Source organism: Ruegeria sp. D1(2025), assembly GCF_056536425.1.
Genome location: NZ_JBQFPO010000018.1, coordinates 1 through 51,655 on the forward strand (window position 1 = coordinate 1; position 51,655 = coordinate 51,655).

Here is a 51,655-nt window from a genome sequence, read left to right on the forward strand (position 1 = left end):
AGCCGCGACCCGATAAAACCCGCGCCCCCCGTGATCAGAATCTTCATTAAGCTATCCACCATGTCTACAGATGGCGCGTCACTAGTTCATTCAGGCGAATTTCGCAATGTAGCCCGGATGTGCCGGGTGCAACCGGCCTGAAAATTCAACGTCTCAGGCGTTGTCCTGGAGCCGGCAGGTGCCGGCATTTATTGGGGCAGGTGAGCCCAAATACTAGCTACACGGCCAGTGCATTTAGGTTTCAACCGCCTCGCATGACCGGAGCACGTCCGCCACAAAAAGTTCAATTGCCTGTCTGTGCAGGCTGGAAGATCGCGTTGCGAGGTAGAATGTCGAGGTCCAGTGCAGTCTTTCAGGCGCAAGTTCTCTCAGACGGCCGTTTTGCCCAAGGCCTTCCACAAAGTGAACAGGCAGCGGCCCCAGAAAATGGCCGGTTTCAATCAATGTCGCCATCGCCTCCATATTCGCCACGACCGCTTTGGATTCCTGGGATTGCAGTTCTGGCGATACCAGCATTCCGTAGGACCGCTGGCAAATCTGATGTTGCGAGATGACGTCGAAATCGATTTTGTTGTCGGGCAGACCGAACAACGGATGGTCGCGTCCGCAGTAGAGCCGATGTTCTTCCTGACACAGTTCATTATAGGTCAGTTCGGCAACCTGATTGCGAAAGGGCGCAATTGCCACATGCAGTTCCCCGGTCAGCAACCGTTGCGTCAATTCTGTTGGTGAGGCAACGACGACTTCCAACTGCACCTCGTTTGGCCGATCCAGAAATCGCTTGAGGGCTTCTGCCAGGTTCAGCTCGGCCAACGAGTTGACAGCGTCCACGACGCCGATCCTCAAATCGCCGGCTATCGTATTTCGAAGCCCCAGCAGTTCGGCATCAAAATCACGCGCGCTCCGCAATATGTCTTTGGCCTTTTTATACGCAATCTCGCCGCGTTCCGTCAGCCAGAAACCGCCGCGCCCCCGTTCGCAGACCCGGTAACCAAGCGCAGCTTCCAGGTCGCGGATTCGGATGCTGATGGCTGATTGGGTGATACCCAGCGCATATTGCGCATCGGTGAATCCACCGCAATCGACCACGGCAACAAAAGTCTCCAGAAGTGTATTTCTTAGCAGTTTCAACGATCAGCCCTCACCGCGGTCATTGCATGAAGAATCCTTATGTCAACATTTACAGTATGATATTTTTTAATGAAAGGAACCGTGATGTGATCTCCCTCAGAAGCAACTGACTAAGCGAAACGGGAGGATATTCGCGTGGCTTTTACTCTGAGTACCCTCAGAACAACTGCGACCGCCGCGCTGCTCGGGCTGGCGCCCATTGGTGTGCTGGCGGAAGACTGGAAATTCGCCATCGAGGAAATTCCGGGCTCGATCATGGACGCCTATGCGCAGGAGTTCAAATCCCGCATCGAAACCGCGACGAATGGTGACGTGACCGTGACCGTCTATCCGATGGGCACGCTGGGCACGCCGACAGAAACAGTCGAGCAGGCCGCCGATGGCATCATCCAGTTCACCAATGTCTCGATCGGCAACCTGGGCACTGTTGTGCCGGAAAGCCAGGTGTTCCTGCTGCCCTACCTGCTGCCGTCCGACCCGGCTGCAATCTCGAACATCCTGAGCAGCTCGGAAACCATATACGGCCCGATGAATGATGATTTCCGCCAGCGCGGTCTGGAAGTTCTGACGATGTATTCCGAAGGCCCGCAGGTCTGGACCACCAACCGCGAGATCCGCACGCCTGAAGATTTCGACAACTTCAAGATGCGCGTGATGGTGTCGCCGATCCTGTTGGAAACCTACAAGAACATGGGTGCAAGCCCGACACCGCTGCCGTTTGGCGAAGTGTTCGGGGCGCTGCAACTGGGTGCTGTTGATGGTCAGGTCAACCCGATCCCGACCATCGAAGAGATGAAGTTCTATGAAGTCACCAGCCACCTGATCTGGGCTGGCGAGCAGGAGCTTGTCACCACTGTCGTGGCCGGCTCGGATTGGTTTGAAACCCTCAGTCCTGACCGTCAGCAACTGGTGCGTGACACCATGGCGGACATGACCGGTTTCATCGACGGTGTCGTTGCCGACTTTAACCAGCAGCGTCTGGACATCATCAAGGAAGCCAAGCCCGACATCGGTCTGGTTGTTCTGACCGAAGAAGAGCGTGACGTGTTCCGTGCACGCAGCACCGACACTTCGGCGGCCTATGTCGATACCGTCGGTTCCCGCGGTCAGGAGTTGCTTGACGCACTGCAGGCGGAGCTTGCGGGTAACTGATCTCCCCACCACTCACACAAAACTTCCTCACGCGCCCTGCGCGTGAGGGCTTTCAAAGGGAGGACACCATGCAAAGCGGCACCGCCACTCCCTTCGGCTTTCTGGGAAAGATCGACGCCGTCATCGGACGGATCGAAGTCTGGATCCTGGGCTGGGGGATCATCCTGATGGCCGTGAACACAATCGCCAATGTTTTTGGTCGCTATGTGTTCAACCAGTCCATCTATTTCTCTGAAGAACTGAACGAGTTCCTGATCGTCATCGTCACCTTCATGGGGCTGGGCTATGCCACCCGCAAGGGTATCCACATCCGCATGTCGGCGATCTATGACGCTCTGCCGATCAAACTGCGCAAGGCTTTGATGGTGGTGATTGCCGCCACCACCGCAGTCGTCATGGCGGTACTGGCCTGGTACGCGCTTGAATATGTTCAGAAAGTCGCCTCGCGCGGGCGGATAACTCCGGCGCTGCAGCTGCCGCTGTACCTGACTTATGTCTGGGTGGTGATCGGACTTGCGCTGGCCTCGTTCCAATACCTGCTGACCGCGATCCGCAACCTGAATTTCGCCGAGGAAGAGGTCTACGTCTCGTACCTAGAGGTCGACAGCTACGAAGATCCCGAGACTGCGGCGGCCATCAAGAAATTCGAAGATTCCAACGAGGCAGGCAAATGACCGAGTTGATGCTGGTCGTCATGATCGTCCTGCTGCTGGCAGGCTTCCCGATGAAAATGCCGCTGATCTCGGCGGCGGTGCTGGGGTTCCTTGTCTACTTCCCGGACATGAACATGCAGATCCTGATCCAACAGATGATCGGGGGTGTGAAACCGGCTGCGCTGATAGCGGTGCCGATGTTCATTCTGGCCGCTGACATCATCACACGTGGTCACTCTGCCAACCGGCTGATCGACCTTGTCATGAGCTTCATGGGCCATATCAAGGGCGGATTGGCGATCTCTGTCACCTCGGCCTGCGCACTGTTCGGCGCGGTTTGCGGCTCGACCCAGGCGACCGTGGTGGCCATCGGCGGTGCGATGCGCCCCCGGATGCTGAAATCGGGCTACAGCGACAGTTTCTCGATCGGTCTGATCGTGAACGCCGCCGACCTTGCCTATCTGATCCCGCCGTCGATCGGCATGATCATTTATGGCGTCGTGTCGGGCACTTCGATCTCGCAACTGTTCATCGCCGGTATCCTGCCGGGTCTGCTGATCGTGGCGCTGTTCTCGGCCTATTGCATGGTCTACGCCTATCGCCATGACATCCCCGTGCTGCCGCGCGAGGGCTGGGCGCAGCGTTTTACCGCCCTGCGCAAAGCGCTATGGCCGATGGGTTTCCCAGCGATCATCGTGGGCGGTATTTATGGCGGTGTCTTCTCTCCGACCGAAGCTGCTGCGATCTGCGTTCTCTATGCGGTCGTGCTGGAGGTTGTGATCTTCCGCTCGATCAAGGTGGGTGATCTGTTCGATATTGCGTTGTCCACCGGTGCCATCACTTCGGTCGTTTTCATCCTGATTGCGGCAGGCGCGGCATTCAGCTGGACGCTGAGTTTTGCCCAGGTGCCACAGACAATCATCGCCGCACTGGGTCTGGAAAGCGCCAGCCCGCTGATGGTGTTGCTGGCAATCAACGTGGCCTTCTTCGTCGGCTGCATGTTCGTGGACTCGATCGTAGTGATCCTGATTCTGGTTCCGATATTTGCGCCGATGATCAAATCCAGCGGCCTCGACCCGGTATTGGTCGGTGTTCTGATCACGCTTCAGGTTGCCATCGGCGCGGCCACGCCACCCTTCGGCTGCAACCTGTTCACTGCCATCGCGGTCTTCCGCCGCCCCTTTGTCGAGGTGGTACGCGGAGTACCTCTGTTCCTGATCATCCTTTTGATCGTGACGGGCTTGCTGATAACCTTCCCTCAAATCGCCCTGTTCCTGCCGGAACTGGCCTATCGCTAAACCATAAGAAACGGAGAAAATCATGTCGGGACATGGTTATGAAGCTGGTCGTCTGAATCTGCCTTTTGTCGGCATCTCGACCTTTGGCAAGAAGCCTTATGTCGAGAACTGGGACGAGATTGACGCCGATGTGGCGATCCTTGGCGCGCCATTTGATTTCGGCTGCCAGTTCCGCCCGGGCGCGCGTTTTGGTCCGCGTTCGGTCCGCGAGGCATCGACCCTGTTCAGCTTCGGTCATGCCGGGGCGTATGATCACGAGGACGACGCCACCTATCTGGGCAGCGACGTTCGCATCGTCGATCTGGGGGATGCCGATATCATCCACACCAAGACCGAGGAAAGCCACGCCAACATCGAATACGGCGTCAGGAAAATCCTCGATGCCGGCGCGATCCCTGTCACCATCGGCGGCGACCATTCGGTCAATATTCCCTGCATCAATGCATATAAGGACGACTGCGCCAAAAACGGACCGATCCACGTGATCCAGATCGATGCGCATCTGGATTTCGTCGACGAACGGCACGGTGTCACCGTTGGCCATGGCAACCCGATGCGCCGCGCCATCGAAAAGGACTATGTCTCGGGCATGACCCAACTGGGCATCCGTAACGTGTCCTCGACCGCGAAAGAAGGTTATGACGATGCGCGGGCGCGCGGATCGGACATCCTATCAGTGCGGCAGGTTCGCAAGCTGGGCGTCGAAGGCGTTCTGGATCGCATCCCAGAAGGCAGCCGGTACTATGTCACCATCGATATCGACGCTTTCTGTCCGTCGATTGCGCCGGGTACAGGAACACCTAGCCATGGCGGGTTTCAGTACTATGACGTGCTGGAAATCCTGCAGGGCCTCAGCAAACGCGGCGACGTGGTCGGCATCGATCTGGTCGAGGTCGCGCCTGCTTATGACCCCTCGGAAAGCACACAAATCCTGGCGGCCCAATTGTTGCTGAACTTTATCGGGTTCATTTTCCACAACAGGAAATAAGCTCCCTCCCATGGCGTTCTCTGATGCCGTGACATGCCGGCACGCTGACAACAAACGTCGCGTGCCGGTTTGGACCGTTCCCATAATGCATTGACGGTTGCGAGGCTTGAACCAAGGCTCCTTTGCATCCTCGGACGATCGGTTCGGGAAGTGGAGCGAATCTCAAGATGTGCGACCCCAAAGTGTGTGCAGTGTTTGTTCAACGTCCGGAAAAGCTATGACCTGACTTACGAAACGTTTCGTTCATCAAGAAACTTCATCGTATTTTCCAGGCCTTGTCGCATGTGGTCTTCAAGGTGGTCCAGCATGTCATCCAGGCTGTTCCCATTGGCAAGCTGAATGTACTTGTCGTGGGACTCATGCAGCGGGCCGCCACGCCCGTGCGCCTTTTGATGCATGGCAAAGTAGAACTGCAGGTTGGGTTTCAGACGTTCCCAGCTTTGCAACAGCAGGGTATGCCCCGACAGCTGGTAGCACCAAGAATGAAGATGCATTTCGGCCATGATCGCGCCGTATGGATCATTGTTCGAGATGCAATCGCATAGCTTGTTGTTTCGCATCTGCAGGTCGGCGAGGCTGATCAGATCGCGCTTGTCCCAGCAGAACTGGAAGGCCATCTTCTCGAGCCCGGTGCGAAACGAATAGATTTCATCCAGATCAACCGGATCCAGTGTACGCAGGAAGGTTCCGCGGAAAGGCAGATAGACCAGAAGCCCGATCTCACTCAATTGAACCATGGCCTCGCGAAGCGTTGCGCGGCTTACGTCCAATTGGGCGGCAACTTGTGTTTCCAGCAGCTTTGCACCCGGATCCAGATTGCCGGTCAGGATCAGTTTCTGGAGGCGCTCCAGTGTTCTGTCTTTCAGCGTGTCGCCGAATTTCTCTGGTGAGGATGCTTGCCGTGTCATTTCGATCCCGTTGATGGAACACCCGATGGGTGGAAGGCGAGATTACTTCTTTAAGTCAGGATAGCCAGAAAAATGACCGAAGCTGAACTTTCTATTCCGGTTCGATGGCTGGCTGTGGGGCGTGGAAACTAGAGTTAGTTCGAATATACCGTATTGTCGACAATAATACAAATTGTCGACAATATGAAAATCCTGCTGTAATGTCATGCCAGGTGGGGATTCGAAAAGCGCGAATCCTGGCTGCGATTGCCCACCCCATCGGCAAGAACAGTTCATCCGGTCCGGAACCGGGATGACGCAACAGGTGAAAAGGGAGAAATTCATGCTGTCGACCGGCGTTCTCAAACGGAAAATGCACTCGGGGTTCGCGGTGATTGGCGCCGCTGCGCTCCTGTCGGGCGCTCCGGCAAAAGCCGAAGAGTTCCTGACCATCGGCACGGGCGGTGTTACCGGCATCTATTACGCCGTTGGCGGCGGCATCTGCCGGCTGGTCAATCAGGGACGGAAAGAGCACGGCATTCGCTGCTCGGTCGAGAGCACCGGCGGTTCGGTCTACAATCTGCGCACGATGCGTGAAGGTGAACTGGAGATGGGCATTGTGCAATCGGACTGGCAGTTCCACGCCCTGAACGGAACCAGCTTATTCGAAGAAGATGGTCCGGACTCTGAGCTTCGCAGCCTGTTTTCTCTGCATCCGGATACGGTCATCATCGCCGCGCGCAAGGATACGGGGATCGAGTCGCTGGACGATCTTGGCGGTCGGACCATCAACCTGGGCAATCCCGGCTCTGGTACGCGAGGGACGGCAGAGGTTCTGGTAGACGCGTTGGGTTGGGATATGAATCACTTCGGGCTGGTGACCGAGTTGAAGTCCGCAGAACAATCCGCAGCGTTGTGCGACAACACCATCGAGGCGTTTCTGATGGTCGCTGGGAACCCGGTGGCCAACGTTCTGGAAGCCGCCACGACCTGCGACATCAACATCATTCCGGTTGAAGGCGAAGCCGTGCAGGCTCTGGTCGAGAGCAAACCCTATTACGGTAACGTCACCATTCCGGGTGGTCTGTACCGCGGCGTAGATGGAGACGTTCCGTCCTTCGGTCTTCCGTCCACCTTCGTGACATCCTCGGACGTGCCGGAAGAAACCGTCTACGTGATGGTCAAGGCGGTCTTTGACAACTTTGATGCATTCAAGTCGTTTCACCCGGCCTTTGCCAACCTCAAGAAAGAGGAGATGGTCGTAAACGGACTGTCCGCTCCGATGCACCCCGGTGCAGAGCGCTATTTCCGCGAAGTCGGGTTGTTAAACTAACCACCTTTACCGGGGCGGCGGCCATCGCCGCCTCTGCACCACCTAAACCCAGCGTCCAGCTACGAGCGAAGACATGAGCGAGCAATCCCTGAGCCATTCCACCCATGACGCGCAGGAAGATCTGCGCAATCGTGACATCAAGATCTTTCTCAACGGCAGGATCGTACCGCGCAGCGAAGCGATGGTGTCCGTCTACGATTCCGGCTTCATGCTGGGTGATGGAATGTGGGAGGGGCTACGGCTTTATGACGGTGTATGGGCGTTTTTTGACGAACACATGGATCGGTTTTTTAACAGCTGCAAGGCCGTCTCGATTGATGTTGGCATGACCAAGGCCGAGGTCCTTCAAGCGCTGAACGACACCGCCAAGGCCAACGGTATGAAAACGGATGCGCATTGCCGGTTCATGGTGACCCGTGGTCCAAAGGACAAGCCGTTTCAGCATCCTGGGTTGTCACGGTCCGGGTCAACGGTAGTTGCGATTGTGGAGCACTCGAAACCCGCGGCCAGCCTAATGAGCCAGGGCATTCGGCTGGCCACCGTGCCTCAGGTGCGTGGTCTACCGATGAGCCAGGACGCCAAGTATAACAGCCACTCGAAACTGAACTGCGTTATCGCATGTTTGCAGGCCGAGCAGGCGGGTGCCGACGAAGCCCTGATGCTGGACCCCCATGGGTTTGTGAACACCACGAACGCGTGCAACTTCTTCATTGTGCGCCGTGGCGAGGTTTGGACCTCCACCGGAGACTACTGCATGAACGGGGTAACGCGCCAAAAGGTCATCGACCTGTGCCATGCCAACGACATCCCTGTGTTCGAAAAGAACTACTCGCTCTACGAAGTCTATGGTGCCGACGAGGCATTCCTGACAGGTACTTTCGGCGCCCAGACACCCGTCGCGTCAATTGACGGGAAAAAGATCGGCGAACATGAAGGTGCCGGTCCAATGACCCGTCGCATCCGAGAGCTTTACAAGGAGCTTGTGCAGCGAAATGTCCACCATCAAGGCGGTTGCCCCGACTAAGCGGAGAGCATTGAGCGCGACCTGGCCAAACTGTTGCTTTTTTCGGTCTGCTATGTGCGCCCGCCTTCCAAAATGAGAGATGTTGAGGAAGGGGAACCTGCAAAATCACAGCGGACATTGCCCGCCCACATGGCCTCCAGAGTGAGAGAGGCATGTTCTTCCAACAGCAACTTGGCGTTGTCCGCGTCTTAGACCAGGGCAGAGTCGAACATGCCTATGGGATCAGAACCCTCAGTCCGATTTTCGAGCGCTCAGACGACCATATATTGCCAAATTGCTCTCGGTGGGGTGACTAGAGCATCCATTCGACCGGCAGCCATCTTACGACCGCCGTCAACGCGCGCTGGAAGCTGCTGGTTTCCGGTTCCGTCGTGTGAACGGTGACTGTCCCGTCTTTTTCTTCTTGCAGCCAGATCACCTCACCGTTGTCGGCCAGTTCAACACGGTACGCGAATTCGGGCCTGTTCAGTTGATCGGCAAGCGACGCTGCAATCGCGGGGCTTTCGACCAGCAATCCCATTTCGGTATTGAGACGCGCAGATCTGGGGTCAAGGTTATAGGAACCGATAAAGACCCGCTTTCCATCGGACCCAAAGACCTTCGCGTGTAATCCCGATGCTGAACCGGCCAGTATCTCGGGCAGGCTTCGGTCTCGATGTTCCTGCCGTAACGCCCGAAGTTCCAGCAACTCGACACCGCTGTTCAGCAGGCCGTCCCTGTATCGCATATAGGCCGCGTGAACCGGCATGACGTCCGTGGCGTCCAGCGAGTTGGTCAGAACGCGGACCTTAACGCCGGACTTCGCCAACCCTTCCAGAATGTCAGCCCCTCTTTCACCGGGAATAAAATACGCCGAAACAAGGTCCAGCGAGGTTTCAGAGCCTTGCGCGAATTCGATCAGCCGTTCCACGATCAGGTCTTCGCCTTTGACTTCGCCAAGGCCTTTTGCCGGGTCGTCAGCAAAAAGGGTGATTTCGCTCCATTCGAACTTCAGATCATGTGCGGCTATTTGGTCGGTCAGCGCATTTTCCTGGATTGCCTTTTGATAGCCCGCGCCAACGGCAGTCTGTCGCGCAGCGTCGGCCGTGGATTGAAGGCTTTGTTCCGCCGGAGGCCCAAGAAAGAGGTCGGCGTCGTAGGATGAAGCGCTGTTCCAGTATGAATCGAAGGATTGCGAAACCTCGTCCACGATTGGACCAATGGCTATTGCGTCCACGTCCAGGTAGTGGGTGCCAGCGCCGTAGTCGAAGTATATGTCGCCGACATTTCGGCCCCCGACAATCGTTGCCACGCCGTCCACCGTCATTGATTTGTTGTGCATGCGTCGATTCAGGCGGCCGAAGTCAAAAGCATATGACAGGAGTTTGGGGTTTCTCAGCGTGAACGGATTGAAAATACGCACATTTGCGGTCGGCAGGGCATCGAGTTCGGCAAGATAACCGTCCATTCCGGATATGCCGTTATCGTCGACCAGCAGTCTGACACGCACGCCGCGCTCGGCCGCCGACCTAAGCTCGTCCAGCAGCATCAGGCCCGTGACGTCATCTTGCCAGATGTAGTACTGAGCATCGATTGAGGAAACCGCCTCTCTCGCGAGGATGGCCCGGGCCGCGAAAGCCACGCGCCCATTGCCCAAAGGCCGAATTCCGTCCCGCCCGGGATTCCGTTCGAGAGCGTTTTTGATCGTCTCCCCCAAGGGTCCGGTCCAGTCCGCATCTTGCTTCAGCGTTCGCTCAGAGAAGTTCTCTTCAGGAAGCGGAAACGCCAGTCTTAACCCGACTACGGCGATTGCGATCACCACCACTGCAATCAAACAAATCCTGATCAGCCGCATTCAGGGTCCCTTGTTGTGTGCGCCGGATTGGCCTTGTTGCCAAGATTGACCCATTGGAACTCGGATTTTCAAGAGAATAGATCGAAGCAAGTGGTTTTGCGACATGCTGTGACAGCCTTTGGGCGGAAGCAGACCATCGCGCGGAGTTCCGGACTCTGAGGAAGGGTACGGATCTCTGTCTGCTGATCTAAGAAGTGAGGATCAGCGCATCGAAGGAACAGGATCATTCACTCGTATTACGGCGCGGGCCGCACTTGAGGCTTTGCAGGGCGAACGGACGATCACCGGTGGGCATTGCGCCTCATGAAACAGGTTTTTAACGCGGCCAATGCCGAATCCATTTCTTCCTCGGAATACCCGCAAAAGCCAAGGATCAGACCATTGTGGGCCGAACCTTTGACTGAGAACCGTGATAGCGGCTGCGCTGTGACGCCCGACTCTGATGCGCGCATGGAAATTTCGGTATCTTCGAAGCCATCGGCGAGGTGAAACACGACCTGCATACCCGCCTGGTGGTTGATGAAGTGCCCATAATCCGAGAAATCGTGCCTGAGCCGTTCCAGAAGATATTTCCGCCGGTCATCGTATATCCGACGCACCCGGCGCAAGTGTCGGTAAAATTCCCCTGACTTCATGAACTCGGCCAGCGCCTGTTGGGGCATATAGCTTGCTTTCAGCCCGAAACGCCTCAACGTTGTTCGGAAACGGTCAATCAGGACCTCGGGAACGATGACATATCCCAACCGCAGTGAATTAGAGAATACCTTGGAGAAACTGCCGACATAGATTGCTCGGTTCAGACTATCAAATCCCGCCATGGCAGGGATCGGACGGCCCGCATACCGGAATTCACTGTCGTAGTCGTCTTCGATAATCCACGCGTCATTTCTTTGCGCCCATGCCAGGAAGTCCAGCCGACGGCTTGGCGACATGGCCCCACCAAGCGGGTATTGATGAGACGGCGTCAACACGGCAAGCTTTGGCACGGTGCGCTGTTCGGGCAAACGGGCACCACTTTCATCCACGTCCAGATAGGTTGGCGCAAGCCCCTGGGCGTCGGCAAGCTGGCGAACGGGCAGATAGCCGGGGTTTTCCAGGCCGACGATCTCGCCTTGGCCAACCAGACTGCGCAAACAAATCTCGATTGCATCGATTGAGCCGGCGGTCACGATGATCTGATGCGGCGAGGCATCGATCCCACGCCACTCTGATACATGTGCGGCGATGGCTTCGCGCAGATCGCTGTTTCCAAAACCGGAACTCCCGACCAGCATGGCCTCGGGATTTGTTCGGCAGACGCGGGCAACCGCCTTGGCCCACTGCCGGTGCGGGAACAATCGCATGTCCGGATAGCTGGCCTCGAAAGGGATCGGAGTTTTGATCTGTTTATCAGCGGATCGGGTCCCTGTGCGATTGCCTGACTTGGTCAACTCAACTTCACCCAATGCACAAATGGTGTAGCCCGACCCTTGCAGGCTGTTCAGGTAGCCTTCGGCAACCAGTTGTTCATAGGCTGTCACGATGGTCGAACGCGACACACCAAGTTCGGTGGCAAACACGCGGGTTGGCGGCAGTTTCGAACCCTCGGCCAGATCGCCGGAAATGGCGCGGTCTCGGATAGCAGCACAGATCTGCTCGAAGACCGGTGTCTTCGCGGACCGGTCGATGGAAAAGGCAAGCCAGGGTGTTTGCTTCATATTGGTATGCTCATTTTTGTCCATTTTGGACATTAATGAACATCCAAAATCATGACAATCGATTCCCGACCAAAAACACCTTGAGGACGCCGCCATGACAGTGCGTAGAAATGAACACGGCCAGCTGATCGGCATGGCCTTGCCCAACTGGGCAGGCGCCGAGCACCCCGGACACAAGGGAATGGCCGGGCGCTATGCGCGCTTGATCTCTCTGGATCCTTTGACGCACACAAAAGAACTGTTCGAGGCGTTCAGCCAGGATCGATCAGGAAAAATCTGGACCTACAACTTCATTGGGCCGTTTGACACCGCCTCGAGTCTCAGGGCTTGGACCCAAGGCGCCAGCGGCGTTGACGCGCAACCCTATTTTGCTGTGATCGATCAGGAAACCGGCAAGGCGTCGGGGATTGCCAGCTTTATGCGCATCCAGCCCGAACACGGCGTGATCGAGATCGGCGGCATCACTTTCGCACCCAGCTTGCAACGCACACGGGTTGCGACCGAGGCGATATACCTGATGATGCGCCGCGCCATGACCGAACTCGGCTATCGCTGCCTGGAATGGAAATGCGACGCGTTGAACACACCCTCTCGGGCAGCGGCAGATCGTTTCGGTTTTCGGTTCGAAGGTGTGTTCCAGCAGGCAGCCACTTACAAGGGCCGCAACCGTGACACCGCTTGGTATGCGCTTTTGGGTCGGGAATGGGAACCCGTACAGCGTGGTTTCCAGACGTGGCTGGCACCGGAAAACTTCGATGAAGACGGCCGGCAGCACCAGAAGCTCTCGGACCTGATCGCGCCGGAACGCGCCAGTTTCTACAAAACGGAGGACGTCGCATGAACCGACTGACCATGTTCGCCCTGTTTTACACCGCCAGTTTCCTTCAGGCGGGTGCCTATGGCCTCACTTTCATGTTGCCGCGCCTGTTCGAAACCTTTGGGGCCAATGAGAAAGTGGTGGGCGTAATGTTGTTCGTCACCACCATCGTCACGTTGATCACTGTCTATTATGCCGGGCATCTGTCAGACAGGTTCGGGCGCCTGCGCACGCTTGGCGTGGCCTGTCTGTCCATCGCGGCCGCGCTGACCGCCTTTGGCCTCGCCGAAGGTGTCGGGGCGCTTCTGATCTTTGCCAGCATCGCGATCGGCTTTGGCTGGGGACTTACCTACGCGCTGTCGCCCATCGTTCTGACCCGCTTGGTCACGACCGCTGAACGGGTTCGTTATTTTGCCATTCTGTCGGTGGCCTTGATGGCCGGGTTCGGCCTGTCGCCGGTCATGGCGTCGAGGATGGAAAAAGCCGGCATGACGGTGAACACCGCGTTCTTTGCCACGGCCGCGCTGTGCGCTTTGGCCGGCGCTATCTTCTTTGCCCTCATCAAGCCTGTTCGCGCTCATTCCGAGGGCTCCGGCCCCGAGCTGCGCTCCTCCCTCTCGCTGGCCGGCGTCGCCGCTATCATGCGCTCGCGTGCGCGACTGCCGGTGATCATGGTCTGCCTTGGCGCGTCGGTCTTTGCCGGGATGAATAACTTTCAGACTGTCTTTGCGGATGAGCGTGGACTGGATTACGCCGATTATTTCCTGGTCTACACGGTCACTGTCGTGCTGTTCCGGGTGGTGCTGGCGCGGTTCAAAGGCGGGCGCAATCCCTACGTGACGATCGCCGCCCTGCAATACGTGATGTTCGGGTCCGTTGTGCTGTTCATGGGGATCGGCGGCAATGTCCAGATGTATCTGGTCGTCGCCTTCCTGTTCGGCATCGGTTACGGGGTAAGCTATCCGATCCTGGCAGCGATGGCAGCCAATGATGCCGACCAGGACCTTTTGCCCCAGACACTTCAGTTCTTCGCTCTTTCTTACTTCATTGGCATCTTCGGCTTCCCGCTGGTGGCGGGATGGATGATCGTCGAATTGGGCAGCTTTGCACTTCTGATCCTGGTGGCCGGCCTGGCAGGGATCGAGGCAACCATGGCGGCATTACGCGGCGCGCAGCAACGCAAGGCTGTTCCGGTCAGCACATGACCCGGATTGCCAAGAACCTTGCGGCGGTGCAAGCCCGGATCACCCGCGCTTGTATCGCCTGCAACCGAAACCCGGCGGAGGTGACGCTGCTGTTGGCGACCAAGACGCAACCGGCAGCACGGATCCTGGAAGCCATGGCGCACGGCCCCTTCCTGACCGGCGAGAACCGCGTGCAGGAACTTGTCGAGAAATCACCGGCTCTGGCCGGGCACAGGATAGAACGGCATCTGATAGGGCACCTGCAATCGAACAAGGCGGGCAAGGCATTGGAACATGTCACTTGCGTGCAATCCGTCGACCGGCTGTCGATCGCCGAAAAGCTGAATCGCCTGTGCGAGGTTGGAGAGCGGGAGTTGGATGTTTTCCTGCAATTCAACACATCGGGCGAGGCCAGCAAGTTCGGCATGGATCCAGCCGGCGCCATATCATTCGCCCGTGCCGTGGCTGCACTGCCCAACCTGCGGGTGCGGGGCTTGATGACGGTTGGTTTGCTGGCCCCGCACCCGGTTCTGTCCCGCGATAGTCTGCGCGACTTGCGCCTGTTGCGGGACAAGATCACATCCAAAGATATAGACGACGTGGACCTGCGCCACCTGTCGATGGGCATGAGCACGGATCTTGAGATTGCTATTCAGGAAGGATCAACCATGCTTCGCATCGGGACTGACGTTTTCGGAAAACGAAACCTGCCGCCGGGAACCTTTTGGCCCGAAAAAGAATGGGAGTATCTGGCATGATTGCAGTCATCTTCGAGGTTGAAATCGCCGACGGGCGAAAACAGGACTATCTGGACGTTGCCGCAGACCTGAAGCCGCTGCTGGAGCAGGTGGATGGGTTCATATCCGTCGAACGCTTTCAAAGCCTGACCAATCCCGGAAAACTGCTGTCGCTTTCATTCTTTAGGGATGAGAAGGCTGTTGAAGCTTGGCGCAATCTGCCGCGTCACCGGGCCGGACAGGCCATGGGCCGAGACGGAATTTTCGAAGGTTATCGCCTGCGCGTTGCCGGTGTGATCCGGGACTACGGAATGAACGACCGGGAACAGGCCCCGAAGGACAGCCGGGAAACGCACAGTTGAAGGTTGGGTGCCTCGCTGCCGTCGATCCGCATCTGGAATTGCCTGATGACTAAGCAAGGTTCAGATTGCTCACAGCGCGAACAGATGCTTGCCGGAACAGACTTGCCAATGGGGACATTTCACTGTCCGCCCGGGCCATTATGCCAATTGGCCCCGCAGTCAGACTTGTATCGATCGGTAGCGCCTTTAGCCGTCCGCTTTGGATGTCTGCGGCGACCACGCCCGTTGAAATGATCCATACGGCACCGCCGGCAAGCGCAACCTGCCGCCCGAACGCTGCGGAGACGGATTCGATCATTCTTGGAAAACTGCTCAGACCGTTGGCGATCATCATCCGGTCGACCAGCGGTCGGATCGCCGAGTCATCCGGCGGATAGATAACGGGATAGTCTGACAACTCGCTCAGGTTCTGGGCATGGACCAATGGGTGATCGGGCGCACAAACGATTGCGACGCGTTCGATATACATTTGAGTGAACGAGATATCCTTCATCGTCGTTGGTTTTCCCAGCCGACCGATGACAAGCTCCAACTGCCCCGCGTGCAAGCGATCGATCAAATATCCATGGGGGCCGTCCTCGACCCGGGGAATGGTGTCGGGCGAAAGCTGGGAAAAGATCTCTAGCGCATGCGGCAGTAACCGGGCGGCAACGCTGGGCAGGGCGCCAATGGAAATCAAACCGGCATCTCCCTTGCTGATCGCGGCGACGCTGTTCATCGCCATGTCCAAGGCTGTCATTCCACTTGTTGCGTGTCGCAAGAACACGTCCCCGGCCACGGTCAGTGTAATGCCACCCCTGTTGCGCTCCAGAAGGGTGGTGCCGGTGATGTCCTCCAGCTCTTTCAGGGTTTTCGAGATTGCAGGCTGACTGAGATTCAGGTTCTCGGCCGCAAGTTTCATGCTTTGTCGCCGCACGATTTCAACGAAGGCTTCGATGTGCCTGACTTTTAGCCTGCGATCGATCATCACTTTCCATTTTTGGAAACTAAATGGGACATAACGTCATTTTACATAACGGAAACCGTAGTGCAATCTGGTCGAAGTTGGAGGAGGGGACAGATGCGCACACAAGTCGTGGTCATCGGTGGCGGACCGTCAGGCTTGCTTTTGTCGCAGCTTCTGCATGTCCACGGCATAGACAGCATCGTTTTGGAGAGAAAGACCAAGGAATATGTCCTCGGCCGCATCCGCGCAGGTGTATTGGAAAAGGGATTTGTCGGCCTGATGGAAGAGGCCGGTGTCGCCGACCGCCTTCATGCCGAAGGTTTCGAACATGACGGCACGCTGATTGCTTATGATGACGAGTGCTTTCGCGTCGATTTTCGCGAACACACCGACACGCCTGTCGTCATCTATGGCCAGACGGAAGTGACGCGCGATTTATACGCTGCCCGCGAAGCCGCAGGCGGCAGGATTGTTTTCAACGTGGAAGATGTCACGATCCATGATGCCGACACCGACACGCCGTTTGTAACATTCACGGTCGACGGTAAGGAGCAGCGTGTGGATACCGATTTCGTGGCTGGCTGCGACGGGTTCCACGGCGTCAGTCGCCAGACCATTCCTTTGGATGTGCGCCGCGAATACGAAAAAGTCTATCCATTCGGTTGGCTTGGCGTTTTATCTGAGACGCCCCCTGTCCACGAAGAACTGATTTATTCTTCATCGAGCCGTGGTTTTGCGCTGTGCTCCATGCGCAACGAGTCTCTTAGCCGCTATTACATTCAGTGTTCGTTGTCCGACAAACCCGAAGATTGGTCTGACGCGTCTTTCTGGGCCGAGCTCAAGCGTCGAATCCCGCGCGAATTCGCCGATGCTTTGGTGACGGGGCCGTCGATCGAGAAGTCGATTGCACCGTTACGCTCGTTCGTGACGGAACCGATGCGCTGGGGGCGGCTGTTTCTTTGCGGTGATGCCGCGCATATCGTGCCGCCGACCGGAGCGAAGGGGCTGAACACCGCGTCTTCGGACGTACACTACTTGTACAACGCCCTCAGGGACTTCTACGAAAACGGCTGCACCCGGGGAATCGACAGTTATTCGCAAAATGCGCTGGCCCGCATCTGGAAAGCTGAACGCTTCAGCTGGTGGTTTTCATCGCTGCTGCACCGGTTTCCGGATCAGTCCGAATTTGACCTTAAGATGCAGCAGGCCGAGATCGACTTTCTGCGGACAAACACGGCGGCCCAAAAGGCGATGGCTGAAAACTACGTCGGTTTGCCATATTGATGGGCATAGCCAAGGAGATAACGATGACGGATCGCTATACCACGGGAATGTCAGTCCGGCGCCGGGTGCTTGGTGATGTGCATGTGGACCGGGCGGAGGCACAGAAATCCGCCTTTGATGCGCCGTTCCAGGAAATGATAACTGAAACGGCGTGGGGCACCCTTTGGGCCAACGATGCGATCACACCGCGCGAACGTTCGATGATCACGCTTGCCCTTTTGGCGGCCACGCGGAACTTCGAGGAGATCCCGATGCATGTGAAGGCGTGCAGAAATACAGGTGCCTCAAGGGAAGACATCATGCAAGCTTTCATGCATGCGGCGGTTTACGCAGGCGTTGCATGCGCGAACCAGGCCGTGAAGCTGGCAAAACAGACATTTGCCGAAATGGAGGGTGAGGTGAAATGACCAGGCCGATGGACCTGTACCAGCGGGACCGCGAATGGCACCCGCCTGCCTTTTCCCCGAATTACAAGACGAGTGTATCGCGCTCGCCCAGAAATGCCCTGTTGTCGCTGGAACCTTCGCTGAGCGAGGCCACAGGACCGACATTCGGCCATGATGATCTGGACCCGCTGGATAATGACCTGATCCGAAATTACGCCAAGACAGGCGATCCGATCGGCGAGCGTATCATCCTCCATGGCCGGGTTCTGGACGAAAACGCACGGCCGGTTCCGAATACCCTGGTGGAGATCTGGCAGGCCAATGCAGGGGGCCGCTATCGCCACAAGAAAGACACCTATCTGGCCGCGATTGATCCCAATTTCGGAGGGTGTGGCCGCACGCTGACGGACGAGAATGGCTGTTACACTTTCAGATCGATCAAGCCAGGGGCCTATCCGTGGCGCAATTGGGTCAACAGCTGGCGGCCGGCGCATATTCATGTTTCGGTGTTCGGCCCAGCCTTTGCGCAGCGGCTGATCACACAGCTTTATTTTGAAGGCGACCCCCTGATTGCCAAATGTCCGATCGTGAACACGATTCCGGATCAAAAAGCGATCGATCAACTGGTTGCCGCGCTGGATCTGAACGCGACGGTTCCGCTGGACAGTATCGCCTACAAGTTCGACATCGTGCTGCGCGGTCATCGATCGACCTATTTCGAAAATCGACCGGACGGGAATTGATCATGGTTCAGAAGCTTGACTATCTGAAAGAAACCCCATCGCAAACGGCCGGACCCTACGTTCACATTGGCCTGGCCCCGGGGGATGCAGGGTTTGACATCTACCGGCAGGAATTGGGCCGGGACGTTATCGGCGCGCAGGCCGAAGGTAAGCGGATCACCATTCGGGGCAGGGTGCTGGATGGCACCGGCGCGCCGGTCAAGGATGTTCTGATCGAAGTCTGGCAAGCCAATGCAAAGGGGATTTACCCCGGGCAGGGTGAGGTCGAGCCCGGTTTTCGTGGATGGGGCCGTATCATACCCGACTTTGAAACCGGAGAGTGGATCGTTGAAACAGTCAAGCCCGGCTCTGTTCCGTATCGGGATGGCAGGCCAATGGCTCCGCACATCAGCGTGTGGCTGGTAGCCCGCGGCATAAATGTTGGGCTGAACACGCGGCTCTATTTCCCGGAAGAAGAAGCCGCCAATTTGGTTGATCCGGTTCTGAATCTTATCGAACAGGTTGACCGGCGGCAAACCCTGATAGCCGAAAGAACCCCGGACGGCTATCGGTTCGACATTCGCTTGCAGGGGGAAAATGAAACGGTGTTCTTCGATGTCTGACGAAACAAAACAAAACCCGTGTATTATTTGCGTGGCAATCACCGGCTCGGTTCCGACCAAGGCGGACAACCCGGCTGTTCCGATCAGCGTGTCGGAACAGGTTGAAAGCACACATGAGGCTTTTGAGGCCGGTGCTGCCATCGCCCATTGCCATGTGCGCGATGAGGAAGGCAAACCTACTTCGGACCCCGATCTTTTTGCCGCGTTGAAAGAAGGGATCGAAACCCACTGTCCCGGCATGATCGTGCAGCTTTCGACGGGCGGGCGGTCCGGGGCGGGCTCCGCCCGTGGTGGCATGTTGCCACTGCGGCCGGACATGGCGTCCTTGTCCGTCGGATCGAATAACTTTCCGACCCGCGTTTACGAAAACCCGCCTGATCTTGTCGAATGGCTGGCCAGCGAGATGGTGAAATACGATGTCAGGCCAGAGATCGAGGCGTTCGACCTGTCTCATATCTTTCAAGCGGCCAAAATGCATAAGGCAGGTCAAATCAGGGATGTGCCCTATGTCCAGTTTGTCATGGGCGTGAAAAACGCCATGCCCGTTGATCGTGAGGTTTTTGATTTCTACGTGCATACAGTGCGCCGCCTTTGGGGGGATGTGCCATGGTGTGCGGCGGGCGTCGGGGCAAATCAGATCGTGTTGAACGAGTGGTCCGTTGTTTCCGGCGGGCATGTTCGAACGGGGCTTGAGGACAATGTGCGCCTGAACAGAACCACGCTTGCCCCCTCGAATGCAGCGTTGGTTCGTCGAGCTGTCGAAATCTGCGAAACGCACGCACGCCCTGTCGCGACTGTCGCGCAGGCGCGCGCGATCCTTGGGTTGCGAGAGGTCGCCGCCTGATGCCGAGCTTCGCCAGACCCCGTGACGTAATCCTGCACTATGAAGTGGCAAACCACGGTGTCGGCAGAGTGCCTGTTGTCCTTCTGAACTCTTTGGGGACGGATTATCGCATCTGGCGGGAAGTCGCGGCAGGTCTGGGCAAAACAGAATGCCTTCTTTGGGACAAGCGCGGGCATGGCCTGTCGGATTGCGCCACAACTTCAATTGATACGCTGGCCGAAGATGTTGCCGATCTGATGGACATGTTGGGTTGGCGCAATGCAGTTCTGTGCGGTGTTTCGGTCGGCGGCCTGATCGCTCAGCGCGTTGCCAACCGACGCCCCGATCTTGCCGGCGGGCTTATCCTGAGCAATACCGGCACGAAAATTGGGGATGACGAGGTTTGGAATACGCGCATTCAGGCCGTGCGTGAATCCGGTATCGATGCCATCGCCGACACGGTAGTGGAACGTTGGTTTTCCAACCGTTTTCGAGCCGAGCATCCGCATGCCGTGGCCGGTTACCGGAACATGCTGACACGCATACCTGCCGAAGGTTATGTCGCGACCTGCGAGGCCATTCGGGATGCGGACCTTGCCGAAACAACCAGCCAGATCAGAGTACCCACCATCTGTATCGGTGGGCGTGAAGATCAGGCGACGCCGCCCGAACTTGTGGAGGCTTTGGCCGACCTCATCAAAGGCGCAGAGCGGCATATTTTGCCGGATGTCGGGCACTTGCCATGCGTCGAAGCGCCGGGATTTGTCGCGGGTCAGATCCGGGCACTGTTAGGTGTTTTGGCATGAGTGGCGTGTTCGATCATCCTTGGTTGTCGGGCCTTTTTGGCGATCAGGACGCCGAGGCGATCTGGTCAGCCGAACGCACGTTGGCCCATATGCTAGCCTTCGAAGCCGCTTATTCCCGCGGGCTTGGCGCCATTGGCGTGGTGCCAGAGGACCAGGCCCAGGCCGCCGCCGAGTTGATTGAGCGCGCCAATCCGAACCTTCAGGATTTGCAGGCCGGAACCTTGAAAGACGGGATGCCAATTCCCGCATTTGTGCGTGGTCTGAAGGCCGAGGCTGGACAGTTGGAGGGTGCGGTCCATACCGGCACAACCTCGCAGGATGTGATGGATACAGCGCTGGCAATGACAATGCGCGAAAACTCAGACCTGATCGCGGATCGTCTGTCGAACCTGACAGAGCGATTAGGTGATCTGGGCCGCCGGTTCGGCAGCAACAAGATGATGGGCCGCACACGGATGCAGGCCGCATTGCCGATCTCGGTCGGGCACCGGATCGAGAACTGGCAAGCGCCGTTGATCGAGCACGGCGATCGCATCGAAGAGATGCGCAAGAGTGTCGAGCGCCTACAATGGGGCGGGGCAGTCGGGGATGGACAGGCCATTGGCGAAAAGCATCGCGACCTGGCAGCCTTTGTTGCCAAAGCGTTGTCGCTGCGCCCACCCAGCCGCAACTGGCATTCAGATCGCGCAACCGTCGCCGATTATGCAAATCTGTTGTCGCTTATTTCCGGTTCGATTGGAAAAATGGGGCGAGACATCTGCTTGATGGCGCAGCAGGGTGTCGACGAAATCAAGCTTTCAGGCGGCGGCGGGTCATCAGCCATGCCACACAAACAGAACCCGATTCTTGCCGAATTGCTGGTGACGCTGGCGCGCTTCAATGCCACGCAAGTATCGGGGATGCATCAGGCGCTTGTGCATGAACAGGAACGTTCAGGAAGCGCCTGGTCGCTGGAATGGATGCTGTTGCCAAACATGGCCAGGTGCACGGCCAGATCGCTTTCGGCATCGAATGCCCTGTGCGCGCAAATTGATTCAATGGGGGTGCGGGAATAGGCGTGAGGCAGACATCGCGCCAACCGTCAGATACCAAACTGCGACCCCACGAAACAACCGAGGAGGAGAAATCATGACCATAAGGAAATCCTTGCTGAGTTCACTGGCCGCCCTGGCCGTTTCAGCAACAGCCAGCCTGGCCCAGGAAGTGACGCTGACGATGCATCACTTCCTGCCGCCGGTCGCAGCGGCGCACAAAGGTATGCTGCAGCCATGGGCTGATAAGATCACTGCCGATAGCGATGGCAGGATTGCGATTGAAATCTTCCCGTCAATGTCGATGGGTGGCAAACCACCTGAACTGTACAGCCAAGTGCGTGATGGGTCTGCCGATATTGTCTGGACAGTCCTGGGATACACACCGGGTGTCTTTCCGCGCACCGAAGTTTTCGAACTGCCGCTTGTGCATGCAGGCTCTGCGACGGATACAACGGTCGCCATGAACGCCTCGATGGAGATGCTCGCGGAAGACTTCGATGACGTCCACGTCATCTTTTTGCACACCCATGATGGGAATGTCATACATTCAGCGTCCGACCCGGTGCGCACCCTGGAAGACGCAAAGGGGATGAAGCTGCGGACCCCCAGCCGTACGGGCGCGTGGGTGATCGAAGGCATTGGTGCGGAACCCGTCGGCATGCCCGTGCCGGCCTTGCCCGAAGCCATGTCAAAAGGCGTTGTGGATGGCGCACTGATCCCGCTGGAAATCGTGCGGCCCCTGAAATTGCAGGAACTGGACAAGTCCATAACAGAACTGCCGAACGGAGACCGCTTTGGCACCGCGACCTTCATGGTGGCGATGAACAAAGACGCCTACGAAGCGCTGCCGGATGACCTTAAGGCCGTTATCGACGCCAATTCAGGCGCCAATGTCGCGCGCGAGGTCGGGTCTAATTGGGAAGGTTTCGAAGAAAGCGGCACCGAGGCACTTGAGGCCGCAGGTGTAGAACGGATCGTGTTGTCCGACGAAGAAGCGGCCAAGTTCAACGCCGTGAGCGAACAGATCGTCCAGCGTTGGATTGACGAGGTGAGCGAGAAGGGCATTGATGGTGCAGCCCTCGTCGACAAGGCCCGCGCGGCAATTGCCGCAGCCCAGTCTGGCAACTGATTGGAAACCGACCGAGCGGTCCGATGATCGCCCGGTCGTTTGTGAAGCCTCGGGAATATGAGAATGCGCGTGGTTCTGAAACGGCTGGCGGATGCTTTTGCATTGCTCGGCGGCGTCATCCTGCTTGCGATTGTCGCCGTCACAACAACGAATGCTTTTGCCTTCATCCTCGATCGGATTGCCGGGGCGTTTGGCGCGGATGTGTCGGGCCTGCCGGGCTATGAGGATTTTGTTCAGCTGGCAATCAGCTGCGCGGCCTTGATGTTCTTTCCCTACTGCCAGGCAAATCGAGGCCATGTGTCAGTGGATCTTCTGATGGACCATCTGCCGAAAGCCGTGCAGCGCGGCTTCGATCTTCTTTGGTTGGGGGTCACCGTCATTGTAGCTGTGTTTTTAAGCTACTGGATGGTTTTCGGTATGCTCGAAGTACGCTCGGACGCGGTGGTGACCAGCGTTCTGGGGTGGCCGACCTGGCCATTCTATTTCCCCGGCCTGCTGTCGATGATCCTGTGGGCTTTGATCGCGGTGTCTCAGGCATTAGAGGGCACCGCAGATGCTTGATCCCATTTCCATCGGCATTCTTGGCCTGATCGTTCTTTTCGTCCTGCTGCTGCTTCGGATGCCCGTCGGGATCGCGATGATCGTTGTGGGGATTGGCGGCACGTGGGTGTTGAGCCAATCTGTCAGTTACATCCGGTTCGTGCCCTACCTGAAGCAATTCAAAAGCCTGTTGTGGGAAAACGTGGCCAACTATGACCTTTCCGTCGTCCCGCTGTTTGTCCTGATGGGCTATGTTGCGGCCGAAGCGCGACTATCCACTGATCTCTTCAAAGGCCTCGAAGCGCTCATGTCGCGTTTGCGCGGTGGCGTTGCGATGGCTGCGGTCGCGGCTTGCGGTGGTTTCGGTGCAGTTTGCGGGTCTTCTCTGGCGACCGCAGCCACGATGGGGCGCGTTTCGTTGCCCGAACTGAAACGGCTGGGATATGCGCCCAGTCTTGCCTCAGGATCACTGGCCGCCGGAGGGACCTTGGGAATTCTGATCCCGCCATCGGTAGCCCTGGTGATCTATGCGATCATCGTGGAAGGCTCGATCCTGCGGATGTTTCAGGCCGCTATCGTGCCAGGGATATTGGCCGTTCTGGGTTTTATCGGCGTGATTGCCATTCAGGTGAGGATGAAACCATCGCTGGCGCCAGAGCCGACGCAGATGGATCCGGTTGAACGAAAACTGGCTATACGTCGCCTCTGGCCCGTTATTCTGATATTCGGCGCCATCATACTGGGTCTGGGCTTTGGTTTGTTCACGCCAACACCCGCCGCCAGCATTGGGGTTTTTGTGATAACGGCCTACGGTTTTGCACTGCGGGTGTTTACCGGCGAAGGCCTGGCGTTTTCCGGGTTGTTGAAGGCCATTCGCGCCACGGCAATCACAAGTGGAATGATCTACCTGATCCTTTTTGGCGCCGAAGTTCTGAAGGGCTTTTTTGCCCGCACTCAGCTGCCGCAGGCCTTGTCCGACTGGGCCGCAACCAGTGGTATGGATCCGATGCTGATCCTTGTGATCATGCTGTGCCTCTTTGTCATTCTTGGCTGCTTCATGGAAAGCTTGGCAATGATCCTTGTGGTGGTCCCGTTTTTCTGGCCGACCCTGATTGCGTTGAATGGGGGCGAGTACGCCACGGCCGAGACGGCGGCGTTCGGAATGGACGCCGATAACCTCAAGATCTGGTTTGGAATACTGGCGCTGATCGTTGTGGAACTAGGGTTGATAACGCCCCCCGTCGGGTTGAACGTGTTCATCATTTCGTCGCTTGAAAGGGATACGTCCATGGGCACGGTGTTCCGGGGCGTCTTTCCCTTTCTTGGTGCCGAGGTCGTACGGGTTGCATTGATCCTGTCGATACCGGCCCTGACGCTAGCGGTGCCGGCACTCATCGGGGGCTAAGCGAGTTTTGATACCTGTTTTGGACGCTTGCGCAGTATCTCCGACTTAGATGCGCTGTGATTTTGAGGAAAACGGCACGGCACCAAATTCCTTTTCGCCGTTTACAAATTAAAATATTCATTTTAGTGATTGTGTATGAGTGAGAATGCATGGTCCCGACGCACTTTCTTGTTTCACGCCGCATGCCTGACGGCATTGGGTGCTCAATCCAGGATTGCACTCGCCGAGGTGCAGCTTGGTACTTCGGCCCGGATATCAACAGTGTCAGACGGGCACCTGTCGTTGCCGCCGGAGATGGTGTTCGGATCCATGCCGAATGAAGAGCTGAAGCAGCTTCTGAACCGCAATAAGGTGGACACGACCAAGTACGAGCCGGAGTGCAACGTTGCACTTTACCGCGACAATGAAAACACGGTGTTGTTCGATGTTGGGGCGGGGTCTGATTTCATGCCGACGTCCGGCAAGCTTTTGGAAACTCTTGAAACAATTGGCCTGGCGCCTGAAGACGTAACTCAGGTGATTTTTACCCACGCGCACCCGGATCACCTTTGGGGCGTTTTGGACGACTTCGACGATCTGCTTTTTCCCAACGCCACGCACCACTTTGGTCGCAAGGAATGGGACTATTGGTGGAACCCTTCAACGGTAGGGTCGATAGGGGAAGATCGCGCCGCGTTTGCCGTGGGCGCAAAGCGACGCATGGAGGCGATTGAGGATCAGGTCGCGTTCTTTGACGACGGTCAGGAGATCCTTCCCGGTATCGCCGCTCGGGCAAGTTATGGGCACACGCCCGGCCATATGGCATTTGAAATTCGCAATGGAACCGAGGCCGTCATGGTCGTCGGCGATGCGCTCGGGAATCCGCATGTCGCGTTTGAACGCCCGGACTGGCACAGTGGTACTGATCAGGACCCTGAAGCTGCAGCAACTGCGCGCACATCACTGCTGGATCAGATTTCTCAGGAGCAAATGAAAATCATTGGCTTCCACCTGCCGAACGGTGGGATTGGCCGGGTCGAAAAGACCGGCTCCGCATATCAATTCATTGGAGAGCCTTCATGATGCGATCGTTCGTGATTGCCGTTGCCTTGGCCACACCAGCCTGGGCCAGCGAAGATATTGCGGATCAATACCCGCAAAGCGTGCTGTATTCCAAACCGGTCGAATACATTCCCGGCGTCTATTCTGCCATTGGCGCAACTGCTCCGCCCACCTATGAAAACTCCGGTCACAACAACAACCTCAGCTTCATCGTAACCGGTGAGGGCGTGGTCGTTGTAAACGGTGGTGCGGCCTATGTGCTTGCCGAAGCGCTTCACAAGGAAATCCAGGCGATCACGGATCAGCCGGTCAAACTGGTCTTTAACGAGAACGGTCAGGGGCACGCGATGCTTGGCAATGCCTACTGGTCAGAACTTGGCGTTCCAATCATCGCACACTCGGATGCAGCGGCAGAGTTTGAGGAATACGGCGCCCAGATCCTTCAGGGGATGCAAAGCTACAATAAAGACAAATCCGAAGGGACGTTTCTGGCTGGCCCGACCGAAACATTCGACGACGAATATGTGGTCGAGCTGGGCGACTATCGCATTGAGGCGAAATACCTTGGGCCCGCACACAGTCCCGGTGATATTTCGATCTGGTTGCCCAACCAAAGCCTTGTCATCGCAGGCGACATGGCCTTCCACGAGCGTATGCTGCCGATCTTTCAGGAGACCTATACGGCCGATTGGCTTGAGACCTGGGACAATGAGTTCGAAGCCTTGAATGCCACCTATGTCATTCCCGGACACGGTCACCCGACAAACATGGATCAGGTACGCCGCTATACGCGCGACTACCTGATTTACCTGCGCGGCAAGGTTCAGGAGCACATGGATGCCGGTGGCGATCTGGCCGAGGCCTACTACGTCGATCAGTCCCCGTACGCCCAATTGGATACGTTTGAAGAACTGGCAACAAAAAACGCCGGACGTGTCTATGAGCAAATGGAATTCGAATAGTTCAGGACTGCTGTGGAACGGGCAACCGCATCAGCAATCTGTGCGTGCTGATCGCCCCAACCCACATAAAGAAGACGGCAAGCCATGCGGTCAACGACAAGGCTGATCCACCCGACAAACCGGCCCCAACGGCGCAGCCGCCTGCCAGCATCGCTCCGAAACCCATAAGAACGGCCCCGACCAGGTAGCGTTCCATCGGTGTATCCGGGCCAAACCGTTCAATCTTCCACTCTCCGGCAAGTATGGCAGATCCCGCTGCACCGATGGCCACACCCGGAACAAGGCCGATACCGAAGGACAGCACGACATTACGCTCTGCAACCAATGCCATCAGTGTATCTGTGGAGGGGCCCGTGAAGGTGACCGAGGACACGGGCACAACTTCAAAAGACGCTTGCGCGATTGCAAATGTCATCAACCAGCCAAATGCAACCGCCACCCCAACTCCTGCTGCGGATACGATCTTGGTGATCGTGACATTCCGGCGGATTGCAAATGCAATTGCCAGGGCCAAACCGAAGGACGCAAGGCTTGCGTAAATCACCGGAGAAAACCCAATTATCTTGGACAGATCACGCGGCGCGCCTCCAGCGATGGTCCAGATGCCGGAAAGCGCCTCGCGCGCCGGGCTGAGAACACCGGTGTAGGCCGCCTGAGCCACCAAGGTCAGAATCAACCCCGCTACAAGGGCACGCAGGTTCCCGCTGGACGCCAGAACCAACAGGCGTGAGGCGCACCCGCGCGACAGAACCATTCCAACCCCGAACATTGCACCGCCAATTACCGCACCGCTGAGACTTCCCGTCGATGCAATCGCACGCGCCCCGGACAGGTCCAGCCATCCGAACGAGACAAACCCCTGCACCAGAGTCAGCGCTGCGGAGAAGGCAATCAGCCAAACCGCAAGCCGTGGCCCGAACTCACCTTCAGCGACCTCGACGGTCGAGGCGCGCAAACAGAAGTGGGATTTCTGGGCGGTCACACCGAATAGGAGGCCGACAAGCGCTCCGGCAAATGCCAGCGCGCCCGGGTCTCCCAGCAGATCGATGAGCCTCTCCATGGACAGAAACTCTCACCTCGTTGATTGTTCGTCTTTGTCTTTCGTCAAATTACTATTGCGCGGCCATCGGCGTTCGAGCCAGTTGGCATTGCGTCCAAAGCTCGCCCAAAGCGGCTACCAACCTGTCGATGTCTTCCGGTGAATGCACGGGCGACGGAGTGATCCGCAAACGTTCAGTTCCCTTCGGGACGGTTGGGTAGTTGATGGGCTGGATATAGATCCCGAAATCGCGCATCAGAACGTCTGATATAAAGCGGCATTTGATCGGGTCGCCAACCATGACCGGGATGATGTGGCTTGGGTTGGGTGTGTGTGGAATGCCCAGATCGTCCAGCCTGTTTCTGACTTCCTGCACGCGTTGCCGGTGCAAATGCCGCTCCGCTTTGCTCTGCTTCAGATGACGAACAGAGGCCGCCGCACCAGCTGCCACGGCAGGGGGCAGCGCGGTGGTGAATATGAACCCACTGGCAAAAGACCGAACAAAGTCGACAAGGTCATGGGAGGCCGCGATGTATCCGCCGACTACGCCGAACGCTTTGCCCAATGTTCCTTCGATGACGGTCAGACGGTCCATCAGACCTTCGCGTTCGGCAATGCCACCTCCGCGTGGGCCGTAAAGTCCGACGGCGTGAACCTCATCCAGATATGTCATCGCGCCATAGCGATCCGCCAGATCGCAAATCTCGGCAATCGGTGCAATGTCGCCGTCCATCGAATAAACACTCTCGAACGCGATGAGTTTCGGGGTATTGGCCGGCAGGTCCGCAAGGTGCCTTTCAAGGTCCGCGAGGTCGTTGTGCTTCCAGATCCGCTTGTTGCAGCGACTATGGCGTATGCCCTCGATCATCGAAGCGTGGTTCAACTCGTCGGACAGAACAGTGATACCGGGGATCTTGGACGCCAAAGTGCCCAAAGCAGCCCAGTTCGACACGTAGCCGGACGTGAACAACAACGCCGATTCCTTGCCGTGCAGGTCTGCAAGTTCTTGTTCCAGCAACACATGCTCGTGCGTGGTTCCCGAGATATTCCGTGTTCCGCCAGCCCCGGCACCACAGCTGTCAATGGCCTGATGCATAGCGGCGAGGACTTTGGGATGCTGGCCCATCCCGAGATAATCGTTCGAACACCAGACGGTTACATTCTCAGGACTGTTCTTCGTGTGGCTTCGGGCAGTTGGGAACTTGCCACACTGACGTTCCAGATCAGCGAAGACCCGGTAGTTCCCTTCTTCCTTCAGCTTATCAAGCTGGTCGCGAATGCACTGCTGGTCGTCCATTTCAGTTTCCAACGGCCTCTTCGACGATCTCGGACAACAGGGTCTGGACCTTTTGCATCGGACCGTCAGGATAGCTTCGGTATCCTACCATCACGCCGCTATCGTTCTCGGCCACAAAAATTCCGTAGGGGCAGTAGCCGATATTCATTGGGTCGGCTTCCATTACCTCACGCGAGATCTTTGCTGAACAGAAGATGAAGATATCTGCGGCCGAAAAAATCTGTTTGTCGCTGCCGACGTCAGTGCCTGTTCGGTTCAGCATTTCACCGACATGGCTGACATAGTCGATGACCAGTCCCTGTCCCACGATCGCGGACTCCACGGCGAAGGTTGCATCGTCAAAGCTTCCGTCGAAGGGAGTGGTTATGATCGCTTCCGCAAGCGCCTGGCTTGCCAAGACAGCGGAAAGCGCGGCCGTAGCGATAAAGTGTTTCATGATCGTGATCCTCCTCGTGAACCGCATTTTCTCAGGTTGTGCTTCAGGGGCTTTGACACCGGTCAAACCCCCAGTCCTTTAGCCAAACATGTCCGAGGTGATACCCGCGTACCAACCAAGCGACTCTTCGTAGGTTGCTTTCCGAAGGTCTGCGTTTTCGCCTGTCTGACTGATGAAACCATCCACCTTGGCGATCTTCTCGGGCGTCGCTTCGTACGTGGCACCGACCTTGACCCCGTCATCTGCATCGATGAGCGACCAGCACGTGTTCGAAAACTTGGCCGGAAACACTTTCGACCCGGTCAGCGCGCCTCGTACGGCATTTGCACAAACCTTCGCCTGACTGTTGGCCGAGAAACCGGATTTCGGCATGTCGCCCTGCTGGCTGGCATCACCAAGGACATAAATGTCGGGGTCGGCTTTCGAGGACATGTCCGCCGCATTGACAGGTGCCCAGTTGCCGTCGGTCACACCCGCCATTTCCGCGATGCGCCCCGCTTTCATCGCCGGGATCACATTGCAGACATCGACCTTGGTCACTTCACCGTCGATGGTCACAGTCATCGCGTCCGGATTCACCGAGACGTTGCCGCCGCCGAAGTCTTCACCGATCCAGTCTACCGTCCCTTCGTAGTGGTTTGCCCAGCCTTCCTGAAACAGTGACATCTTGGAAAACTTCGGTTTCGGATCAGCTACGATAATTTTTGCTGTCGGATTGTTCGCCTTCAAAACATGCGCGACCATTGAAACGCGCTCGTACGGCCCGGGAGGGCAACGGTAGGGATTCGGCGGGGCGACCATTGCAAAGATCCCGCCTTCGGGCATTGCCATTACCTGCGCTTTCAGGAGTTCGGTCTGGGAACCGGCCTTATATGCGTGCGGCATCTTGTTTTGTGCGGAGATATCCCAACCCTCGACCGCGCCATCGACGAAATCGATACCCGGGCTCAGGATCAGCTTGTCATACGGGACGGATCCACCCCCCGCCAGGGACACGGTCTTTGCGTCGCGATCCACGCCAACCGCCCAATCATGAACCACGTTGATGCCATAGTCCGCGGCCAGCGTGCCGTAGCTGTGTGCAATATCCGAAAGCTCCTGAAACCCTCCCAAATAAAGGTTCGAGAAGAAACAGGTGTAGTACGTTCTGGACGGCTCGATCAGAGTTACATCGATTTCGCCTTTGCTATCCTTGGCAATGTAGCGTGCAGCGGTTGCCCCACCGGCGCCGCCGCCAACAACCACGACACGTGGCTTGCCTTGCGCCAGTACCATCGGAGCGGACAGCCCGGCGGCAATTGCCCCGGCGGTTCCAAGAAATGCTCGTCTATTGATTGTCATCGCGTTTCCTCCCCTTAGTCACTTTTATTCTGGATTGTTGAAATAGGCGGCCAAGGCCGCGATCTCGTCGTTGCTTAGCCGTCCGGCGATCATTTGCATGACCGGATGGGGCCGCTGCTTTTGCTTGTATGCGTGCATGGCAACCACGAAGTCCTCATCAGGCCAATACACGATCGAAGGAATGCCATCGTCGGCCCCTTCGATCTGATGGCATGTCGTACATTCGCTGCTGAGATATGCGCCATAATCAGGATCACCCTGGATCGCCAGAATTGCCGGGTCGACCGAGCGATCGGTACTTTTAGCCGTTGGATCCGCTTCGGGAATATCCCGGGGGTTGTCCGAAAACGCCCGAAGATATGCGATGACGTTGGCCCGGTCTTCTGCGGTCTTCAAACCGCGAAAACTCATCCGTGTTCCTGACGCAAAGGCACGTGGGTTTTCGATGTAAGCCGACAGGGTGTCCGCGTGCCATTCCAGGCCCGAATTTCCTGCACGTTTCAGGCTTTTCGAATAGTTGAAGCCATCCAGCCCGGCGGCCTTGCGGCCGAAGATACCGTTCAGATGTGGACCGATCTTGTTTTCAGCCCCGTCACCGACCTCGTGGCAGCCTTTACACTGCGCGAACACAGCTTTCCCGGCGTCCGCATCGCCCAGGTCCTCGGTTGCGCTTGCCATAGGTGCAAGACCACCCAAGACCGCAGCACAACTCAGTACCTTCGGCCACCCCATGGTCAGCCTCCGAACGACTTGAGATAGACAATGACCGCCTGGATATCGTCCTCTTTCTTAAGTCCCGCGAAAGACATTCGCGTCCCCTTCATGTAGGCTTTGGGCTTTGCCAGAAACGCCGCCATTTCTTCGTCAGTCCAGACGAGGCCGTCATCGGCGGCCGCCTTCATTGCCTTGGAGTATTTGAACCCTTCGACAGCACCGGCATTTGCTCCGATAATCCCATTCAAGGCCGGGCCCGTCCGGTGCTTGGCACTTTCACCGACCTGATGACAGGATTGGCACTTCTTGAAAACTTTCTTTCCGCTTTCGATCATCTCGGGATCAAGTGCGGCGGTTTGTTCTACTGCTGTAGCTTCCGCCGGTTTCTCTTCGACCTCCACCGATGCTTCCTGAACCGAAGGCTGCGCCTCGGTCGCCTTTGCTGCGGTTTCTTCAGGCGTAACATCCAAAACAGCCGCGCGCATCGTGATTTCCACGCTTTCCTTGCAATCGGTCATGCAAGGTTTGCTGGTCCAGAAATGGGCCTCAGCGGTTTCACGATCATCCACGATGAAACCGCCTGCATTCGGCATTTCGACTTCGAGGAAATTCTCGTGCGACAGAGTAAACTCGTCATCGACGATGTCATTGGAATAAAGGATATAGGCCACCATCGCATAGACATCATCCGTTTCCAGCGACTGTGCGTTTCCGAAGGGCATGGACCGGTTCACATAGTCCCAGACCGTCGAAAGATAGGGCCAATAGGACCCGACTGTTTTCAGAGGGTCCTTGTCGGCCAGTGTGCCTTCGCCGCCCGCCAGTTTGGGCCAGTTGTCCACGCCTTCCGCGAAATCGCCGTGGCAGATCGCGCATTGCTCGGCAAAGACCTCTTCTCCGGTGAAGACGTCACCAGAACCCTCCGGCAACCCGGTTCCGTCCGGAGCGACGTCCAGATCCCACGCCGCAATCTCTTCTGACAGTGCTGGCCGTCCAAGCCCGAATTTTTCGGCATGAGCCGGTACGGCCAAACATAAAGCAAGGGCAGAGGCGGTTAATAGCTCAGGATACTTCGACATTTTCCGCCTCTCCGGTCTCTTTGATCCACCAGGTCTGGATGCAATTGTTGTGGTAAATTGAATTCTCGCCGCGCACTTCACGCAGTTGGGCCTTGCTTGGCTGGACATAGCCTGTGGAATCCTTCGCGCGGGCCTGCAGAAGCATTTCGGACCCGTCCCAGTTGTAGTCCAGATAAAAGCGGGTCAGCGCCTTGTCCGTACCGGGCGCTGCCAGTCGGGCCGGAATCCAGTTCTTGCCCCCGTCCACGGAAACGTCGACACCCGTGATCGAGCCTCTTCCAGACCAGGCCAACCCCGTGATCACCAAGGGTCCCGGTCCGTGCTTGATCGGAGCCTGTGGACTGGGCGACGTTACAACGGACTTGGCGTCCATGACCCAGGTCCATTTGCGGGATGTGCCGTCTTCCAGCGTGTCGGTGTATTTCGAAGTCTCCTCGCGGCTCTCAATCGCCATTTCCGTGACCTCGACACGGCGCAGCCATTTGACCCACATGTTGCCTTCCCAACCGGGGACGACCAGGCGAACCGGATAGCCATGTTCCTTGCGCAACGCCTCGCCATTGGCCTTGAAGGCCACGAGCACGTCGTCCATGGCCTTTTCCAGCGGGATCGAGCGCCCGTTCGAGGATGCATCCGCCCCTTCAACGTAAACCCACTTGCCTTCGGGCTTCACGCCGGCCTCTTCCAGCAGGGTGCGAAGCGATACGCCGGAATATTCCATATTGTGGATCATTCCATGGGTGAACTGCGCACCATTCAGTTGCGCACCGGCCCACTCCATACCTGTATTTGCAGCGCACTCGCAGAAATAAACGCTGTTCTCTCGCGGGAAGCGTTCAAGGTCTTCGTAGGTGAACACAAGGGGTGTATCGACCAACCCGTTGATCATCAGGCGGTAGTCCGCCTTGCTCAGTTCGATGGCGCCTGAATGATGCCTTTCGAACGCGCAACCCTGCGGCGTGATTGTACCGTCCAACGCGTGGATCGGTGTGAAGTTTATCGAACTGATCGTGTCGGCGGTCAGCCACTCGACATTGCGGCGCACGACGTCGTCTTCAAACTGGATCGGCAACCCGTAGGGTGTTGCATCCACGCCCTCACCAGTGGCCTGTGCCCATTCCTGAACCTGAGTAATCAGCCGGTCGGGGTCGGCAGCGCGCGCTGCTCCGGCGCCGACTGCTCCTACTCCAACGGCGGCCGCGCCACTTAGAAATTGGCGGCGGGAGGGTGCCTTTTCTCTGGAGTTTTCACTCATCGTGTTTGCCTCCGTTACTCGATCAGCAAATTTTGTTTATGTGTTGCAAGTTCCGGCCGCGGCCTCAGGCGCCGATGACATCGACCGATGTATTCGGCTCGACGGTCACGGTGCCCTGGCCGCGAATGTGGTTTTCGACGACATCCCAAATGGGTGGGCCTTCGGTGCCCTCGTTGACGCTGGCCCAACCCGCCACGACGTAGGTTTTCGACGGATCAATCGCCTCGCCGGTCTTGAGCAGGGTCATTTCACTGATCCGCTGGCCTTGCGGTTTGGTTACGTCGATGCGGTAGCCAAGCCCGCCGACACGCACCATGTCGCCGCCCTGCTGGTAGTAGGGATCTGGGTTGAACAGGTTGTCACCGACATCTTCGAGGATGACGTGGATGAATTCGCCCGTCATTTCCGTGCGATACGCGTTCGGATAGGACATCGAGGTGACGTTCCAGATGTCTTCGCGGGTAATGTCCTGCCCCGGCAGGATCGACGGCCCCCAACGGACGCCGGGCGACATCGCGATGTCCGCCTCGCGCTGGTTGATCAGGGCATCGCAGATCAGATCATCCCAGGTGCCGTTAAAGTTGCCCCGGCGGTAAAGCAGCGAGTCGGTCTTACCGATGACCTCGCTCAATGCCGTTTCGAAAGGTGCCCGTTGATCGTTGATCAAGGCGGAAATGGCAGGATCTGGGGCGATAACGTCCGAGAAGATCGGGATCAGCTTGTGCTTCAACCTCATCATCTGGCCATCCCGCACATCCAGGTCCACGCGGCTGACGAATTTACCATTCGAACCCGACGCGATGATGTGGGTCTTGCCAACCAGAACTGGCTCGGGCAACGCATCATGGGTGTGACCGCTGAGGATCACGTCGATCCCCTGCACCCGTGCGGCCATCTTTTTGTCAACGTCGAACCCATTGTGGCTGAGGACAACGACAACATCGGCACCGGCATCGCGCACTTCGTCGACCATGGCCTGCATGTTTTCGTCCCGAATACCGAAAGAGTATTCCGGGAACATCCAGCCAGGGTTGGCGATTGGCATGTAGGGGAATGCCTGCCCGATCACGGCGACCTTTGCGCCGCCCCGGTCAAAGAACTTGTAGGGTTGGAACAGCTCGGCGGGTTCGTCCCATTCGGCGTCAAAGATGTTCTGGCCCAGGGCGGCAAAGGGCAAACCTTCGACGATTTCGTTGACTCTGTCGCTGCCCAGGGTGAATTCCCAATGGAATGTCATCGCGTCAGGTTTCAGCGCGTTCATGACATTGACCATGTCCTGCCCGGCCGTCTGGTAGCAGGTGTAAGAGCCGTGCCACGTATCGCCGCCGTCCAGAAGCAGGGCATCAGGGCGGTCAGCGCGGATAGCGTTTATGACTGTCGAGACCCGGTCCAGACCACCGACCCGGCCATAGGTCTTCGCCAGCGCCGCGAAATCATTGTAGGTCAGCGCATAGGCAGACGGGCTTCCATCCTCGATCCCATAGGCTTTGCGAAACGCGGCACCCGTCACATGCGGCATGTGCCCACGCGCGTCGCCGATACCAAGATTCACTTCGGGTTCGCGGAAATAGATCGGCTTGAGTTGCGCGTGTATGTCGGTGACATGGATCAGGCTGATATTGCCAAAGGTCTCAAACTCCAGCAGTTGATCCTGCGTCAGGCTTTGCTGCGCGGCAAGTCTGGCCCAGTTTCCAAACCCGGACGCCCCATAGAGCGCGGAAGCGGCCATTGAAACCTGCAGGAAGTCACGTCGCGAAATCATCTATCGGCTTTCCTATTTCACATATAAATGTGTGAATGTTTAATCAGTCGAAAACCCGCGCAAGACATCTCTTGCGCGGGTTCAGTGTTATTGGCGCACGGCCGGAGTTTCGACCGACAGCCCGTTGCCACGTGAAGCAACATAAAGCTCCAGCGCGCGGAACTCATCCGATCCTTCGGCAAAGGTTTCCGCCCGAGTATCGCGAATACAGCCACGGAAACGATTGTGGCGCGAAATCAGCTTGGCCTGTTTCAGGCGGTAGGTCGGAAATCCGTTGATCATACCCTGGCTCAGGTGATCCGCCCGGATCATGTTTCCCCAGTTGTCCTCATGACAATTGGCGCAGCTCAGTTCCAACTGGCCATAGCGGGTGTAGTACATTTCCTTACCCTGCTCCCAATAGGGGGCGGCATCGCCATCAATAGCGACGTTCATCGGCATCCCGCGTGACTGCAGACCAATCAGCGCGACCATACCCTGCATGTCGCCGCCGGACCATTTCCAGGCATCGGCTTCCATGCGATCCGTACGACACTTGTTGATCAGATCTTCCATGACCATCAGCTTGCCGCTTTCGGCATCGACCTTGGGCATGGACGCCTGCAACCCTTTGAAGCTCTCAACGCCATCATGGCACGAGGCACAGCTTTCACCAGCGGCACCATCGGCCGCCTGGAACAGGTCCGCCGCCTGGTCGACAAAGATCATCGCCGGATTGTCAAAATCGTCGATTTGAAGCGCCTGGGTTTCATCGGTTCGGAAATGCCACCCCGAATAGATCTTGTCGAAGTTTTCGACATGCGCCGGTGCCGCGGTTACCGAGATCATATCCAGCTCGTCGTTGATCACGAGATTGTCGCCGTCTGGTTCGGCCACTGCCGCCACTGGGAAAGCCAGAATTGCAACAATCGCCGTAAGTGCCTTATTTTTCATTACGTTCCTCCCTTGGTGGACCAGCGCCAGAACTCATATCCGGCGCTGACCTGCCTTAGCGGTCGAGCCGTCAGGCGATCTCGATCGATTTCTTTTCGTCGTAGACAGAACCGTCATCGTCGTACCATGTGAAGACAAACTCACCGGCCTCGGGCACAGTTGCTTCGAACTGGAAGTACGGGTTTGTCGAAATCGCCGGCTCCATCGTCACATCAACGACCAGTTCACCGTTAAACTCGCAGGTGAAACGGTTTATTATCGAACGTGGGATGACATTTCCTTCTTTGTCTTTGCGCTGACCGCTTTCCATTTTGTGGCTGATAAGCGTTTTGATCGTGATCGTTTCGCCAGCAGCGGCAGTCTTGGGAACCTTGACGCGGGGTTTTACACCGGATGCCATTGGTTGAACTCCTGTTCTTCAGGGCGCGTGGCGATCAGCCGCCGCAGCCGCCAATTGTCACTTTTACGGTCGCGGATGCCTTGGCAAAGCTGCCATCCGCCATCTTGGCCACAGCAATGACGTCCTGCGTTCCGGCTAGGCGGATGCGCGTGGATGCAGCCTGTTCGGCCGCCAGAGGGCCGAAATTGAACGTGGCAACGCCCGGCTCGGGGTTACCTGCCGCCACGATCAGAATTGCGGAAGCACCCGGCGCACTGACTTCAATCGGTACAGTATTGCCATTCTCGGCAATTTCCGGCGCCGTAAGGGTGACACCACCGTCCGCCATGTCCGCCCCGCCGGTAAACGCCGCGATGGCATCTTCGGCGGCCGCATTGGCGCGGAGCGGCATCAGTGTCAGGAACGCGGCGCTCAGGCCAAGGGCCAGAGTCTCGCGACGAGAAAGTTCCATTTTCAATCTCCTTCGGATTCTCGCAATTTCACGCCTTAACGCGTGATCATTCCTCTTTCAGGGTCGCCAGAAATGCGACCACATCCTCGATCTCCTGCGCGGTGAGGATCGTCGTCAAAGGCGCTGACGGAGCTTTGCCGGTATAGGCGTCGCCGGGGCGAATATAGCCGTCATCCTTGTAGAAGGCTGGCATGACCGTTCCTTCAAACGTCATCTTGGCATTTGCGACCAAACCGCGAAGTTCTGCTTCGCTCCAACGATCACCAGCTCCGTCCAGCATCGGTCCAACTTCGCCATGAAACGGAATTTCCGCCAAGGCCGTAACCGCGTGGCAGGCCACGCAGTTGCCCTTTGACTTGTCTCCGACGATGATCGCACCGTTTTCGGCATCACCTGCAACGCCGGTCAGAGAGACCTCGATTGCACCATAATCATCATAGGCTACGTCTTTTGGGCCTGTACCTGCCGCATAAGCGGCGACACCTGTCATTGCGCAGACCAAAGTTAAGAGTCTCAGCTTCATGATCCCTCCCATTTGCTACCGCGCCGATGGCGCTTTGCGGCCCAAAGCTTTGGTGTACCGTAGTCGACGGGCAGGGTTCGTCGCAACATTAAATTCATCAAAATGAATTTTTTTATTTGTAACGCTATCGCTCAGTCCTGCGAAATATTGTTTCGCTCCTGAATGCGCCGCGCATGGTATCGTTGAAAATCTTCACCATTATCAAGTTCGTATCGATTCTCATTGACCCAAGTAAAAAGATCCAGGGTTGTTCCTTTGGAGAACGCGCCTGGCATGACGGCAACCGCCGCATTGATGGCTGTGACGTCCTCGGGCACCTCTTCCGGCAGAAAAACAAGCGTCGGGGTGAACAGAATCCCCCACTTGCGCATCAGCGCTCTTTGCTCATTTTCTTCCCCGTCAAAGTCGGTGGCGGTGGTGCTTCCATGCAAATCCAATTGGACCACAAAGAAGTTGTCTTCGATAAACGACGCCAGATCAGGCTGGGGGAAAACCTCTTCATGCATCTTTTTGCAATAGATGCAGCCCTGTTGTTCAATGAATAAAACCAGGCGTTTACCTTCGCTTGAAGCCTCTTCAAGGTCCTCGCGGAGGTCCTTGAACGTATCGCGCATCCACGGCGTTTTGTGCAAGCCGTCGTCGCCCAGTTCCGCCGCGGAAACTGCCCCGCCCAACAGGCATGCTGCCAGGAATAGTAATACTCGGTTCATGTCTTTCTCCTGTCTTAGCCAATCGCCGCAAGCCAGGGCATATGGTCCAGCATCCACTGGGCGATGAGGTTGATAGAGTTGGTTGCAATCAGCACGCCGAAGAGAATCAGCATCCCGCCCATTGCCTTTTCGATCAAAGGCAAATGCTTCCTGAACCGCGCCATCCATTGCATGAACGGACGAACCAAAAAGGCCGCCAGAACAAACGGCGCGGTCATTCCTGCACCGTAGACGAACAAAAGCATTGCACCACGCCAGGCCGTCTCGGTACCTGCCGCCGTAAACAGGATTGCCGCAAGCACCGGTCCGACGCAGGGTGTCCAGCCAAAAGCAAAGGCCAGTCCAAGAACGTAGGCTCCGATCAGGCTTATATTCGACGTCTCGCCTATGTCCGCGCGAAACTGGCGATACAGAAACCCGATGCGGACAAGCCCAAGGAAATGCAGTCCCATTGCAATGATGATGGCCGCCGCGATCCAGCGTAGAATGTCGAAATACTCTCGGACCAACTGCCCAAAAATCGAAGCCGTCGCTCCGAGAGCCATGAATACGGTGATGATCCCGGCTGCAAATGCGATTGCAGATAACGTGGCCCTGCGACGGACGCCGGGCGAAATGTCGGAACCTGCTGAAATCTGCTCCATCCCGACACCCGCCAGATAGCTGAGGTAGAAGGGCACAATCGGCAGGATGCAGGGAGAGAGAAAGGATAAAAGCCCCGCGACCAAAGCTCCTGCAAATGTAATGTCGAGCATGGTCAAACCCGTCCCAAAGCGCTATTATTCACACATTCAAAATAGTAAAGATATATCGTTGCGGTCAATCGGAGCTTGAGATGCGTCACTTACTCTTGCTTGTTCTGGCAATCACATTGCTTGTTTTCCCTGTGTCTTCACGGGCCGAAATGACACTTCTGATGGCAGAGGAAGATGGGTGTATGTGGTGCGCCCGTTGGGATTCCGAAATCTCTCAGATCTACCCGAAAACGCCCGAAGGACATACCGCACCATTGCAGCGCGTCGATATCCACGCGGCACTGCCAGACGGTATTTCTCTGACTAAACCCCTCTACTACACGCCGACCTTTGTTTTGTTGGACAATGGTCACGAGGTCGGCCGGATTGAAGGCTACCCGGGCGAGGACTTTTTCTGGGGCATGTTGGGTGTTTTGCTTCGTGACGCAGGAATACCGATTGAGACCTCTGGCTAATTGGCGGCAAATTATATAAACTGTTTTGAATACGTGAAGCCAAGACAGCGAGGCATTCTTGTTGGACAAACCATCGAAACTGCCTGTGTTCTCGAAGGACATGTGTGCAGAAGATCTGGACCGAATGATGGAAAATGCCCAGACGGCATCAAACTTCCTGAAGGCTATCAGTCACGAAGGGCGTCTGATGATCCTGTGCTATCTGTCCTCGGGGGAAAAATCCGTCACCCAGATGGAGGAGATGCTATCGGCTCGGCAGGCTGCGGTCTCTCAACAACTGTCTCGCCTGCGCTTCGAAGGTCTGGTCAAAACCCGGCGCGAAGGAAAAACGATCTACTACAGACTGGCTGACGACCGATCGACACAGATTCTCGAAGTTGTTTACGATCTTTTCTGCAGGGAAAACTAGAGACCCTGTCTGAAAGGCCGCCAGCTTTGGGAGGGGACTGGCCATGTTCGAATTGCTGGGAGACGCCAATTCCGTTGCCCTGATCGGTTTGATCGGCGGGATAGTGTTGGGATTGGCGGCACGTATCGGCCGATTCTGCACGTTGGGCGCGATTGAGGACTACCTCTACGCGGATGATGATGGGCGGCTGCGAATGTGGGCCGTTGCAATCGGTGTGGCCATTGTCGGTAGCCACGCGGCTATGGCGTTGGGTTGGCTCGATCCCGTCGAAACGACATATCTTGCGCAATCGTGGAACCCGATCGGCTCGATCGTGGGGGGTTTGCTGTTCGGCTACGGCATGGCCATCAGTGGAAACTGTGGCTACGGCGCATTGGCAAGGCTGGGGGGCGGTGACCTCCGATCATTCGTAATCGTATCTGTCCTTGGTCTGTCAGCATACGTCGCAATGTCGGGCCCCCTGGCGTATCTCAGGGTTTCGGTATTTCCTGTGGAAATGGATATTGGCCAGCCGCAGAGCATCAGCTTTCTGGCCGAGCGCTTGACCTCTGTTCCGGCCTGGTTGATTGGTACGCTTGTCGGCGCCGCCATGGTGGGTTTCGCTCTGGCAAACGAACGGTTTCGCCGCACCCCGTCGCGGGTATTTTGGGGCACAGCCGTAGGACTGGCGGTCGCCTCAGGTTGGCTTGGAACGCATTGGGTTGCTGCTCACGGCTTTGACGCAGAGACCGTGCAGACCCATACATTCGCAAGGCCGCTGGGTGACACGATACTCTATCTGATGACGGCATCCGGCACCACGCTTTCGTTTGCTGTCGGTTCGGTCTCAGGTGTTCTCATCGGAGCGTTCCTTGGATCCTGGTCCAAGGGCCATTTCCGATGGGAAGCGTGCGAGGATCCACGTGAACTCAAGCGGCAAATGCTGGGTGCCGCCATCATGGGCCCGGGCGCGGTCATCGCGGTTGGATGCAGCGTTGGACAAGGCATCTCTGCCTTCTCACTTCTTGCCTACAGCGCGCCCGTCACATTCGCTGCGATCTTCGCTGGGGCAGCCCTTGGTTTGAAGCAACTCGTCTCGGGGCTGTCCTTTATGACTGAACGTTGAGTTCCTAATTCGACGCCAAACGGAAACAACTTCCCGCCGTTTCCCTGACGTCGGTGAGTTTCTTTCGCCAATAATCAGTTCGTGTTGATAGCGTTTTCTTGATTAGCGCCTCATACCTCATCATGATCCAGATATGTCGGTCGAAATTGAAAAGTGGCTAAATGATCTCGGATTGAGTCAGTACGCAGATGCTTTTGCGGAAAACGATATCGATGCGCGCGTTCTGCCATTGTTGACAAGCGACGACCTCAAGGAGCTTGGGGTAAGCCTGGGTCATCGAAAAATCATTCTCGCTGCGGTTCGGGAACTGGGTGGCCAACAGAAATTGCCTACTTCACCCCAGTCAGCGGACGGGCAAGTCCATGAGAAGGATGAGGAATTTGTTTCTGATGAGGCTGAAAGTGGAAGTCCATCGAAAAGAAGATCTACAACACAAACAGCCGCTGAGAGGCGACATTTAACAGTCGTGTTTGCTGATCTGGTTGGCTCGACAGAACTGACCAATCGCCTGGATCCCGAAGACATGCGGGGTCTGTTGCAGAATTACCAGGATGCCGTCGCAGGGGCGGTAAGCCGATATGGCGGCTACGTCGCGAAATATCTGGGCGATGGCCTTCTGGTGTTCTTCGGCTGGCCAACGGCCTATGAAGATCACGCTGTTCGCGCGGTAAAGGCCGGTCTTGAGGCTGTTCGACGGGTCAAAGAACTTAAAACGCCGGACGGCGAGCGTTTGTCGGTCAGGCTGGGCGTTGCGAGTGGTGATGTGGTGGTCGGCGACACGGTCGGAGAAAACACTTATGAAGAAGGCGCAATGACCGGCCCGATCGTCAATCTTGCGGCTCGGTTGCAGGAATATGCAGAACCAAACTCAGTCGTCTTGTCTGTTGAAGAAACCGAAGCAGCCTTGCATCAGATATTTGAGTTCAAATCTCTTGGGCAAACCGAACTCAAGGGGTTCAGAGAACCACGCACTCTGTTGAAAGTAGTTTCGGAGCGCAGCGCGGAGAGCCGTTTTCGCGCTTCACACAGAAATGACGCCGGCAGCGCCATGATTGGCAGGGATTACGAAAAAGGGATCCTTTTGCAGTCGTGGCAACGCGCCAAAAGCGGTCATGGGGAGGTTGTCCTTCTGGCGGGCGAGGCCGGAATTGGAAAATCGCGCCTGACAGAGGAATTCCTTGCAGAAGTCGCCGCAACTGACGAAGCCGATGTGATAAGACTGAACTGTTCCCCTTATCTGACCAGCAGTCCTTTCCACCCGGTTACGCAGCGAATTTCCCAGGACGCGGATGTTGAACCTGACTTTGATGACAATCTGATCCTCGACCATGTCAGGAAGATGCTGGAGGGCAGAAAAGGCTTGGACTGGGAGAAGGTCTTGCCTGTTTTCGCCGCCTTGGTCGCGCCTCGTAGCGCGCTCGCTCGAGAAGTGCTCGACTTGACGCCGCAGGAGCAGCGCGACCTAACAATTCAAACCTTGATCCACGCGGTTCAGGTTCGGTCAAGCGTTCGCCCGGTTATTCTGTGCGTTGAGGATGCTCATTGGATCGATCCTTCGACGCAGGCCCTGTTGGAGCGTTTCAAAGCGATTTGCACCGATCTTCCCCTGATGATGTTGATAACGCACAGGCCGGGCTGGGAAATGGCCCGTGACGATGGAGCCTCGCACGTTCAGACCCTCTTGCTGAGGCGGTTTGATTCAGCTCATGTCTTCAATCTGGTTCGCAATATTACCGGTCAGGATCCGGACGATGCGCTGATCGCCGCAATTGTTGAGAAGACGGATGGCGTGCCCTTGTTCGTCGAGGAACTGACCCGCGCAATCGTCGAAGCCGGAGAGCAGGGACAAATCCACATACCGTCGTCTTTGAAAGGTGCGTTGATGGCGCGGCTCGATGCGGTTTCACCAGAGGCCAAACAAGTCGCGCTTACGGGATCCGTCATTGGTCGAGAGTTTGAGCCGAGCATATTGAGTGCCGCAATGAGCCTAGATGAAGCCGACATCATCAAGCGTCTCGAAGAGCTTTCTCGTACCGGCCTGATCTTTGAAAGCGGGCATAATCGTGGGCATTTCGTTTTCCGACATGCCCTTATTCGTGACACTGCCTATCAGTCTATGTTGAGCTCTACCCGAAGGCAGCAGCACTCAGGTGTGGCGCGCGCTTTGCTGCAGATGCGATCTGCTGAGATTGAACGCCGACCCGAATTGGTCGCCCGCCATCTTTCAGAGGCCGAAGAATGGCCCGCTGCGTTCGAAAAATGGCGCACTGCGACTGAAATGGCCCTCGGGCGATCCGCTAGTCAAGAGGCGATGGTCAACGCCCGGGAAACACTCAAGGCAGCGGAAAATCTCGGACCTGAGAACAGTGCTGAAACGATCAAGAGCAAAATATTGATCGGTCGCAGCCATGACAGCCTGGGTCAGTTACCGGAGGGGATAGCGGTCTTGAAAGCTGCTTCGGACGCAGCCCGTGTCATACGTGACGTAGAGCTCGCTGCAGATGCGGCCAACCACTTTGCGGATTCGTGCATGATGTCGAGCGAGAAATACAGCGAGGCAATTGAACTTTGTGACAACGCGCTGAAGGACCTGCCCGACCATGACGAAGTTCGCCGGTGCAGGCTGATGAGCCAACTTGCGCGCGCGCACATGTTTGCTGGCCAGCTTTCCGAGGGCGTGCGTTTTGGCCAGCAATCCATGGAACTGGCCGCGAGACTGGGTGATTACAAATCCCAGTTCTCTGTGATGATGATGCATTTTGGCGCGCCGTTTGTCGCGCGCAAAGGAAGAGAGGCACGCCATTGGCGTGAAAACCTCGATGCCATGCATCGGGTGGCCGAGAACCTGGGAAGTATTGATCAGGGCCGGAATTGGACACTCAGCCTGTTTGTCGGAGCCGAAATGGCCGACCGAGACCTGATGGACAAATCGCTCGAATTGCTGGCGGAGAACTCGGAAAAGGAAAACCATCTGCAGCTCTACTGGGTTCAGAAACACGCACGCGCCATGATTGCAATTATGGACGGCGATTTTGACCAGGCCGAAAAGCATGCAACCGAGGCGGTGCAGATAGGTCGGAAGACCCACGGCGAACACGTTGAAGGTGTCTTCGGTGTTCAGATGTTCACCATCCGCCGCGAACAGAACCGTCTGCACGAGGTCGCGCCGGTGATCAAAAAACTGATGACGGACAGCCCCGAGGATATTTCCTGGAAACCGGGCTTTGGCCTGATCGCGGCAGAGTTGGGATATACAGAACCAGCCGAACGCATTTTGAACGAAATGGCAGAAAATGGCTTCGATCTTCCACCGGATGCCATGTATTCGACCACATTGTCCTATCTTGCCGACATTTGCGTCGCCGTTGAGAACCTTAAGCATGCCAAGACCCTCTTTGACATGCTTGCCCCATACGAAGAGCTGACGATCACCGCTGGGGCAACCACAGTTTGCACCGGGGCTGCTGCGAGACGCCTTGGCAGTCTGGCCGCGCTGCTGAAGGACTGGGATATTGCCGAAAGGATGTTCGAAAAGGCTATCGAAATAGACACGCACATGAAATGCCCGCCCTGGATTGCGCATAGCAAGGCAGCCTACGCATCCGCGCTGCGGCGTCGGGGTAGCGCGAGTGATCTGAAGCTGGCGTTTCAACTGGAAGGGGAAGCGTTGGCAATTTCGCAGAAATTGAGTATGGTTTCCTTAAGGTCAAAGCTCGAAGGAACAGCCAGTTAAGGCCATACCATGCTTGGGGGAGCATCATGCCAAGGTACATCATAGAAAGACAATTCGCCGAGCAACTGAACGTCACCGACGATGACAAAATCCACATCAAGCAAATCAATGACGAGGTCGGCGTCGAGTGGATTTTCTCGTTCCTGAGCGCAGACAAGCGCAAAACATACTGCCTGTATGAAGCCCCTGATGAGGAGAGCCTCAGAAAGGCGGCCGAGCGCCTGAACATTCCTGCCGATGTCATAACACCTGTGGATCAGATCGATCCGGGCATATTCGCCTGACCGTCAGCCGGTCTTTTACCTGAAAGAACGTAGCTCCTTCGTGAAGGGCTTCATAAGTACATGAGGCAGCCGTGCAAGAAGCCTGACCTGACAATGGGGAGGCCTAAGCATGTATGACCTGAAAACACTCGACGGAAGCACAGCAACTGTGGATCAGGAAGCGCTGGACGCGCTGGATGCCTCACTTCGTGGCGGTGTCTACCTGCAGGGAACTTCGGAATATGAAGACGCAAGGACGACCTGGAACAGTATGTTCGAGCGTTATCCTGGGTTCGTAATCCGCGCCATGGGGGCGAGTGATGTCCAGAAGGCAGTGAACTTTGTCAGAGACGCAGGCCTCATGATGTCGGTCCGGTCCGGTGGGCATCAGATTGCAGGTCATGCTGTCGCAGACGAGACCGTAATGCTCGATCTGTCCCAGATGCGGTCTGTACACGTGGATCCGGTCAACAAGATTGCGCGGGTTGCGCCAGGTGCACTGCTTGGCGACGTAGATCGCGAAACTCAGGCTCATGGGCTTGCCGTTCCCGTTGGCATCAACTCGACCACGGGTATCGCAGGCCTGACCTTGGGCGGCGGCTTTGGATGGACCACCCGGAAATTCGGCATGACTATCGACAACCTGCTTTCGGCAGAAGTCGTGACTGCAGACGGCGCGATTGTAACGGCCTCTTCCACGAGCCACCCAGAGCTTTTCTGGGCCATCCGCGGTGGGGGTGGAAATTTCGGGGTCGTGACTTCCTTCGAGTTCCAGTTGCACGACCTCGGACCCGATATTCTGTCAGGCCTGATCGTACATCCGATCGAAAAAGCGCCGGAGCTTCTTGCCCAATTTGCGGCCATTGCAGACAATTCCCCTGATGAACTGACCGTCTGGAGCGTGATGCGCAAAGCACCGCCTCTGCCTTTCCTGCCGGAGGAATGGCATGGGCGGGAAGTGCTGATCTTTGCGGCTTGCTATAGTGGACCGATGGGCGAGGGTGAAAAGGCGATGTCACCTTTACGTGCGCTCGGAGAACCGATTGCCGATGTCATATCACCGCACAAGTTCGTGGACTGGCAAGCCGCCTTTGACCCCTTGTTGACGCCCGGGGCCCGGAACTATTGGAAAAGCCATGATTTCGATGCGCTATCCTCGGATGCGATAGCGGGTCTGCTGGAGGCAATTTCCAGCCTTCCCGACCCGGCGTGCGAAGTCTTCATTGCCCATGTAGGTGGCGCAATGGCCCGCGTTGAATCCAGCGCGACAGCGTATCCGGAAAGATCGGCACATTTCATCATGAACGTTCACACGCGCTGGGAAGACCCCAGCAAGGACGGAGAATGCATTGAATGGGCGCGCAGGCTTTATGAGCAGATGCGACCACATTCGACTGGCAGCGCGTATGTGAACTTCATGCCAGAGGACGAAGCGGATCATATGACTTGCGCGTACGGCGCGCATGGGGAGAAGCTAACAAAGATCAAAGGCAACTATGATCCAAATAATCTGTTCAGGATCAATCACAACATCTTGCCCGGGTGAGGCCATGCAGTGCTTGCAAAGTTGGGCTGAGTAGAGACCCGTAACCTGATTTGGTACCACATAAATGCTCTCTTGGGTGTGCCAAAAGCCCGCAGGGACCTCTTGATTGCCGTCTTGAGGGTCCATACGAATCCGGTTTCGAAATCAACCGAATGAGGCGGCGAAGAGAGAACTGTGCATTGCATATCTGCCGGTCTTGCTGATCGAAGCGTTCCGCCAGCTTCACCATAACCGGCCCTCGTTTCCCGACCTGAGCAGCGCGCATGTGATCAATAAAGTAGTGCGCCCGCCGCTCTCATTCTCGGGGGCCTAAACTACACACTGGGTCTAAATAGCCATTGCAGGCTGTCCAGACCTTTGGATGACACTTATCCGCTTTTCTCTGAACGAGCATATCCGACGACGCCAATTCGGTTTTGGAAAGATGCGTACAGATTTCTTTTTGATACCTGCCCAACAAATTCCGATTTTTGACTTTGTTTCATAAGCGCGTACAATTCCAACAGCTTTTAGCGTTGGATTTTCAAGTTGGCCCACCTTCACGAAGACGACGGTAGGAAAAGCGGCCAGCACGGGAGGGGGAAATGAAGAGATTTTCTGTTTGGTTGTTTGCCCTCCTGTCGCTTACGGGGTGCTGGGAGAAGGAAGAGGAAACAGCCGAAACGGTCGTCCGTCCCGTCAGGGCAACCGAGATATCCGATCTGTCCAGTTTGCATGACCGGTACTTTGTTGGAACAGCCAGAGCCGCGCGCGAGGTGTCCCTGGCATTTCGCGTCCCGGGCAACGTGGTCGGAGTGGACGTTCAGGTTGGCGACCTGGTGGCCAAGGGCGACGTTGTCGCAGCCTTGGACCCGGCCCCATACCAGGCCGAGGTCGATCGGCTTTCAGCAGAACTTGAGAGCGCGCAGGCGACGTTCGAGAACGCCAAGCTTCAAACGGACCGGCAGCGTTCATTGGTTGAAAAAGACGTTGCTGCGCAAGCGACACTTGATCGGTTTGTCGCGGGTGAAACATCAGCTCAGGCAGCAATCAATTCTGTCCAGGGCGCGCTGGACAGGGCCACCTTGGATTTGACCTATACAAGCCTGACTGCGCCATTCGATGGGCGTGTGGTCGCAAAATACATTGAGGATTTTGAAGAGGTCGCGGCACAAAGCCCGGTTCTGCGCATTCTGGATGCGGAGCACATCGAAGTGGTGATCGATATCCCCGAACGATACATCGCCCTGATCCCGCATATCGAGGACATAACCGTTACTTTTGACGCTTTAGGGGACGTGATCCTGCCTGCCGAGATCAGTGAGATTGGTTCTGAAGCTTCTGCAACCACCCGAACCTTCCCCGTCACGCTGATTATGGAGCAACCAGAAGACTCGCTTGTTCTTCCGGGCATGGCAGGGCGTGTCAGCGGTCAGCCAAAGGAAGGGCACGAGCCATTTGACGCGATCACGGTTCCTGCCAGCGCGGTTTTTGTGCCCGAAGGGGAAGCCGACCCTCATGTCTGGGTGTTTGACGCAACCTCGGAAACCGTGACCGCACGGAAGGTTGCACTTGGCACACCCCGGTCGCAAGGGGTCGCCGTCAGCGAAGGACTGGAGTTCGGCGACGTGGTCGTTACGGCCGGCGCGAACTCTTTGCGAGAGGGCCAGAAGGTGTCGCTGCTTTCTGAGGATTCGGAATAATGGGCCTTGCCGCATTCGCTGTCCGCAACGCCAAGTTTGTTTGGTTTACGGTCGTCATGCTCACGTTGGGCGGCATTTCGGCGTTCTTCAGTCTTGGCCAGTTGGAAGACCCCGAATTCACCATCAAGACCGCAGTTGTAACCACCCCCTATCCCGGTGCCAGCCCTGAAGAAGTTGAGCAGGAAGTCACCGAACGGATTGAACTCAAGCTCCAAGAGATCAAGGAAATCGACTACATCTCGAGCGAAAGCCGGGCCGGCATTTCGACGATCAAAGTCGAGATCCGTCCGAATTACTGGTCCGATGAACTGCCCCAGATCTGGGACACGCTGCGCCGCAAAGTCAGGGACGTGGAAACAGACCTGCCCCCTGGCGCAGGCCGTCCTGCTATCAACGACGATTTCGGTGATGTCTTCGGGCTTCTGCTGGCCATGACATCTGATGGGTTTACCGCCCAGGAACTCGACCGGTTCGCCGAAGACTTCAAGCGAGAACTCTCATTGATCGACGGAGTCGGACGTGTCGATCTGTGGGGAGAGCGCGACAGGGTCATCTATCTGGAAACACGGGAAGAAGCTTTGGCTGCGCTGGGCGTATCGGCTCAGACCATTCTCAGCACCTTGCAGACGCAGAACGCGATTGTGGATGCGGGGCGGGTGAACATTGGCGACTACCGAATGCGGATTGCGCCAAGCGGTACATTCACCAGCCCGACGGACATTGCAGATCTGGTAGTACGGCCAAGCGGTCTGGATCAGGTTCAAAGCGGCCAACGTCGGGGCCCGGAACTGCTCCGGCTGGGTGAAGTTGTCGAGGTCAGGGAAGGCTACGCTGATCCACCGACCACAATGATGCGCTATAACGGTCTTCCGTCCATTGGATTGGCGATATCCTTCCAGTCAGGTGTCAACGTCGTCAGCGTGGGAGAAGCTGTAGATGCAAGAGTGTCTGAACTGATCGCGGCCTTGCCTGTGGGCATCGAGGTTGAGCGGGTTCATTGGCAGTCCGACGACGTGAATCTGGCAGTCAGCAGCTTCCTGATCAGCCTCGGACAGGCTGTTGCGATTGTCTTGGTCGTTTTGACTCTGGCGATGGGTGTTCGGATGGGCATCATCATCGGCAGCGGGTTGATCTTGACGATACTCGCCACCTTCATTCCGCTGGCGATGCTGGGCATAGATCTTCAACGCATGTCCTTGGGCGCGCTGATCATTGCGCTGGGCATGATGGTCGACAACTCAATCGTCGTGGCGGATGGCGCAATGGTTCGGATGTCGCAAGGCATGGATCGCGCGAAAGCCGCAATCGACGCCGCAACGCGCCCCGCCATGTCCCTGCTTGGGGCCACGTTCGTCGCCGTGATGGCCTTCTACCCGATCTTTGCATCTGTCGAGAGCGCGGGAGAGTACTGCCGAACACTTTTCTCGGTTGTCGGGATTGCGCTGCTGGTCAGTTGGCTGTTGTCCATGACGGTCACGCCACTGCAGTGTGTTGCCATGCTGCCCGAGCCAAAGGGCGGAGCCAGCGAGACTTTTGACACCGGTCTCTACGCCGTTTACCGTCGCTTTCTGGCCGCCGCGATCCGGGTCCGCTACCTGACGATCGGTGTAGCCCTGGGTGCTTTGGTTATCGCAGGCGTGGGCTTTGGTTCGGTTACACAACTGTTTTTCCCGACCTCTTCGATGACCAAGTACATGATCGATTATTACGCGCCCGAGGGAACGCGGATTGAAGCCGTGTCAGAAGCCATCAAACGCATCGAAGAGCAGGTGGAAATGGATGACCGCGTGACTGGTATCGCAAGTTTTATCGGGGCAGGCCCGCCGCGTTTCTACTTGCCCGTCGATCCCGAAGGGACCAATCCGTCCTACGCGCAAGTCATCGTGAACGTCGAGGATTACCGGGGCATTCCCGAGATGACCAAAGCCATCTCGCTGTGGATGTCCGAGAATATGCCCGAGGCAACCTCGTTCACGCGCCAGTTTGGTGTGGGCCCCAGCAATACCTGGGCGTTTGAAAACCGTATCATCGGCCCGGCAGATGCCGATCCCGAAACCCTGCGCGAAATCGGTGACCGGGCCGTTGCGATACTGGATCGGCATCAATGGACGAAGGTGGCACGCACCGATTGGCGCAACAGGGTCCTGAAGACCGTGCCTGACTATGACCAGGACCGGGCACGATGGACGGGCATCACGTATGAAGACCTTGGCAACACGACGAAACGCGCGTTTGACGGCCGTTCGGTTGGCCTCTACCGCGAGGGCGATGAGTTGCTGCCGATCATCGTCCGGCCCGGCGCGGAAGATGTGGCCGCCGTGGACAACTTTGAACTTCTGCAACTGCAGTCTCCGTTTTCAGTGGAACCGGTCCCGTTGGCCCAGGTCGTGCGCGGCGTGAATATCCAGCCGGAAGACCCAACGATCAATCGCCGCGACCGGCGCCGAGTTCTCACCGTTCAGGCCAACCCCATCGACAGCGTTACCCTGCCAAGCTATCGCGCCGCAGTTATCGCCGATTTTGACGCGTTGGAGGCCGACTTGCCGCAAGGCTACAGCATGGAGTGGGGCGGAGAGTACGAGGACACGGTATCTGCTCAGGCGTCCCTGATCCCCGGAATGATACCCGCGTTTTCGATCATGGCTCTTATCGTTGTTGGCCTGTTCAACTCGTATCGCAGACCGCTGGTCATTTTTCTGACCGTGCCTTTTGTGCTGATAGGCATCGTCCCCAGCTTGCTTCTCACGAACACACCCTTCGGGTTTGTGGCGTTGCTCGGCGGCATGAGCCTGGCTGGCATGATGATCAAGAATGCGATTGTTCTGATCGATCAGATCAACGACAACTTGGCTGAAGGTCAACCGGGATACGACGCCGTTTTGAATGCCGGCGCCTCAAGACTGCGCCCCGTCGTATTGGCCGCGGCAACCACGGTTCTAGGTGTCATACCGCTGCTGCCGGACGTGTTT

49 protein-coding genes are annotated in these 51,655 nt (G+C 56.8%); 30 read left to right on the forward strand and 19 right to left on the reverse strand.

Features of this window, described 5'->3' with window-relative positions; all coding sequences use genetic code 11:
- Window positions 1–234 precede the first annotated feature (234 nt).
- Window positions 235–1,131: a LysR family transcriptional regulator gene (locus ACR1XU_RS21960; protein ID WP_480908797.1), complete on the reverse strand. Its 897-nt coding sequence runs from the start codon at window positions 1,129–1,131 to the stop codon at window positions 235–237.
- Window positions 1,132–1,266: 135 nt separating this feature from the next.
- Between ACR1XU_RS21960 and ACR1XU_RS21965 the strand changes: the two genes are divergently transcribed.
- The 4 genes from ACR1XU_RS21965 to speB all read left to right on the forward strand — a co-directional run bounded on the left by ACR1XU_RS21965 (window position 1,267) and on the right by speB (window position 5,222).
- Window positions 1,267–2,283 (forward strand): TRAP transporter substrate-binding protein, encoded by a 1,017-nt coding sequence (locus tag ACR1XU_RS21965; RefSeq protein ID WP_480908798.1) that lies wholly within the window; start codon window positions 1,267–1,269, stop codon window positions 2,281–2,283.
- A 68-nt stretch (window positions 2,284–2,351) separates the two neighbouring features.
- On the forward strand, window positions 2,352–2,957 hold the full coding sequence (locus tag ACR1XU_RS21970) for a TRAP transporter small permease (RefSeq protein ID WP_480908799.1): 606 nt from the start codon (window positions 2,352–2,354) through the stop codon (window positions 2,955–2,957).
- Complete coding sequence (locus ACR1XU_RS21975; protein ID WP_480908800.1) at window positions 2,954–4,234, forward strand: TRAP transporter large permease; 1,281 nt, start codon at window positions 2,954–2,956, stop codon at window positions 4,232–4,234. Before ACR1XU_RS21970 ends, ACR1XU_RS21975 begins: the two co-directional genes overlap by 4 nt.
- Before the next feature lie 22 nt (window positions 4,235–4,256).
- Complete coding sequence (gene speB / locus ACR1XU_RS21980) at window positions 4,257–5,222, forward strand: agmatinase (RefSeq protein WP_480491419.1); 966 nt, start codon at window positions 4,257–4,259, stop codon at window positions 5,220–5,222.
- 227 nt (window positions 5,223–5,449) lie between these two features.
- Here the strand turns inward: speB and ACR1XU_RS21985 are convergent, their stop codons facing one another.
- The gene (locus tag ACR1XU_RS21985; RefSeq protein ID WP_480908801.1) at window positions 5,450–6,130 is read right to left on the reverse strand and encodes a GntR family transcriptional regulator; all 681 of its coding nucleotides are present in this window, start codon (window positions 6,128–6,130) and stop codon (window positions 5,450–5,452) included.
- Window positions 6,131–6,452: 322 nt separating this feature from the next.
- Here ACR1XU_RS21985 and ACR1XU_RS21990 point away from each other — a divergent pair, with 322 nt between their 5' ends.
- Together ACR1XU_RS21990 and ACR1XU_RS21995 are read left to right on the forward strand one after the other, a co-directional pair.
- Window positions 6,453–7,442 carry a TAXI family TRAP transporter solute-binding subunit gene (locus ACR1XU_RS21990; protein ID WP_480908802.1) on the forward strand — a complete coding sequence of 330 codons (990 nt, stop codon included), beginning with the start codon at window positions 6,453–6,455 and terminating at the stop codon, window positions 7,440–7,442.
- A gap of 73 nt (window positions 7,443–7,515) precedes the next feature.
- A complete protein-coding gene (locus ACR1XU_RS21995; RefSeq protein ID WP_480908803.1) occupies window positions 7,516–8,466 on the forward strand; it encodes an aminotransferase class IV in 951 nt (316 codons plus the stop codon).
- Window positions 8,467–8,758: 292 nt separating this feature from the next.
- On the opposite strand, the gene ACR1XU_RS22000 is transcribed toward ACR1XU_RS21995, so the two are convergent.
- Both ACR1XU_RS22000 and pdxR read right to left on the reverse strand, forming a co-directional pair.
- Window positions 8,759–10,300, reverse strand: coding sequence for a phospholipase D family protein (locus tag ACR1XU_RS22000; RefSeq protein ID WP_480908804.1), 1,542 nt, complete (start codon window positions 10,298–10,300; stop codon window positions 8,759–8,761).
- Between the two features lie 281 nt (window positions 10,301–10,581).
- Window positions 10,582–11,997, reverse strand: a complete 1,416-nt coding sequence (gene pdxR, locus ACR1XU_RS22005) for a MocR-like pyridoxine biosynthesis transcription factor PdxR (protein ID WP_480908805.1) — start codon at window positions 11,995–11,997, stop codon at window positions 10,582–10,584.
- A gap of 94 nt (window positions 11,998–12,091) precedes the next feature.
- Here pdxR and ACR1XU_RS22010 point away from each other — a divergent pair, with 94 nt between their 5' ends.
- From ACR1XU_RS22010 to ACR1XU_RS22025, 4 genes are read left to right on the forward strand one after another with little or no spacing between them, the layout of a single operon-like run.
- A complete protein-coding gene (locus tag ACR1XU_RS22010) occupies window positions 12,092–12,838 on the forward strand; it encodes a GNAT family N-acetyltransferase (RefSeq protein ID WP_480908806.1) in 747 nt (248 codons plus the stop codon).
- Window positions 12,835–14,019: an MFS transporter gene (locus ACR1XU_RS22015; protein ID WP_480908807.1), complete on the forward strand. Its 1,185-nt coding sequence runs from the start codon at window positions 12,835–12,837 to the stop codon at window positions 14,017–14,019. Before ACR1XU_RS22010 ends, ACR1XU_RS22015 begins: the two co-directional genes overlap by 4 nt.
- Window positions 14,016–14,756: a YggS family pyridoxal phosphate-dependent enzyme gene (locus tag ACR1XU_RS22020; RefSeq protein ID WP_480908808.1), complete on the forward strand. Its 741-nt coding sequence runs from the start codon at window positions 14,016–14,018 to the stop codon at window positions 14,754–14,756. Before ACR1XU_RS22015 ends, ACR1XU_RS22020 begins: the two co-directional genes overlap by 4 nt.
- Window positions 14,753–15,097 (forward strand): antibiotic biosynthesis monooxygenase family protein, encoded by a 345-nt coding sequence (locus ACR1XU_RS22025; protein WP_170617276.1) that lies wholly within the window; start codon window positions 14,753–14,755, stop codon window positions 15,095–15,097. The genes ACR1XU_RS22020 and ACR1XU_RS22025 overlap by 4 nt, the downstream gene beginning before the upstream one ends.
- 49 nt (window positions 15,098–15,146) lie before the next feature.
- Here ACR1XU_RS22025 and pcaQ read toward each other — a convergent pair whose 3' ends face one another.
- A complete protein-coding gene (gene pcaQ, locus ACR1XU_RS22030) occupies window positions 15,147–16,064 on the reverse strand; it encodes a pca operon transcription factor PcaQ (RefSeq protein ID WP_480908809.1) in 918 nt (305 codons plus the stop codon).
- Between the two features lie 93 nt (window positions 16,065–16,157).
- Between pcaQ and pobA the strand changes: the two genes are divergently transcribed.
- The 12 genes from pobA (at window position 16,158) to ACR1XU_RS22090 (ending at window position 26,798) form a co-directional block, all read left to right on the forward strand.
- Complete coding sequence (gene pobA / locus ACR1XU_RS22035) at window positions 16,158–17,327, forward strand: 4-hydroxybenzoate 3-monooxygenase (RefSeq protein WP_480908810.1); 1,170 nt, start codon at window positions 16,158–16,160, stop codon at window positions 17,325–17,327.
- A 23-nt stretch (window positions 17,328–17,350) separates the two neighbouring features.
- Entirely contained in the window at window positions 17,351–17,734 is a 384-nt protein-coding gene (gene pcaC / locus ACR1XU_RS22040) for a 4-carboxymuconolactone decarboxylase (protein WP_170617270.1), read from the forward strand.
- Complete coding sequence (gene pcaH / locus ACR1XU_RS22045; RefSeq protein ID WP_480908811.1) at window positions 17,731–18,456, forward strand: protocatechuate 3,4-dioxygenase subunit beta; 726 nt, start codon at window positions 17,731–17,733, stop codon at window positions 18,454–18,456. The genes pcaC and pcaH overlap by 4 nt, the downstream gene beginning before the upstream one ends.
- 2 nt (window positions 18,457–18,458) lie before the next feature.
- Window positions 18,459–19,058 carry a protocatechuate 3,4-dioxygenase subunit alpha gene (gene pcaG, locus ACR1XU_RS22050; protein ID WP_480908812.1) on the forward strand — a complete coding sequence of 200 codons (600 nt, stop codon included), beginning with the start codon at window positions 18,459–18,461 and terminating at the stop codon, window positions 19,056–19,058.
- Window positions 19,051–19,902, forward strand: a complete 852-nt coding sequence (locus ACR1XU_RS22055) for a 3-oxoadipate:acetyl-CoA acetyltransferase (protein WP_480908813.1) — start codon at window positions 19,051–19,053, stop codon at window positions 19,900–19,902. The genes pcaG and ACR1XU_RS22055 overlap by 8 nt, the downstream gene beginning before the upstream one ends.
- Window positions 19,902–20,687: a 3-oxoadipate enol-lactonase gene (gene pcaD, locus ACR1XU_RS22060; RefSeq protein ID WP_480908814.1), complete on the forward strand. Its 786-nt coding sequence runs from the start codon at window positions 19,902–19,904 to the stop codon at window positions 20,685–20,687. Before ACR1XU_RS22055 ends, pcaD begins: the two co-directional genes overlap by 1 nt.
- Complete coding sequence (locus ACR1XU_RS22065) at window positions 20,684–21,742, forward strand: 3-carboxy-cis,cis-muconate cycloisomerase (RefSeq protein WP_480908815.1); 1,059 nt, start codon at window positions 20,684–20,686, stop codon at window positions 21,740–21,742. Before pcaD ends, ACR1XU_RS22065 begins: the two co-directional genes overlap by 4 nt.
- A gap of 73 nt (window positions 21,743–21,815) precedes the next feature.
- The gene (locus ACR1XU_RS22070; protein WP_170682494.1) at window positions 21,816–22,850 is read left to right on the forward strand and encodes a TRAP transporter substrate-binding protein; all 1,035 of its coding nucleotides are present in this window, start codon (window positions 21,816–21,818) and stop codon (window positions 22,848–22,850) included.
- Between the two features lie 63 nt (window positions 22,851–22,913).
- A complete protein-coding gene (locus ACR1XU_RS22075) occupies window positions 22,914–23,411 on the forward strand; it encodes a TRAP transporter small permease (RefSeq protein ID WP_480442255.1) in 498 nt (165 codons plus the stop codon).
- Window positions 23,404–24,795, forward strand: coding sequence for a TRAP transporter large permease (locus ACR1XU_RS22080; RefSeq protein ID WP_480908816.1), 1,392 nt, complete (start codon window positions 23,404–23,406; stop codon window positions 24,793–24,795). The genes ACR1XU_RS22075 and ACR1XU_RS22080 overlap by 8 nt, the downstream gene beginning before the upstream one ends.
- A gap of 135 nt (window positions 24,796–24,930) precedes the next feature.
- Window positions 24,931–25,857: an MBL fold metallo-hydrolase gene (locus ACR1XU_RS22085; RefSeq protein ID WP_480908817.1), complete on the forward strand. Its 927-nt coding sequence runs from the start codon at window positions 24,931–24,933 to the stop codon at window positions 25,855–25,857.
- A complete protein-coding gene (locus ACR1XU_RS22090; protein WP_480908818.1) occupies window positions 25,854–26,798 on the forward strand; it encodes an MBL fold metallo-hydrolase in 945 nt (314 codons plus the stop codon). Before ACR1XU_RS22085 ends, ACR1XU_RS22090 begins: the two co-directional genes overlap by 4 nt.
- Before the next feature lies 1 nt (window position 26,799).
- Here ACR1XU_RS22090 and ACR1XU_RS22095 read toward each other — a convergent pair whose 3' ends face one another.
- The 14 genes from ACR1XU_RS22095 to ACR1XU_RS22160 all read right to left on the reverse strand — a co-directional run bounded on the left by ACR1XU_RS22095 (window position 26,800) and on the right by ACR1XU_RS22160 (window position 39,493).
- Window positions 26,800–27,858 (reverse strand): YeeE/YedE family protein, encoded by a 1,059-nt coding sequence (locus tag ACR1XU_RS22095; protein ID WP_480908819.1) that lies wholly within the window; start codon window positions 27,856–27,858, stop codon window positions 26,800–26,802.
- Between the two features lie 52 nt (window positions 27,859–27,910).
- Window positions 27,911–29,134 carry a 5-aminolevulinate synthase gene (gene hemA / locus ACR1XU_RS22100; protein ID WP_480908820.1) on the reverse strand — a complete coding sequence of 408 codons (1,224 nt, stop codon included), beginning with the start codon at window positions 29,132–29,134 and terminating at the stop codon, window positions 27,911–27,913.
- Window position 29,135: 1 nt separating this feature from the next.
- Window positions 29,136–29,570: a DUF302 domain-containing protein gene (locus tag ACR1XU_RS22105; protein WP_480908821.1), complete on the reverse strand. Its 435-nt coding sequence runs from the start codon at window positions 29,568–29,570 to the stop codon at window positions 29,136–29,138.
- A 78-nt stretch (window positions 29,571–29,648) separates the two neighbouring features.
- Window positions 29,649–30,911, reverse strand: coding sequence for an FCSD flavin-binding domain-containing protein (locus tag ACR1XU_RS22110; RefSeq protein ID WP_480908822.1), 1,263 nt, complete (start codon window positions 30,909–30,911; stop codon window positions 29,649–29,651).
- Window positions 30,912–30,935: 24 nt separating this feature from the next.
- On the reverse strand, window positions 30,936–31,589 hold the full coding sequence (locus ACR1XU_RS22115; protein WP_480714432.1) for a c-type cytochrome: 654 nt from the start codon (window positions 31,587–31,589) through the stop codon (window positions 30,936–30,938).
- A gap of 56 nt (window positions 31,590–31,645) precedes the next feature.
- Window positions 31,646–32,704 (reverse strand): c-type cytochrome, encoded by a 1,059-nt coding sequence (locus ACR1XU_RS22120; RefSeq protein WP_480908823.1) that lies wholly within the window; start codon window positions 32,702–32,704, stop codon window positions 31,646–31,648.
- Window positions 32,688–33,959, reverse strand: a complete 1,272-nt coding sequence (gene soxC / locus ACR1XU_RS22125; RefSeq protein ID WP_480908824.1) for a sulfite dehydrogenase — start codon at window positions 33,957–33,959, stop codon at window positions 32,688–32,690. Before soxC ends, ACR1XU_RS22120 begins: the two co-directional genes overlap by 17 nt.
- Window positions 33,960–34,023: 64 nt before the next feature.
- Window positions 34,024–35,721: a thiosulfohydrolase SoxB gene (soxB, locus tag ACR1XU_RS22130; protein ID WP_480908825.1), complete on the reverse strand. Its 1,698-nt coding sequence runs from the start codon at window positions 35,719–35,721 to the stop codon at window positions 34,024–34,026.
- 87 nt (window positions 35,722–35,808) lie between these two features.
- Window positions 35,809–36,654, reverse strand: coding sequence for a sulfur oxidation c-type cytochrome SoxA (soxA, locus tag ACR1XU_RS22135; RefSeq protein WP_170807472.1), 846 nt, complete (start codon window positions 36,652–36,654; stop codon window positions 35,809–35,811).
- 70 nt (window positions 36,655–36,724) lie between these two features.
- On the reverse strand, window positions 36,725–37,054 hold the full coding sequence (gene soxZ / locus ACR1XU_RS22140; protein WP_170617232.1) for a thiosulfate oxidation carrier complex protein SoxZ: 330 nt from the start codon (window positions 37,052–37,054) through the stop codon (window positions 36,725–36,727).
- Between the two features lie 34 nt (window positions 37,055–37,088).
- Window positions 37,089–37,505 carry a thiosulfate oxidation carrier protein SoxY gene (soxY, locus tag ACR1XU_RS22145; RefSeq protein ID WP_170617230.1) on the reverse strand — a complete coding sequence of 139 codons (417 nt, stop codon included), beginning with the start codon at window positions 37,503–37,505 and terminating at the stop codon, window positions 37,089–37,091.
- A 46-nt stretch (window positions 37,506–37,551) separates the two neighbouring features.
- Window positions 37,552–38,028, reverse strand: a complete 477-nt coding sequence (gene soxX, locus ACR1XU_RS22150) for a sulfur oxidation c-type cytochrome SoxX (protein WP_170617228.1) — start codon at window positions 38,026–38,028, stop codon at window positions 37,552–37,554.
- A 131-nt stretch (window positions 38,029–38,159) separates the two neighbouring features.
- Window positions 38,160–38,738 carry a thioredoxin family protein gene (locus ACR1XU_RS22155; protein WP_480908826.1) on the reverse strand — a complete coding sequence of 193 codons (579 nt, stop codon included), beginning with the start codon at window positions 38,736–38,738 and terminating at the stop codon, window positions 38,160–38,162.
- A gap of 14 nt (window positions 38,739–38,752) precedes the next feature.
- Window positions 38,753–39,493: a cytochrome c biogenesis CcdA family protein gene (locus ACR1XU_RS22160; protein WP_480814028.1), complete on the reverse strand. Its 741-nt coding sequence runs from the start codon at window positions 39,491–39,493 to the stop codon at window positions 38,753–38,755.
- An 80-nt stretch (window positions 39,494–39,573) separates the two neighbouring features.
- On the opposite strand from ACR1XU_RS22160, the gene ACR1XU_RS22165 reads away from it, so the two are divergent.
- From ACR1XU_RS22165 to ACR1XU_RS22200, 8 genes are all read left to right on the forward strand, one after another.
- Window positions 39,574–39,948 carry a hypothetical protein gene (locus ACR1XU_RS22165; RefSeq protein ID WP_480908827.1) on the forward strand — a complete coding sequence of 125 codons (375 nt, stop codon included), beginning with the start codon at window positions 39,574–39,576 and terminating at the stop codon, window positions 39,946–39,948.
- Between the two features lie 100 nt (window positions 39,949–40,048).
- Window positions 40,049–40,357 (forward strand): metalloregulator ArsR/SmtB family transcription factor, encoded by a 309-nt coding sequence (locus ACR1XU_RS22170; RefSeq protein WP_170617300.1) that lies wholly within the window; start codon window positions 40,049–40,051, stop codon window positions 40,355–40,357.
- Between the two features lie 43 nt (window positions 40,358–40,400).
- Window positions 40,401–41,462, forward strand: a complete 1,062-nt coding sequence (locus ACR1XU_RS22175; protein WP_480908828.1) for a YeeE/YedE family protein — start codon at window positions 40,401–40,403, stop codon at window positions 41,460–41,462.
- Between the two features lie 133 nt (window positions 41,463–41,595).
- Entirely contained in the window at window positions 41,596–45,195 is a 3,600-nt protein-coding gene (locus tag ACR1XU_RS22180; protein WP_480908829.1) for an adenylate/guanylate cyclase domain-containing protein, read from the forward strand.
- 26 nt (window positions 45,196–45,221) lie between these two features.
- Window positions 45,222–45,479 carry a DUF4242 domain-containing protein gene (locus ACR1XU_RS22185; protein WP_170617216.1) on the forward strand — a complete coding sequence of 86 codons (258 nt, stop codon included), beginning with the start codon at window positions 45,222–45,224 and terminating at the stop codon, window positions 45,477–45,479.
- Window positions 45,480–45,588: 109 nt separating this feature from the next.
- On the forward strand, window positions 45,589–47,004 hold the full coding sequence (locus tag ACR1XU_RS22190) for an FAD-binding oxidoreductase (protein ID WP_480908830.1): 1,416 nt from the start codon (window positions 45,589–45,591) through the stop codon (window positions 47,002–47,004).
- 584 nt (window positions 47,005–47,588) lie between these two features.
- A complete protein-coding gene (locus tag ACR1XU_RS22195) occupies window positions 47,589–48,686 on the forward strand; it encodes an efflux RND transporter periplasmic adaptor subunit (protein ID WP_480908831.1) in 1,098 nt (365 codons plus the stop codon).
- The coding region (locus tag ACR1XU_RS22200; RefSeq protein ID WP_480908832.1) for an efflux RND transporter permease subunit at window positions 48,686–51,655 on the forward strand (2,970 nt) is incomplete at its 3' end. The genes ACR1XU_RS22195 and ACR1XU_RS22200, both read left to right, overlap by 1 nt.

Bases quoted from the DNA above. Each gene is read 5' to 3' on its own strand.
- ACR1XU_RS21970 (WP_480908799.1), top strand. From the start codon at position 2,352: ATGCAAAGCGGCACCGCCACTCCCTTCGGCTTTCTGGGAAAGATCGAC.
- ACR1XU_RS21975 (WP_480908800.1), top strand. From the start codon at position 2,954: ATGACCGAGTTGATGCTGGTCGTCATGATCGTCCTGCTGCTGGCAGGC.
- speB (WP_480491419.1), top strand. From the start codon at position 4,257: ATGTCGGGACATGGTTATGAAGCTGGTCGTCTGAATCTGCCTTTTGTC.
- ACR1XU_RS21985 (WP_480908801.1), bottom strand. From the start codon at position 6,130: ATGACACGGCAAGCATCCTCACCAGAGAAATTCGGCGACACGCTGAAA.
- ACR1XU_RS21990 (WP_480908802.1), top strand. From the start codon at position 6,453: ATGCTGTCGACCGGCGTTCTCAAACGGAAAATGCACTCGGGGTTCGCG.
- ACR1XU_RS21995 (WP_480908803.1), top strand. From the start codon at position 7,516: ATGAGCGAGCAATCCCTGAGCCATTCCACCCATGACGCGCAGGAAGAT.
- ACR1XU_RS22000 (WP_480908804.1), bottom strand. From the start codon at position 10,300: ATGCGGCTGATCAGGATTTGTTTGATTGCAGTGGTGGTGATCGCAATC.
- pdxR (WP_480908805.1), bottom strand. From the start codon at position 11,997: ATGAAGCAAACACCCTGGCTTGCCTTTTCCATCGACCGGTCCGCGAAG.
- ACR1XU_RS22010 (WP_480908806.1), top strand. From the start codon at position 12,092: ATGACAGTGCGTAGAAATGAACACGGCCAGCTGATCGGCATGGCCTTG.
- ACR1XU_RS22015 (WP_480908807.1), top strand. From the start codon at position 12,835: ATGAACCGACTGACCATGTTCGCCCTGTTTTACACCGCCAGTTTCCTT.
- ACR1XU_RS22020 (WP_480908808.1), top strand. From the start codon at position 14,016: ATGACCCGGATTGCCAAGAACCTTGCGGCGGTGCAAGCCCGGATCACC.
- ACR1XU_RS22025 (WP_170617276.1), top strand. From the start codon at position 14,753: ATGATTGCAGTCATCTTCGAGGTTGAAATCGCCGACGGGCGAAAACAG.
- pcaQ (WP_480908809.1), bottom strand. From the start codon at position 16,064: ATGATCGATCGCAGGCTAAAAGTCAGGCACATCGAAGCCTTCGTTGAA.
- pobA (WP_480908810.1), top strand. From the start codon at position 16,158: ATGCGCACACAAGTCGTGGTCATCGGTGGCGGACCGTCAGGCTTGCTT.
- pcaC (WP_170617270.1), top strand. From the start codon at position 17,351: ATGACGGATCGCTATACCACGGGAATGTCAGTCCGGCGCCGGGTGCTT.
- pcaH (WP_480908811.1), top strand. From the start codon at position 17,731: ATGACCAGGCCGATGGACCTGTACCAGCGGGACCGCGAATGGCACCCG.
- pcaG (WP_480908812.1), top strand. From the start codon at position 18,459: ATGGTTCAGAAGCTTGACTATCTGAAAGAAACCCCATCGCAAACGGCC.
- ACR1XU_RS22055 (WP_480908813.1), top strand. From the start codon at position 19,051: ATGTCTGACGAAACAAAACAAAACCCGTGTATTATTTGCGTGGCAATC.
- pcaD (WP_480908814.1), top strand. From the start codon at position 19,902: ATGCCGAGCTTCGCCAGACCCCGTGACGTAATCCTGCACTATGAAGTG.
- ACR1XU_RS22065 (WP_480908815.1), top strand. From the start codon at position 20,684: ATGAGTGGCGTGTTCGATCATCCTTGGTTGTCGGGCCTTTTTGGCGAT.
- ACR1XU_RS22070 (WP_170682494.1), top strand. From the start codon at position 21,816: ATGACCATAAGGAAATCCTTGCTGAGTTCACTGGCCGCCCTGGCCGTT.
- ACR1XU_RS22075 (WP_480442255.1), top strand. From the start codon at position 22,914: ATGCGCGTGGTTCTGAAACGGCTGGCGGATGCTTTTGCATTGCTCGGC.
- ACR1XU_RS22080 (WP_480908816.1), top strand. From the start codon at position 23,404: ATGCTTGATCCCATTTCCATCGGCATTCTTGGCCTGATCGTTCTTTTC.
- ACR1XU_RS22085 (WP_480908817.1), top strand. From the start codon at position 24,931: ATGAGTGAGAATGCATGGTCCCGACGCACTTTCTTGTTTCACGCCGCA.
- ACR1XU_RS22090 (WP_480908818.1), top strand. From the start codon at position 25,854: ATGATGCGATCGTTCGTGATTGCCGTTGCCTTGGCCACACCAGCCTGG.
- ACR1XU_RS22095 (WP_480908819.1), bottom strand. From the start codon at position 27,858: ATGGAGAGGCTCATCGATCTGCTGGGAGACCCGGGCGCGCTGGCATTT.
- hemA (WP_480908820.1), bottom strand. From the start codon at position 29,134: ATGGACGACCAGCAGTGCATTCGCGACCAGCTTGATAAGCTGAAGGAA.
- ACR1XU_RS22105 (WP_480908821.1), bottom strand. From the start codon at position 29,570: ATGAAACACTTTATCGCTACGGCCGCGCTTTCCGCTGTCTTGGCAAGC.
- ACR1XU_RS22110 (WP_480908822.1), bottom strand. From the start codon at position 30,911: ATGACAATCAATAGACGAGCATTTCTTGGAACCGCCGGGGCAATTGCC.
- ACR1XU_RS22115 (WP_480714432.1), bottom strand. From the start codon at position 31,589: ATGGCAAGCGCAACCGAGGACCTGGGCGATGCGGACGCCGGGAAAGCT.
- ACR1XU_RS22120 (WP_480908823.1), bottom strand. From the start codon at position 32,704: ATGTCGAAGTATCCTGAGCTATTAACCGCCTCTGCCCTTGCTTTATGT.
- soxC (WP_480908824.1), bottom strand. From the start codon at position 33,959: ATGAGTGAAAACTCCAGAGAAAAGGCACCCTCCCGCCGCCAATTTCTA.
- soxB (WP_480908825.1), bottom strand. From the start codon at position 35,721: ATGATTTCGCGACGTGACTTCCTGCAGGTTTCAATGGCCGCTTCCGCG.
- soxA (WP_170807472.1), bottom strand. From the start codon at position 36,654: ATGAAAAATAAGGCACTTACGGCGATTGTTGCAATTCTGGCTTTCCCA.
- soxZ (WP_170617232.1), bottom strand. From the start codon at position 37,054: ATGGCATCCGGTGTAAAACCCCGCGTCAAGGTTCCCAAGACTGCCGCT.
- soxY (WP_170617230.1), bottom strand. From the start codon at position 37,505: ATGGAACTTTCTCGTCGCGAGACTCTGGCCCTTGGCCTGAGCGCCGCG.
- soxX (WP_170617228.1), bottom strand. From the start codon at position 38,028: ATGAAGCTGAGACTCTTAACTTTGGTCTGCGCAATGACAGGTGTCGCC.
- ACR1XU_RS22155 (WP_480908826.1), bottom strand. From the start codon at position 38,738: ATGAACCGAGTATTACTATTCCTGGCAGCATGCCTGTTGGGCGGGGCA.
- ACR1XU_RS22160 (WP_480814028.1), bottom strand. From the start codon at position 39,493: ATGCTCGACATTACATTTGCAGGAGCTTTGGTCGCGGGGCTTTTATCC.
- ACR1XU_RS22165 (WP_480908827.1), top strand. From the start codon at position 39,574: ATGCGTCACTTACTCTTGCTTGTTCTGGCAATCACATTGCTTGTTTTC.
- ACR1XU_RS22170 (WP_170617300.1), top strand. From the start codon at position 40,049: ATGTGTGCAGAAGATCTGGACCGAATGATGGAAAATGCCCAGACGGCA.
- ACR1XU_RS22175 (WP_480908828.1), top strand. From the start codon at position 40,401: ATGTTCGAATTGCTGGGAGACGCCAATTCCGTTGCCCTGATCGGTTTG.
- ACR1XU_RS22180 (WP_480908829.1), top strand. From the start codon at position 41,596: ATGTCGGTCGAAATTGAAAAGTGGCTAAATGATCTCGGATTGAGTCAG.
- ACR1XU_RS22185 (WP_170617216.1), top strand. From the start codon at position 45,222: ATGCCAAGGTACATCATAGAAAGACAATTCGCCGAGCAACTGAACGTC.
- ACR1XU_RS22190 (WP_480908830.1), top strand. From the start codon at position 45,589: ATGTATGACCTGAAAACACTCGACGGAAGCACAGCAACTGTGGATCAG.
- ACR1XU_RS22195 (WP_480908831.1), top strand. From the start codon at position 47,589: ATGAAGAGATTTTCTGTTTGGTTGTTTGCCCTCCTGTCGCTTACGGGG.